Below are 53980 nucleotides of genomic sequence, written 5' to 3' on the forward strand. Positions count from 1 at the left end.
GGGGTGGCGGCGGGCAGGGCAAGCTGCACCGGCGGCGGCGGGGGCGGCGGCGGCACGGGCAGGCTGGCCAGCGGCGCCGGCGCCGGGACCGCAGCGGCCTCCGCGCCGGCAGCCGGGGCCTCGGCCGGCGCGGCCGGCTCGGTCCGCGCCACCTGCACCGGCGGCGGCAGGCGCGGCAGCAGGGCGACCGTCACGCTCTCCCCTTCCGGCACATCCTCCGCGCGGGCGGCGAACAAGGCGGGCGGGCCGGCATAGGCGATGGCCGCCGGGGCGCGCCGCTCCGCCTCGTTCAGCCGCAGGAACTGGGTCGGCTGCATCGGCTCCAGCGAGAGGTGGCGCTGGGCGACGGCGCGCAGCCTTTCCGGCTCGTTCAGCCAGGCCCATTCCGCGGCAAGCGCCTGGGTGCGCTCATTCGCCGCATCGATCTCGCGGGCGATGCTGCGCAGCTCGCGGTCCAGCAGCGCCGCCTCGTGCTTCGTCGAGTAGAGGTGCAGCCCTGCGAGCGCCGCGGCGAGGAAGCCGGCGATGTTGAGCGGTCGGAAGATCATGCGGCGTCCCGTTCTGGGGGCAGGTGTTCCGGAGGCAGGCGGTGGGCGGGCAGGCGTTCCAGGGCGCGCAGCCTGGCGCTCCGGGCCCGGGGGTTGGCAGCGGTCTCGGCGTTGCCCGGGCGCAGTGCCCGCGGCGTCAGCAGGCGGTATTCCGCCGGCGCGGCAGGGCCCGCAAGGGCCCCGGGATCGTGGCGGGAGGCGCCGCCGGCGCGCCCGGCGCGCGCCGCCATGAAGCGCTTGACGATCCGGTCCTCCAGCGAATGGAAGGCGACGACGACCAGCCGCCCGCCCGGGGCGAGGAGCTGCGCCGCCGCCTCCAGCCCGCGCTCCACCTCGCCCAGCTCGTCATTCACCGCGATGCGCAGCGCCTGGAAGCTGCGCGTCGCGCGGTCGATGCCCGAAGGGTCGCGCGGCGTCACGGCGCGGATCAGCTCGGCGAGCCGGAAGGTGGTCGTGATCGGCGCCGCGCGCCGGGCGGCGACGATGGCGCGGGCGATCCGACGGGCGTGGCGCTCCTCGCCCAGCGAGAAGAGCATATCCGCGAGCTCCGACTCCGGCAGGGTATTCACAAGGTCTGCCGCGGACTTCCCGGCTTTCTCCATGCGCATGTCAAGCGGCCCGTCGGCGCGGAAGGAAAAGCCGCGCGCCGCCTCGTCGAGCTGGAAGGAGGAGACGCCGAGATCGAGCACCACCCCATCCAGCCGGGCGATGCCGGCGCGCTGCATGAGTCCGAGCAGGTCGCCGAACCGCCCTTCCAGCAAATGAATGCGGCCGGGGAAGCGGGCGGCCAGCGCGGCGCCGCGGGCGATCGCCTCCGGGTCGCGGTCGATGGCGTAGAGGGTGCAGGCGGCGGCCGCGAGGATGGCGCCGGCATAGCCGCCGCCGCCGAAGGTGCCGTCGGCATAGGTGGCGCCATCGCGCGGGGCGAGGGTCGCCAGCACCTCCGCCAGCATCACCGGCAGATGGCCTTCAGAGGCTGCGGGCGGCGTGGTCATACGTCACCCCTATCATCCAGCGCGTCCAGCCGCGCCTCCTCCTCGGCGAAGGCGGCGCTGTTCCAGATCTCGAAGAAGGCGCCGCGGCCGGCGAATTGGATCTCGCCATCCAGCCGCGCCTTCTCGACCAGCGGGCCGGGCATGACGACGCGGCCTTCCGTATCCGGCCGCAGGGTGTGGACGCGGCCGAGCAGCTTGCGGCTGATGCTCTGATATTCGGCGGAAAGCTTCGACAGCCCGGCGGTTCGGCGTTCAAACTCCGCCATGTAGTCGGGCTTGGGCCAGACCTCGAGGCAGGGCAGGAAGCGGGAGCTGCGCAGGATGACGTCCTCCGCGCCGAGGCGGTTGAGCGTGGCGCGGAAGGCGGCCGGCACGGAGATGCGGCCCTTCTTCGCGTCGAAGCTCCCCGGAAATGTCCCCGCGAAATCGGACATCGCCCTGCAACCGTCCCCCCGGCAATGGCGAGCCCCACCTGATCAGCGGGCCGGCGGGGCCCCCCGACCCCACCGGCTCGCCCGACCATCCCGTCCCGGGACCGCTCGCCCCCCCGAGCGTCTGGCCCCTGCCGGCCGGGATAAGATGGGAATACCCGGGAATGTGCGGGAAAGCAAGGGCGAATACCAATCCACAGTGCGAAACGTCCTGCCGAATTGCTGTGCTTCCAGAGGCTTGCCGGAAAAAGCCGCACCTCTTTCCAAGAACTTGGTCGCGATGCCGGGCACGGATGCCACAAAGACATGGTTTGTTCTTTTCGCAGGCCGCGGCCCGGCGGGGTCCCAGGGGAGATCCGGGAGGAGGGCGGCGGGGAGAGAGGGCGCCAGGCGGCCTGTAAGCCGGGTTCTGTCCATCCCCGAGGGGATGGGACGACCATTCCTCTATCGCCCGCCTTGCGGCAGGGCTCTCGCGGCCAACCCGGGTGGCGGGGCGGGAATGCCCTTGCGTCACGCGCCCGGAGGCGCGCCGCCGGCCACCCCTATTCGGCCTTGCTCCCGGTGGGGTTTGCCATGCCGGGACCGTTGCCGGCCCCGCGGTGCGCTCTTACCGCACCCTTTCACCCTTGCCCGGGGCGGCGAACCGGCCCGGGCGGTCTGCTCTCTGTGGCACTTTCCCTGAGGTCGCCCTCGCCGGTGGTTAACCGGCACCGTATTCCCGTGGAGCCCGGACTTTCCTCCGGCCCGGGCCTTGCGGCCCCGGCCGGCGGCCGTCCGGCCGCCTGGCGCGGCGGGCCTATGCGCCCGGGGGTGCGCCTGCGTCAACCAGCGCGGCGTGCAGGGCGGCGAGCCTGGCCATGGTGCCGGGATCCGCCTTTCCGTCCACCAGGGCAGGCCGCCAATGCCGCTGGAAGGCGGTGAGCAGCACGGGCAGCGGCAGGTCGGTGCGGTAGCCGATGGCGCCGAGCAGGGCGAGCGCCTGCTCGGCCGGCGGAGCGGGCGCGGCCGCCGGGCCGGGCCAGAGGCCGACGCCATTGGCCGCCAGCCCTTCCCAATCGAATTTCTCCCCCGGATCCTGCTTGCGGTCCGGCGCCACATCGCTGTGGGCCACCACGTTCCAGGGCGGGATCGGGTGGCGGGAGAGGATGTCCAGGCAGAGATCGCAGACCGCGGCCATCTGCAGCGCCGGGAAGTCCCGGTAGCCCCATTCATGGCCGGGGTTGACGATCTCGATGCCGATGCTGCGGCCGTTGAGCTGCTGCTGGCCGCGCCATTCGGAGATGCCGGCATGCCAGGCGCGGCGATGCTCCGGCACCAGGGCGAAGACGGTGCCGTCCTCCTCCACCAGGTAATGGGCGGAGACCTGGGCGGCGGGGTCGCAGAGCCGGGCCAGGGCCGCGGCGCCGCTCTGCATGCCGGTATAGTGCAGCACCAGCGTATCGACCGGGGTGCCGGCAGGGCGGGCGTCGTGATTGGGGCTGGGCGCCGGGCGCAGCAGCGCCGGGGCGGTCAGGGGGGCAGCCAGGGGGCCGGCCGGGGGGGCGGGGCGGGAGGGCGTGGCGCCGCTCATGCCCGGCGCTCGTGCCGGCGGTCCCCGCCGCCTGCCCGGCCGGCCGGCAAACCCGCGCCCTGAGGCAGGGCGGGCCTCACGGCTGCCGCTCCCGCTCGATGCGGTCCCCACCGCCGGCGCAGCGGGCGGGCGGAGCCATGGCCTGGGACCGCGGGACGGGAGTCACAGCTTCCGCTCCCGCTTGATCCGGTCCCAGGCGGCGTTGATTTCCGCCACCTTCTCCGTCGCGCGGCGGACGAATTCCTGCGGCACGCCGCGCGCCGCCAGGCTGTCCGGATGGTTCTCCCGCATCAGCTTGCGCCAGGCCTGGCGCACCGTGTCATCCGTCGCCTCCTTCGGCACGCCGAGAATGGCGTAGGGGTCCGGCCCCGCCTCTGCCGTCGCGCCGGGCGGGCGCTGGCCGTCCCGCGCCCGCTCCCAGGCCGGGGCATCCAGCCCGAAGCCGAGCTGGACACGCTGCAGGAAGGCCACCTCCGGCTTGGTCAGCGGGCCGTCGGCGCGGGCGATCTGGAAGAAGGCGGCCAGCACATCCTCCAGCATGCCCTTGTTGTCGGCGAAGGCCCGGCCCAGCCCTTCCGCGAAGGGGGCGAAATCATCCTGGCTGTCCCGCGCCTGGTCGAAAAGCTGGCCGACCTCGCGCAGGCTTTCCGGCGGAATGCGGAACAGCCGCTTGAAGGCGTCGATCTCCTCCCGCTTCACCGCGCCGTCGCATTTCGCCAGCTTGGCCGCCAGCACCACCACCGAAATGGCGAAGAGCTGTTCCCGGGAGCCGAGCAGGGCGGCCATATCCGCCGCCTGCCGGGCAGCGGAGCGGCCGAGCACCCCGGCGAAGGGGTTGGCGCGGCCCTGGTCCGCGGCATGGCCCAGCGCGGCGCCCACCACGGCGCCGAGCGGGCCCCCGGTGACGAAGCCCGCCACCCCTCCGATCACCTTGCCCCAGAAGCTCATGCGGCAGGCTTACCATGGCGGCCGGCTGCGCTACCATCCGAGGGGCCCAGGGGAAATGAGGGCCAAGGGATGAGGGCCAAGGAAAGGAAACGCCATGCCACTCGAGCTCCGCCCGTTGCACCCGCTCTTCGTCGCCGAGGCGCGCGGCCTCGACCTCTCGCGGCCGCTGGCGGCGGCGGAGCTGGCGGCGGTGACCGCCGCCATGGACAAGTATGCGGTGCTGGTGTTTCCCGGGCAGCGGCTGAGCGAGACGGAACAGACCGCCTTCGCCGGGCAATTCGGGCCGCTGAACCCCGGCCTCAAGAAGATGGGCCGGCAGCAGGAGCGGCTGCAGGAATACCGGGCGATCGACATCTCCAACCTCGGCGAGGACGGCAAGCCGCTGCCGCGGGACAGCAAGAAGGTGATCGGCAGCCTCGCCAACCAGCTCTGGCATTCGGACAGCAGCTTCCAGGCGCCGGCGGTCAGCTATTCCATGCTGCATGCGCTGCGCCTGCCGAGCTGGGGCGGCGACACCGAATTCTGCGATCTGCGCGCCGCCTGGGACGCGCTGCCGGCGCGGCTGCAGGCGCAGGTCGCGGGGTTGGCGGCGGAGCATTTCGCGCTGCATTCGCGCATGACGCTGCTGGGCGACGACCAGTACACGCCGGAACAGCAGGCGGCGTTGCCGCCGGTGGTCTGGCCGCTGAAGCGGGTGCATCCGGGCAGCGGGCGCACCGCGCTGTTCGTCGGCGTGCATGCGCGGAAGGTCCTCGGCATGGGGGTGGCGGAGGGAAAGATGCTGCTGCTGGATCTGCTGGAGCACGCCACCCAGCCGCAATTCCGCTGGACCCATCGGTGGAATGTGGGCGACCTGGTGATGTGGGACAACCGCTGCACCCTGCATCGCGGCCGGGCCTATGACCTGGACGAGGCACGGGAGCTGCGGCGCACCACCACCGATGAGGTGCCGGTGGGGGCGACGCCTTCCGGATGGGCGCAGGCGGCGGAGTAGACCCCCACGAAGCCGCTGCGCGGCTCCTCGGGGGCCCGGAGTCGCTGGGCGGGCGGCGGCTCGCACCGCCTGCCGCGACGAAGCCGCGGCAGGGCAACGGGCGACGCTGGAGCGGGATCGGCTGAGCTTCGCTCATCCGTCCCGCTCCAGCTCATTGTCTGGTCGCGTGATTCAGGGCTTCGGTCGATTCGACCCCAACCGATCACGCTCTAGGCGGCGAGGCGCTTCGCCATGAACACGGCGATGCCGCGGCCGGGGAATTCCTCCCGCGTCGTCACCGCGTAGCCCAGCCGCTCATACAGCGCGATATTGGCGGTGAAGGCGGCGTTGGTGAGGAGGCGGGTCTCGCCGCGGCCGGCAGTGCGGGCCAGCGCCTCGGCATGCGCCAGCAGGGCGGAGCCATGGCCCTTGCCCTGCCGCGCCGGCGCCACGGCGACATTCTCGATCCAGAGATGGTCCTCGCGCAGGACGGTCTCGATCAGGGCGAGCAACTCGCCCTCCTGGTCCAGGAGGTCGATGCGGTGGGCCTGGACCGCTTCCTCGTAATCGGCGGTCATCGGCGCCGGTTCGCGGCCGATGAGCGGGACCCATTTGGCATAGGCGGCGCGCGTCAGCGCGCGGATGGCGGGGACATCGGCAAGGGTGGCGGCACGGAGGGCCATGGCTTGTGTCCTTTCCGGCCGGCAGCGCACATGAAAAACCCTGCCGACCGCATGGGTGGGCAGGGTTGCCGGAGAAGCTCTGGCAGGGGGGGAGTTCTAGCCTCCCCAGACCCCATGCCCAGGCCGCCAGGCAGCGTGCCGCACCTTCAGGGTGCGGCGGCGTCGCAGCAGGCGGGCCGGGAGGCTCAGGGTCATGCCGACGATGGGGCCAGGACGGGCAGGAAGAGTCAAGGGTGGAATGGCTTCATAGCGCCGCCTGGAGCCCTGCTGCGGCTTCGCCGCGGCAGGCTGTGCGAGGCGCCGATCCCGGCGCGAGCGACGTCCCGGGGCCCCCATGGCGTCGCGCAGCGACGTCATGGGGAAGAGTCAAACCGTCGTGGCCGCCCGCGCCGCCTGGTCGTAGAAGCCGGAGAGGCTCCGCAGCAGCGCCGCCGCGTCGGAGAGCTTCGCCGCCTCCGGCCCCGCATCGCGCACCGCGCGCGCCAGCAGCGCCTCCCGCAGCTCCGCATAGCGGGTGCAGAGCGCGGCGCCTGCTTCCGTCACCGCCACCAGCTTCTCCTTCCCCGCCCGGCTGGTCCGCACCAGCCCCGCCGCTTCCAGCTTGCGGATGGCGTAGGTGGCGATGTGCGTGTCCTCGATGGCCAGGGCCAGCAGGATCTCCGCCTGCCGCTTCGGCCGGCCGCGATGGTGCACCGTGTGCAGGATCAGCACCTCGGTGGGCGAAAGCCCCGGCGCACCGGCCGCCGCGGCGCACAACACCATCCAGCGCTGGAAGGCGTGCCCGGCCAGGATCAGCCCATACTCCACCTCCGACAGCGCCGGCGAAGCACCGGCGGCGAGATGGGCGGAGGAGACGATGGCATTTGGCGCGCTCTGCGCGACCGGCTTGGGCATGGACCGATTGTTGACGAAATACTGATAAATCGTCAATGATTTCTCTGAAAGAGGCCGGGTCTTGCGCCCGCCGCCTCCTATGGTCATCACGCATTCGGCAGGAGAGCGGGCGATGGGTGCAGGCTGGCAATTCTGGATCGACCGCGGCGGCACCTTCACCGATATCGTGGCGCGTGACCCGGAAGGGCGGCTTTCCACCGCCAAGCTGCTCTCCGAGAATCCCGGCCGCTACCGCGATGCGGCGGTGGCCGGCATCCGCCAGATGCTGGGCCTGGCGCCCGATGCGCCGATCCCGCCCGGCACCATCGACGCCGTGAAGATGGGCACCACCGTTGCCACCAACGCCCTGCTGGAAAGGAAGGGCGAGCGGGTGCTGCTGCTGGTGAACCAGGGTTTTGCGGATATGCTCCGCATCGGCAACCAGGCCCGCCCGCGCCTCTTCGACCTGAATGTGAAGCTGCCCGACCTGCTGCATGAGCGTGTCGCAGAGATCGGCGGCCGCGTCGCGGTGGATGGCACGGAGCTGGCGCCGTTGGATGAGGCGGCGGCGAAGGCGGCGCTGGCGGCGGCCCATGCCGATGGCATCCGCGCCGTCGCCATCGTGCTGATGCATGCCTGGGCCTGGCCGGCGCATGAGAAGCGGCTGGGGGAGCTGGCGCGGGAGGCAGGCTTCACCCAAATCAGCCTCTCCCACCAGGCCTCGCCTTTGCCGCGCATCGTGCCGCGCGGGGACACCACGGTGGTGGATGCCTATCTCTCGCCGATTCTGCGCCGCTATGTGGAGCAGGTGGCCGGCGAGTTGAACGCCGGCCGATCGGCCGACGCCGCAGGCGGCGGGCGTGAATCGGCCGGCCAGAATTTGGTCCGATCGGCCGACGCCGCAGGCGGCGGGCGTGAATCGGCCGGCCAGAATGCCGTCCGCCTCTACTTCATGCAGTCCAATGGCGGGCTGGCGGAGGCGGGCAGCTTCCAGGGCAAGGACGCCATCCTCAGCGGCCCCGCCGGCGGCATCGTCGGCGCGGCGCGCACCGCCGGCATGGCCGGGTTCGACCGCATCATCGGCTTCGACATGGGCGGCACCTCGACGGATGTGGCGCTCTATGCCGGCGAGTTCGAGCGGGCCTTCGAGACGCTGGTGGCCGGCGTGCGCATGCGGGCGCCGATGATGGCGATCAACACCGTGGCTGCGGGCGGCGGCTCCATCCTGCATTTCGACGGCGCCCGCTACCGGGTGGGGCCGGATTCCGCCGGCGCGGTGCCGGGCCCGGCCTGCTATCGCCGCGGCGGGCCGCTGGCGGTGACGGACGCCAATGTCATGGTCGGCAAGATCCAGCCGAAGCATTTCCCGGCCGTCTTCGGCCCGAACGGCAACGAGCCTTTGGACGCCGGGGTGGTGCGCGAGAAATTCGCCGCCCTGGCGCAGGAGATCGAGCAGGCGACCGGCACGAAGCAGGACCCGCGCGCGGTGGCGGAAGGCTTCCTGCGCGTGGCCGTTGCCAACATGGCCAATGCCATCAAGCAGGTCTCCATCCAGAAGGGCCACGACGTCACCCGTACCGCGCTGCAATGCTTCGGCGGGGCGGGCGGCCAGCATGCCTGCCTGGTGGCGGACCAGCTCGGCATGGAGACGGTGTTCATCCACCCCTTCGCCGGCGTGCTCAGCGCCTATGGCATGGGGCTTGCCGACCAGACGGTGATCCGCGAAGGCGCGGTGGAGCAGCCGCTCGCCCCGGACGCCATGGCCGGCCTCGCCGCCCAGCTCGACACGCTGGCGGCGGAGGGCAGGGCGGAGCTGTTGAAGCAGGGCGCGCCCGCGGAGCGCATCGCCGCCGCGCGGCGCCTGCATCTGCGCTATGCCGGCACGGACAGCTTCCTGCCCGTCGCCTTCGGCGAGCATGCCGTCGTGGTGGCGGCCTTCACCGCCGCGCATCGCCAGCGCTTCGGCTTCGCCACGCCGGAACGTCCCATCATCGTCGAAGCCTGCATCGCCGAGGTCACGGCCGCCGGCGAGGCGGTGGAGGAAGCGCAGCTCGCCCCCCGCCCGGCGGGCGAGGCGGTGCCGGTGCTGGACAGCATCGCCCTCTACACCGAGGGCGCCGAGCACCAGGCCCCCGTCTATGACCGGGAAGCGCTCCGCGCCGGCGACCGCCTGCCCGGCCCCGCCCTGATCCGCGAGGCCAACGCCACCACCGTGGTGGAACCCGGCTGGACCGCCGAGGTGACCGCGCTGAACCACCTAGTGCTGCGTCGGACGGAAGCCCGCGCCGCCGCCCGCGTGGCGGACACCGGAAAGCCCGACCCGGTGATGCTGGAGCTGTTCAACAACCTCTTCATGTCCATCGCCGAGCAGACCGGCGCGGTGCTGCAGAACACGTCCTTGAGCGTGAACATCAAGGAGCGGCTGGATTTCTCCTGCGCGATCTTCGACAGCACCGGCGGCCTCGTGGCCAACGCCCCGCATGTGCCGGTGCATCTCGGCGCGATGGGAGAGAGCGTCCGCACCGTCATCCGGCTGCGTGGCGAAACCCTGCGGCCCGGTGACGTGGTGGCGCTGAACAACCCCTATAACGGCGGCACGCATCTGCCGGATGTCACCGTCATCACCCCTGTCTTCGACGAGGCGGGGGCAGAAATCCTGTTCTTCCTCGGCAGCCGCGGGCATCATGCGGATATCGGCGGCCTCACCCCCGGCTCCACGCCCCCCATCTCCCGCACCCTGGAGGAGGAAGGCGTCGTCATCGACAATTTCCTGCTGGTGGAACAGGGACGGTTCCGGGAGGCCGAGTTCCGTGCCTTGCTGGCCGGCGCCCAATACCCGGCCCGCTCGCCGGATGTGAATGTCGCGGACATCAAGGCGCAGATCGCCGCCAACGAGAAAGGCGTGCAGGAATTGCAGCGCGCCGTCCGCGAATTCGGCCTGGACACCGTGCGGGCCTATATGCGGCATGTGATGGACAATGCCGAGGAAAGCGTCCGCCAGGTGCTGGAGAAGCTGCCGGACGGCGCTTTCGAGACCACCATCGACGATGGCGCGCCCCTGAAGGTCGCGGTGCGGGTGGACCGGGCCGCCCGCCGCGCTGTCATCGACTTCACCGGCACCGGGCCGCAGCGGCCTTCCAACTTCAACGCCCCGGCCGCGGTCTGCCGTGCCGTCGTGCTCTATTGCTTCCGCGCCCTGGTCGGGGAGGAGATTCCGCTGAATGATGGCTGCCTGAAGCCGCTGGAGATCGTGGTGCCGGAGGGCACCTTCCTCTCCCCCCGCCCCGGCGCCGCGGTGGTGGCGGGCAATACGGAAGTCAGCCAGATGACCTGCAACGCGCTGCTCGCCGCTCTCGGCGCCTGCGCTTCCGCCCAGGCCACGATGAACAACGTTATTTTCGGAGACGCAACCTATCAGTATTACGAGACGGTGTGCGGCGGCGTCGGGGCCGGCCCGGGATTCGACGGCTGGGGGCCGGTGCAGACCCATATGACCAATACGCGGATGACCGATCCGGAAATCCTCGAACTGCGCTACCCGGTGCGGCTGGAGGAATTCTCCATCCGCCGCGGCTCCGGCGGCGCCGGGGAGTGGCGCGGCGGGGATGGCGCCCGCCGCCGCATCCGCTTCCTCCGCCCGATGCAGGCGATCGTCGTCGCCTCCCGCCGTAATGTTGCGCCGCACGGGCTGCTGGGTGGCGCCGATGGTGCCCCCGGCCGGCAATGGGTGGACCGCGCCGACGGCAGCGTCACGCCGATGCCCGGCAATACCGGCAGCGCCGATCTGCTGCCGGGCGATGTGCTGGTGGTGGAGACGCCCGGCGGCGGCGGATGGGGGAAGGCGGCTTGAGGAGAGGCTGCGCCAGGTCAGCAGGAGCGGAACGGCGGGGAAGTATGGGGGCTCTGCCCCCAAACCCGCGCCGGTGGCTGCCGGCCTTGCCGGCAGCCACCTCCCCGGACCCCGCTGTGAATCGGCAGGTTGAACCCACCGGTCCAGGACTCGGAACGGGGTCCGGGACCAGATCCTGGCCCCGGCGGGGAACGAACGCATGCGTTCGATGGGGCAGCGCCCCCGATCACCCGGCCTGATGCGGAAGCTCGGCCTTGCCCTTCTCGCGCTGCTGGTGCTGCTGCTGGGCACGGCCTGGTTCGGGCCGCGTTTCCTGGATTGGGATGCCTGGCGCGGCCCGCTGACGGATATCGCCTCCATCCGGCTCGGCCGGCATGTGGCGGTGGGCGGGCGCATCACCCTCTCCCTGCTGCCCCAGCCCATCCTGGAAGCCGCCGAGGTGGAGATCGGCCCGGACCCGGACGGGCTCGCCATCCGCGCCCGCGCCATGCGGCTCCGGCTCGATCTGCCGGCCCTGCTGGCCGGGCGGCTGGAGCCGCGGGAGATCGCCCTGCTCGGCGGCGATATCAGCCTGCCCTGGCCGCCCACCCAGCTTCCCAGCTTCCGCCCGCCCCCCTGGCTCACCGCGCTGGATGCGCGGCTGGAGGATTTCCGCCTCACCCTCGGCACGCTGCAGCTCGAAGGGCTGCAGGCGCGGCTGACCACGGGCGGGATAGCCGAGGCGCTGAGCGCCGAGGGCCGCTTCACCTGGCGCGGCGCCCAGCTCCGCTTCAACGCCAGCCTCGGCCGCGCCGGCTATGACGGCATCGCGCCGCTGGACCTTTCCACGGTGCTCGGCGGCACCACCCTGGCGGCACGCGGCGTGCTGGCCCCGGGCGGCGGCTTCGAGGGGCGGCTGGAAGCCAGCGGCCCGGACCTCTCCACCCTGTTGCCCGCCCCCGCCCAGGCCTTCCGCGCCACCGGCCGGCTCACCGCCTCGGCCGATCTGCTGGCCGCCGACGACCTGACCCTCGATCTCGGCGGCCAGCCGGCGCGCGGGGCGGTGACGCTCCGCCTCGCCCCGGCGCCGCGGCTGGACCTGGCCGTCGTCGCCGGGCGGCTCGACCTCGATGCCTGGGTGGCGGCGCTGCGGGGGGCGCGGGGCGCCGCCCTGCCCGTCTCGGTCGATCTCTCCGCCGAGGCCACCGCCCTCTCCGGCGTGCCGCTGCGGAGGTTGCGCGGCGCCGCCTTCCTGGAAGGCGACCGGATCACCCTCTCCGACGTCTCCGTGCTGCTGCCCGGTGAGACGGCGCTGGAACTCGCCGGCGCCACCGCCGGACCGCGGCTGGAACTCGCCATCCGCTTCGCCGCGCCGAATCTGCGGGAGACGCTGGGGGCGCTCGGCCTGCCGCTCGCCGGCATCGACCCGACCCGGCTGCGCCAGGCGGAGGGGCGCTTCCGCCTGGCGCTTTCGGAGTCCGAGACGAGCCTCGCCGAGCTGGCCGCGACGGTGGATGGCGCGCGGGTCTCGGGCGCCGGGGTGCTGCGCCAGGCGGCGGGGGGGCGGCCGGCGCTGGGCATCGGGCTGACGCTGGACCGGCTGGAGCTGGACGGGCTGCTGCCAGCCTGGCCGGCGCCGGCCAGGCTGGCAGGCTTCGACCTCAATTTGCGGCTGGCGGCGGAGACTTTGCGCTGGCGCGGGCTGGAGGCCGGCCGCGCCGCGCTGGACGCCACGCTGGAAAACGGCCGCGCCACGCTGCGCCGCCTGGCGCTGCGGCTGGGGGAGGTGGATATCGCCGCCTCCGGCGCCGCCCAGCTCGGCCCGGCGCTGCGCTTCCCGGATCTGATGCTGGAGTTGAGCGGGGCCAGCGGCGCTGCCCTGGCCCCGCTGCTGCCCTCCGAATGGGCCCGGCTGGCCCCGCTGCTGGCGGAGCAGGTCACGCTGCGCCTGTCCGGCAGCGGCGCGCCGGAGGCGCTGGCGCTGAAGGCGGAAGGCGATCTCGGCGAGCTGCGGGTGGAGGCGAATGCGACGCTGGATACCCTGGCCTGGCGGGGCAGCGGCGCGCTGACGCTGCGCCACCCGGGCGCGCCGCGGCTGCTGGCGGAGCTGGGCTTCGGCGCGCCGGACTGGCTGGGGGAGGGCTCCTTCGCCCTGGTCGCCAACCTCTCCGGCCAGCGCAGTGCGGAGGCCAGCAGCCTGACGGCGGAGCATCTGGACCTGGTGGCGGGCGGGTTGCGCGGCCGGGCGCAGGTGACGCTGGCCCTGGGCGGGGCGGCGGGCGGGACGGCCGCCGGCGGGGCGCGGCCGCGCCTGACCGGACGGGTGGCGCTGGAGACGCTGCCCTTGCCCTGGCCGAGGCTGGGGGCGCGGGAACCGCTGGCGCTGGAGCCGCTGCAGGCGCTGGACGCCGAGCTGGCACTGGAGGCGGCGCGGGTGCCGCTGCCCGGCGAGGTGCCGCTGGAAGGGCTGAGCGCCACCCTGCGCCTGGCCGGCGGCGGGCTGAAGCTGGAGGGGCTGCAGGCGCGGCTCGGCGGCGGCGCGCTGCGCGGCGAGGTGGCGCTGGAGTCCGGCGCCTCCCCCCCGCGCCTGGCGCTGAGCGCGGCGCTGGCGGATGTGACGCTGGCGGCGCCGCTCCTCGGCCTGCCGCTGGATCTTGCCGCCGGCCTCTATGCCGGGGAGCTGCGGCTGAGCGCGGCTGGCCACAGCCCGGCGGCGCTGGCGGCGACGGCGGAAGGCCGGCTGGAGGTGACGGGGCGGGACGGGGTGCTGACCGGCCTTTCCCTCCGCGCGCTGCAGGAGGCGGCAGCGCTGCCGGAGCTGGGCCGGGCGGAGACGGCGCTGCGCCAGGCCTTGGAGGGCGGGGCGAGCGGCTTCGACCGGCTGGAATTGGCGGGGCTTCTGACGGAAGGACGGCTGCGGCTGGAACGGGCGGAGCTGGCCGGGGAAGGGGGCGCGGCCTCGGCGAGCGGCGAGATCGACCTGGCGCGGGGCGGGCTGGATCTGCGGCTGGAAGCCCGGCCGGTGGCGGAGGCGCCGCCGGTGGCGCTGCGGCTGGTGGGGCCGGTGGGGGCGCCGCGAAGGCTGGCGGAGGTGGCGGGGTTTCTCAGGTGGAAGGCGGAGAGGTAGGGGGGTGCCGGGGCGCTGCCCCGGGCCCCGGCAGAGGGCGCTGCCTCGTTGGCGGCAATGCCACCAACCCCGCCGGGGACCGGACCGGTCCCCGGAACCCGGTGGGCGTTTGCCGGGGGCCGGATTGCCACCAGCCCCCGCGCCCGGCTACGCCACCGCCACCCAGGCGCAGGAGAATGCTGCTTATGCCCACCCGCGAAGGCGCCCTCAGCCGCGCCGCGGCCTTCTTCGATGAGGGCCATTTCAAATCCCTCCTCGCCGGTCTCGTCGCCATCCCCTCCACCGCCCAGGACCCGGCCTATGAGGCGGAGCTGGCGCGCTACCTGGAAACCGCCATCCGCCCCTGGGTGGAGCGCCTCGGCTTCACCGCCACCATCCACCCCAACCCGCTCCCTGGCTTCGGCCCCATCCTCACCGCCGAGCGCATCGAGGATCCGGCCCGCCCCACCGTGCTGCTCTACGGCCATGGCGACACCGTCCGCGGCCTGGATGAGCAATGGCGCCCCGGCCTCACCCCCTGGGCGCTGACCGAGGACGGCGATCACTGGTACGGCCGCGGCACCGCGGACAATAAGGGCCAGCACGCCCTGAACCTCGCCGCGCTGGAAGCCGTGCTGGCGGAGCGCGGCGGCAGGCTGGGCTTCAACCTGAAGCTGGTGCTGGAGATGGCGGAGGAGCGCGGCTCCCGGGGCTTGCGCGAATTCGTCGCCGCCCATCGCGACCTGCTGACGGCCGATGTGCTCATCGCCTCGGACGGCCCCCGCGTGGACCCGGCCCTGCCGACCATCGCCACCGGCACCCGCGGCATCTTCCAATTCGACCTGGTCCTGAAGCTGCGCGAGGGCGGCGTGCATTCCGGCCATTGGGGCGGCCTGACCACCGACCCGGCCATCCGCCTTACCCACGCCATCGCCAGCATCTGCGACGCGCGCGGCAAGATCCTGGTCCGGGACTGGCTGCCGCGGAATGGCGTGCCGGCCGAGGTGCGCGGCGTCCTCGCCGGCTGCCCGGTGGGCGGGGCGGAGGGTGCCGCCACCATCGACCCGGATTGGGGCGAGCCGGGCCTGACCGCGGCCGAGAAGATCTATGGCTGGAACAGCTTCATCGTCCTTGCCATGGTCAGCGGCCGGCCGGAGGCGCCGGTGAACGCCGTCGCCCCCGATGCCCGCGCCACCTGCCATATCCGCTACACGGTGGATACCGACCCGGCGGGATTCGGCCCCGCCCTTCGCCGCCACCTGGACGAGCACGGCTTCGCCGATGTCGAGATCCGCGAGCCGGGGGTGCGCATGGCCGCGTCCCGCACGCCGCCGGACCATCCCTGGGTGCGCTGGGCTCAGGCCAGCATGGAGCGCAGCCTCGGCAAGCGGGTGCAGATCATCCCGAATTCCTCGGGCGGGCTGCCGGGCGACGTCTTCATGGACCATCTGGGCACGCCGCTGGTCTGGGTGCCGCACAGCTATAATGGCTGCAAGCAGCACGGCCCGGACGAGCACCTGCTGACCGGCCCGGCGCGGGAGGGCATCCTGGCCTTTGCCGGGATGTGGTGGGATCTCGGGGAAGCCGGCACGCCGGGCTGAGCGTTACCCTTCCTCACCCCGGGTCCAGCCTCCGGTCATGTCGGCGTTACATTTCGCCCCCATCTTCCGGATGCCGGGCCCGACAGGTCCCGCATGAGGAGAATACGCCGATGAAGTCACTCCGCCTCGCCCTGCTCGGGTCCGCGCTGCTGGCGGCGCCGGCCCTGGCGCAGCCGGTGCCGCCCGCGCCCGCGCCTGGTGCGCGGCCCGCCCCTCCGCCGGCGGCCGGCCGTGGGCCGCATGGCGGCGTTGCCCTGTTCCAGCGCGTCGATGCCGACCACAATGGCCGCATCACCTGGGAGGAGGCCTGGGGCTTCGCGCAGCAGCGCTTCGCTGATGCCGACCGCGACCGCGATGGCGGGCTGGTGATGGAGGAGCTGCTCTCCGCCCGGCTGATGCCGGCGGCGGCCGAGCGGGGCGGCCAGGACGGCGCCGGCATGCGGCCGGACCGGGCGCGGATGATGGCCATGATGTTCCGCGCCCTGGACGCCAACCGCGACGCCAAGGTGACGCTGGAGGAAGTGCGCCCGGCGATCGAGGCTCGCTTCCGTGCCCTGGACGCGAATGGTGATAACGGCGTCACCCTGGATGAGCTGCCGGCGCCGCCGCGCCGCTTCGGGCCGCACGGCCATGGCCATGGCCCGGGCATGGCGCCGCCGGCCCCTCCGGCGCCGCCGCCCGGCACGCAGCCGGGGTAGAGAACGGCTACGCCCCTGGCCCCGGCAGGCGTACTGCCCTGTTGGCGGCAGTACGCCGCCAACCCCCGCCGGGGCCAGGATCTGGCCCCGGACCTCGGTTTGAGTTCGGACCCGGGCTGAACTGCGGAGTCTCGCCAGGGTCCAGGGGATGGTTCACCCCTGAGTGGGGCCTGGGGAGGCAGCGCCTCCATTCTCTGCCCCTTGCCCCCTTGCCCCCTTGCCCCTGCGGCAGCGCGGCCGCCTTGGGTCGTTGCGTCGCATCTTCTGCCGCAGGATTCTCCACCCCAAGCCGCATGGCACGTGCTGCTGTCCGCGACGGGCCGCGGATGGCGCCAAGCGGTGATCTGCGCTTCCGCCGCCAGCCTGCGCGTCACGTTCCACCGCCAGCCTGCCGCCCGGCCGCGCCAGCCGCGGTCGCGGTAAGGCCGATGGTCCCCCGGCCCAGGGGACACCTTTGAACAGCATCGTCTCCCGCTGCCCCAGGTGGGCGGGCAGGGCCCGCTCGGCGAGTCCAGGGCATGGCCCCCGTTCCTCGGGCGGATGCCGGCCTGCCCCGGGCCGCGCCCCGCGGCGAGGGGCGGCGCCGAATCCTGGCCGGACCCCCGACGCTCCCTTTGCTTGACGCGCCTTCCAGCCTCCCCCAACATGAGAACATAAATAGAACATTGGCTTTCCCCCTGGCTTTTCTGCATGCCGGAATTGCTGGACCTGCCTACCCGATCTGGTGTTAGAATGCCCCTCTTGCTCCAATATCTTGTGTGGAGAGCGTCCGCGATGCATGCTCCGGTCCGGGGGATTAAGGGGGACGTGACTGTGTTCGATGCGGTGCAGTTGGAAGGACATCACCAGGTACAGGTGGACCGGGCGCGGGACGCCCTGCTGACGGATTTCGGCAAGGCGACGCTGGGTGACCGCTACCTGCTGCCCGGCGAGAGCTATCAGGACCTGTTCGCCCGCGTCGCCAGCGCCTTCGGCGACGATCCGGCGCATGCCCAGCGGATCTACGACTACATCAGCAGGCTGTGGTTCATGCCGGCGACGCCGGTGCTCTCCAATGGCGGCACCACCCGTGGCCTGCCCATCTCCTGCTTCCTGAACGAGGCCTCGGACAGCCTCGAGGGCATTGTCGGGCTGTGGAACGAGAATGTCTGGCTGGCCGCCAAGGGGGGCGGCATCGGCAGCTATTGGGGCAATCTCCGCGGCATCGGCGAGAAGGTGGGGCGCAACGGCAAGACCTCCGGCGTCGTCCCCTTCATCCGGGTGATGGACAGCCTGACCCTCGCCATTTCCCAGGGCTCGCTCCGCCGCGGCTCCGCCGCCTGCTACCTGCCGGTGAGCCACCCGGAGATCGAGGAATTCATCGAAATCCGCCGCCCCACCGGCGGCGACCCGAACCGCAAGGCGCTGAACCTGCACCACGGCATCCTGTTGCCGGACGCGTTCATGCGCGCGGTCGAGAATGACGAGGAATGGCCGCTGGTCAGCCCGAAGGACGGCGCCGTCATGCGCAAGATCTCGGCGCGCGGGCTGTGGATCCGCATCCTCACCGCGCGGATCGAGACGGGCGAGCCCTACCTGATCTTCTCCGATCAGGTGAACCGTTCCATGCCGGCGCACCACAAGCTGGCGGGGCTGGAGGTGAAGACCTCCAACCTCTGCTCCGAGATCACCCTGCCGACCGGCCGCGACCAGCATGGGCGGGACCGCACCGCCGTCTGCTGCCTCTCCTCCCTCAACCTCGAGACCTGGTTCGAGTGGAAGGACAATCCGCGCTTCATCCCGGACGTGATGCGCTTCCTGGACAACGTGCTGCAGGAGTTCATCGACACCGCGCCGGATTCCATGGCGAAGGCGAAGTACTCCGCGATGCGGGAGCGCTCGGTCGGCCTCGGCGTCATGGGCTTCCACAGCTTCCTGCAGAGCCAGAACGTGCCCTTCGAGAGCGTGATCGCGAAGGTGTGGAACAAGAAGATGTTCAAGCACATCCGGGAGCAGGCGGATTTCGCCAGCCGCGCCCTGGCGGAGGAGCGCGGCCCCTGCCCGGATGCGGCGGAATACGGGGTGATGGAGCGGTTCTCGAACAAGATGGCGATCGCGCCGACCGCCTCCATCTCCATCATCTGCGGCGGGGCGTCGCCGGGCATCGAGCCGATCGCGGCGAATGTCTACAACCACAAGACGCTCAGCGGCAGCTACATCGTGCGCAACCCGTACCTGAAGAAGGTGCTGGCGAAGCATGGCCGCGACGATGCCGAGACCTGGACCAGCATCACGGTGAACAAGGGTAGCGTGCAGCACCTGGACTTCCTGACGGAGCAGGAGAAGGCCACCTTCCGCACCGCCTTCGAGCTGGACCAGCGCTGGGTGGTGGAGCACGCCGCCGACCGCACGCCCTTCATCTGCCAGAGCCAGTCGGTGAACCTGTTCCTGCCGGCCAATGTGCATAAGCGGGACCTGCACCAGATCCATCTGCAGGCCTGGAAGAAGGGGGTGAAGAGCCTCTATTACTGCCGCTCGCTGAGCATCCAGCGGGCGGATACGATCAGCGAGAAGGTGGTGCAGGAAGCGCCGAATCTGCGCCCGGCGAAGCCGGACCCGGCCGTGCTGCCACTGCTGGTGGCGGCTGCGGTGGGGACGACGGATTACGAGGAGTGCCTGGCGTGCCAGTAGCGCGCTGAGGCCAGGGCGACACCTTACCGCATCGCCGCCCGAGGAGCTGCCGTCGCCGGGCCGGCGGCAGCCGTCCAGGAATGGAAAACACGCCGGCTCCGGCGCGGTGCTTGCCGCTGCGCCGCCCCCCATTGCAAGCTCATGGTGCACCCATGCCAGATGGCACCCCCCCGATGGACAGCAACGCCCAGCCGCATTTCGACCTGCTGACCGCCAACCCGGTCTACAAGCCCTTCCGCTACCCCTGGGCCTATGACGCCTGGCTCACCCAGCAGCGCGTGCATTGGCTGCCGGAGGAGGTGCCGCTCGCCGATGACGTGAAGGACTGGCAGAAGAACCTCACCCCCGCCGAGCGGAACCTGCTGACGCAGATCTTCCGCTTCTTCACCCAGGCGGATGTCGAGGTGAACAACTGCTACATGAAGCACTACTCCCAGGTGTTCAAGCCGACGGAAGTGCTGATGATGCTAAGCGCCTTCAGCAACATCGAGACCATCCACATCGCCGCCTACAGCCACCTGCTGGACACGGTGGGGATGCCGGAGGTCGAGTACACCGCCTTCCTCCGCTACAAGGAGATGAAGGACAAATTCGACTACATGCAGGCCTTCCGGGTCGACTCGAAGACCGAGATCGCCAAGACCCTGGCCGCCTTCGGCGCCTTCACCGAGGGGCTGCAGCTCTTCGCCTCCTTCGCCATCCTGATGAACTTCCCGCGCTTCAACAAGATGAAGGGCATGGGCCAGATCGTCTCCTGGTCCGTGCGCGACGAGACGCTGCACTGCCTCTCCGTCATCCGCCTCTTCCGCACCTTCATCCACGAGAATCCGGAGATCTGGACGGAGGAGCTGAAGCGCGACCTCGCCGAGATCTGCGACACCATCGTGCAGCACGAGGACGCCTTCATCGACCTCGCCTTCGAGCTCGGCGGCGTCGAGGGGCTGAATGCCGCGGACACCAAGACCTATATCCGCTTCATCGCCGATCGCCGCCTGCAGCAGCTCGGCCTCGAACCGCTCTACAACATCGAGAAGAATCCGCTGCCCTGGCTGGACGAGATGCTGAACGCGGTGGAGCACACCAATTTCTTCGAGAACCGGGCGACGGAATATTCCCGCGCCAGTACGACCGGGAGCTGGGACGAGGCCTTTGCCTGACATGCCGGCCGCGGCCTCGCGCAGCGGCTGTGCGGCTGCCCGGCCCGGCAACCACCGGATGATGCGCGGCGGGGGGGGCGGCGGCGCCATGCCCCCCGGCTGGCGAGGCGCCCGCACTCCGGCTATCTAGCCCGGATGCTCCGCCTGATCCGCCTTCTGGCTGTCCTGCTCATCCTGCTGCTCGGCGGTGTCTGGGCGCTGGCATGGGTGACCCGCGGGCCGGAGGAGAGCCTGGTGGACGCCTTCACCAACCGCGTCGCGCAGCTCTTCGGCGGCCAGGCGCCGGTCGCCGCCATGGGCGGCATCGCGCTGCCGCAGGGCATGACGCTCGGCGGCGGCTTCAGCCTGGTGGACCAGACCGGGCGGGCGGTGACGGAGCGCGATTACGCCGGGCGCTGGATGCTGCTGTATTTCGGCTACTCCTACTGCCCCGATGTCTGCCCGACCGAGCTCGGCGCCATGGCCGCGGCGCTCGACCAGCTCGGCCCGCTGGCAGAGCAGGTGGTCCCGGTCCTCATCAGCGTGGATCCGGAGCGCGACACGCCGGAGCATCTCGCCGACTACGTCAGCCGCTTCCATCCACGGTTGCAGGGGTTGACCGGCACGGCGGAGCAGGTGGCGGAAGTGGCGCGCCGCTACCGCGTCTACTACGCGAAGGTGCGGCGCCCGGACATGACCGATTACTTGATGGACCATTCGAGCTTTGTGTACTTGGTGGGGCCGGATGCGCGCGTACGCAGCCTGTTCCGACCGGACACCTCGCCCGAGGCGATGGCCGCTGCGGTGCAGGCACAGCTCGGGGCTGCCTCTCGGCGGAGTTGAGCAGTCATTTCTCGGGGTTTTGCCTTAGATTGGCTGAGCGTCGACTCGGCGTCGTGCCATAGCGGCAAGCTTGGTGTGGGGAGCAGGTGATGGCGGATGAGGCTTCCGATCAGGATGGCGGGCGGGAGTCCGGGCGCGGTTCCGCGCCGCGGCACAGCCGCCGGCTTTCCGACAAGATCCTGATCGCCTTCCACCACGCCTGCGACCAGGCGGATTTCGAGGTGGCGGAGCAGCTCCTCCGCATCCTCGAGATGATGCTGACGCGCCGCCCCGTCTCGCCGGACGCCAATCGCCGGCGGAACATGGAAAGCCTGGTCGCCGCGCATGAGCGGCTCTGGCATCTCCGCCACCCGGACGCGACGGAGAAGTGAGGCACGCGGCGCGGCACTGCGGAACAGGCGAGGGGGTGTGTCTCGTCCAGGCACGGCTAAGGGGGCGCCGGCATGGCTGGTGGCGGCAAGGGCGTAAGGCGTCGGCCGGCGTGTAACTTGGTATACAGAATGCGCCAGGGCGCGGCGCCATTCGGGCTATGCGCTCAGCCTTCCAGCCCCGCCGCCGCGCCCAGCACCGCCTGCGCCGCCGGGGTGAAGCCGGCTTCATCGTGCAGCACCAGCCCGGGCTCCAGCCGCGTCGGGCCGCGGCTGCCGAGGCGCCCCTGTAGCAGCACGCGCTTCGCCGCCTGGCCTTCCCGCGGCCAGAAGGGCAGCAGCCGCACCCCGCCGCCGCCGGCCGCCGCCAGCGCCGCCATCCCCGCCGCCAGCCGCGCCGCCGGCAGGATGAGGCTGAGGCTGCCGCGATGGCGCAGCGGCGCGGCCAGGAAGCGCGCCCACTCCGCCAGCCCCGCCTCCGCATGCGTCGCCGCCCGGCGCAGCGCTTCCGGCGGCGCGGTGCCGCCGGGCCAGTAGGGCGGGTTGGCGAAACTGTGATCGCAGCGCGGCAGGCGGCGGGCGAGCGCCGGATCCCGCACATCGCCCTCGATCACCTCCACCTGCGCCGCCAGCCCGTTCGCCGCGGCATTCTCCCGCGCCAACGCGGCGAGCGAGGCCTCCCGCTCCACCGCCAGGATGCGCAGGCCCGGCACCCGCGCGGCGAGGCAGAGGAAGCCGGCGCCGCTGCCGCAGCCCGCCTCCAGCACCGCCTCCCCAGGCCTTGCCGGAATGGCGGCGGCCAGCAGCACCGCATCCAGCCCCGCCCGCAGGCCGCGCCTCGGCTGGCGCAACCGCACCCGGCCGCCCAGCAGGTGATCCTCCGTGGTGCTCTCCGTCCCGCTCACCCGGCTGCCTCGCCGGCTTCGGCCAGCAGCCTGACGGCCCGGGCGTGGTCCTGCTCGGCCACGGCGAGGCGCCGGGGGAAAGCGCCGATGCCGCCTTCCAGCGCGCTGATATGCGCGTCCAGCACCAGGCTCGGGATGCCCGCATCGGCCAGCAGCGCCTGCAGGAAGCTGAGGCGGATCGGGTCCTGGATTGTCGCGACCACCCGCATGCCGAGATGAAATCCTTGAATTTGCTGCGCTTGCCGCCACATGGCCGCGTGGTTATGGTGCCGCCCCCTGGAGCAGCCTCCGGGCTGGTTGGACCATGGAGCGGTCCAACCAGCCCGGGGACAAGCTGCTCTAGCGGCTATATTTTCTAGGGCAATATCCGATCGGGCGATCCACCCGGTCGGCTATTGCCCTGAGCCAGGGTCAAGCAGAGTGGACGCGGAAGCGCAGGCGATGCCGATCGCGTCGTCAGACAAGATGGCCGCCGCGCGCGGCGAGGATGCGCTGAGCGCGCTGATGGCGCTCGTCCGCGCCGATCTCGAAGCCTGCAACCGGCTGATCGTCGAGCGGATGCAGAGCCCGGTCGCCCTCATCCCGCAGCTTGCCGCGCATATCGTCGCGGCCGGCGGCAAGCGGCTGCGGCCGTTGCTGACGCTGGCGGCCGCCCGGCTCTGCGGCTATCGCGGGCACCGCCATGTGGCGCTCGCCGCCTGCGTGGAGTTCATCCACACCGCGACCCTGCTGCATGACGATGTGGTGGATGAAAGCGCGCTGCGCCGCGGCCAGGCCAGCGCCAATGCGCTGTTCGGCAACAAGCCCTCCGTGCTGGTGGGGGATTTCCTCTTCGCCCGCGCCTTCCAGCTCATGGTGGAGGACGGCAATCTCGAAGTGCTGGCCATCCTCTCCGCCGCCGCCGCGACCATCGCGGAAGGGGAGGTGCTGCAGCTCGTCACCCAGAACGACACGGCGACCACCGAGGCGCAGTATCTGCAGGTGATCGAGGGCAAGACCGCCGCGCTGTTCGCCGCCGCGACGCGCATCGGCGCCGTGGTGGCGGACCGTCCGCCGCCGGAGGCCGAGGCGCTGGACGCCTATGGCCGCAACCTCGGCATCGCCTTCCAATTGGTGGATGACGCGCTGGATTACGCCGCGGAGCAGGAGCGGCTGGGCAAGACGGTCGGCGACGATTTCCGCGAAGGCAAGATCACCCTGCCCGTGCTGCTGGCCTTCGCCCGTGGCGATGAGGCGGAACGCGGCTTCTGGCGCCGGGTGCTGGAGGAACGGGCGCAGGCGGAGACCGACCTGGCCGCGGCCCAGACGCTGCTGGAGCGGCACGGCGCGCTGCGCGACACGGTGGAGCGCGCGCGGCATTACGGTGACCTGGCGCTGCAGGCCCTTTCCCGCTTCCCGGACAGCGCGGAACGCCGGGCGCTGGCGGATATCGTCGCCTTCTGCATCGACCGCGCCCGCTGACCGGGTTCCGCGCCGCGTCCCGCGCTTCGCCCGATCCCGCGCCGTAGCGGCCCGCCTGCCTCCCCCGCTTGCGGGGGCTGGATGCGCTGCGGCCGAGGGTGTCCGTACGCACGGGGCGGCCATGGCTTTGCCCATCCATGCCCTGTGCCCGCGGCGCCGCAGCTCCGCCCCCATCCTCCCCCCCGGCGGGGTCCAAGGCCCGCCGCCACCCGTTGCGGGGACGATAGGCGCGCCCCGCTTTCCATGCCATGCTCCTGGCCCAAGGCCCGCGAAGGGCCGGGCTGCAGGGAGTGAAACATGACCGGGATCCTCGGGCGCCGCGCGGCGCTCGCCCTGGGTGCCGCGGCGCTCGCCGCGCTGAAGGCGTCGGCGCTGGCGCAGGGCATCTGGCCGCAGGGCTCCATCCGCTTCATCGGCATCTTCCCGCCCGGCGGCGGCACGGACATCCTCTCCCGCCTCTGGTGCCAGAAGATGGCGGAGATCACCGGCGAGCAATTCGTCGTCGAGAACCGCTCCGGCTCCGCCGGCAATATCGGCACGGAGGCGATCGCCCGCAGCACGCCGGATGGCCGCACCATCGGCCTTGCCAGCGTGGCGCCGCTGGCCATCGGGCCGACGCTCTACCGCCGCCTGCCCTTCGACGTGACGAAGGACTTCACCTATGTCTCCGGCCTCTGGCAATTGCCGAATTTCCTCGCCATCAACCCGGAGGTGCCGGCGCAGACGGTGCCGGAGCTGATCGCGCTGGTGAAGGCGAATCCGGGGAAATACATCTACGCCTCCTCCGGCAGCGGCACGACAGTGCACCTGGCCGGCGCCATGTTCGCCGCCATGGCGGGGCTGGAGATGATCCATGTGCCCTATCGCGGCGGCGCGCCGGCGCATATCGACCTGGTCGCCGGCCGGGTGCACATGATGTTCGACAACATCCCCCAGGCGCTGTCCCTGGTGAAGGAGGGAAGGCTGCGTGGCCTGGCGGTGACGGGCGCGAAGCGCAGCCCCTTCGCGCCGGAATACCCGGCCATGGCGGAATTCCTGCCGGGCTTCGAGATCGATAGCTGGGGCGGCGTCATGGGGCCCGCCGGGCTTGCCGCCGGGGTGGTGCAGCGGCTCTCTGCCCTGACGCGCCAGGCGCTGGCGGCGCCCGACCTCATCGCCCGCTTCCAGGAGAATGGCGCGACGACCTGGTTCACCTCGCCGGAGGAATTCGCCAGCTTCCGGGCGAAGAACGAGGCCGCTTTCGCGCCCATCATCCGCGCCTCCGGCGCCCAGGTCGACTGAGCTTGCCCGGCTGCCTCCGGGCGGCAGCGCGCCGACGCCGGGCCGGACCAGCCCAGGCCGCGCTAGGGCCAGGGCGGCGCCCCGCCCGCCAGGAATTCGCAAGGGAGACACGGATGCCCGACACCACCCGCCGCGCCACGCTGGCCGCGCTGCTCGCCGCCCCGTCGCTCGCCCGCGCCCAGGGGGCCAATACCCAGGGCGGCGACTGGCCAAGCCAGCCGATCCGCTACATCAACCCCTACCCGCCGGGCGGCTCCACCGACATCCTCTCCCGCCTGTTCTGCGCCCGGCTGACGGAGCTCACCGGCCAGCAATTCGTCGTCGAGAACCGCTCCGGCTCGGGCGGCGATGTCGGGCTGGACGCCGTGGCGAAGTCGCGGCCGGACGGCACCACCATCGGCCTCGGCGGCATCGCCTCCCAGGCCATCTCGCCCACCCTGAAGCCCAGCCTGCCCTTCCATCCGGAGCGGGACTTCACCTTCATCTCCGGCATCTGGCAGCTCCCCAACCTGCTGGTGGTGAACAACGACTCGCCGGCGCGGACGGTGCCGGAGCTGATCGCCATGATGCGGGAGGCGCCGGGCCGCTTCTCCTACGGCTCCGCCGGGCCGGGCACCACGCTGCATCTTTCCGGCGCCATGTTCGGGCAGATGACCGGGGCCGAGATTGTCCACGTGCCCTATCGCGGCGAGGCGCCCGGCCTCATCGACCTGATGGCCGGGCGGATCCAGATGATGCTGGCGAATTTCTCCTCCGCCATCGGCCATGTGCGGGAGGGCAAGCTGCGGGGGCTGGCGGTGACGAGCGCGGAGCGCAGCCCGGCGGCGCCGGACCTGCCGGCCATCGCGGAATTCGTCCCGGGCTTCGACATCGTCTCCTGGACCTGCCTCTGCGCCCCGGCGGGGATTCCGCCGGCGATGCTGGCGCGGATGAGCGACTGGTCGCGGCAGGCGCTGGCGACCGACAGCCTGCAGCGCGCCTATCTCGACCTCGGCGCCCGCGCCTGGTGGACGACGCCGGAGGCGATCAAGGAGCACCGCCGGGCGCAGGAGGCGAAATGGCGGCCGATCATCCTGGCTTCCGGCGCGCGGCAGGAGTGAGCCAGGGGCGCTGCCCCTGGACCTCGGCAGGGGCGAGGACCTGGCCCCGGACCCGGTCTGAGTTTCGGGCCCGTGCATGGCGGGCAGCGGGGCGTCGCGCCGCCAGTGGCCATGCCGGCGACGCTCGACCCGTCGCCGCAAGGCGCTGGCGGCGCACCTTCCGGCTCGGCGCCGAGACCCTGGCGAACGGCACCAACCCGCCCCCGTGCTGCCGGGCGTGCGCCGATCGCGCCGGGCGACCGTCGCATGCTGCCGCACGCAGCCGGTGGGCCGCCGGGTGGCGGTGAAGGGGCTGGGCGGCGGCCGCAGCGCCGGTGGCGGCAAGTGGGACGATGTTCCGTTCCGGCGTCCTGCCCGCGAAGCTCGCCGGATCTCCTGCGAATTGCGCGGGCAAGCAGGCTAGAGCGGTTTCACCTCGCCTGCGCTCGGCGAACCCGCTCCAGCCCCTTGTTCGGTCGCATTTTCCGAGTCGTCCGACGATTCCGCCGGACTTGAAAAATGCTCCAGGGCCTCTGCCCCTGGCGTGAGACGCCGGCTATTCCGGCGCCGGCGAGGCCACCGGCTTTCCCTTCTCCACCACGAAGCTGCCGAAGATGCGCGTCTTCGCCGCGCCGTTGCGCGCCGCATGCGGCACCCCGGCCTGGACCAGGAAGCTGTCGCCGGCCTTGATCAGCCGCGGCGGCTGGCCGGCCACCAGCAGCTCCGATTCGCCCTCGATGACGTAGCTGCCCTCATGCCCCGGATGGGTGTGGCGGGCCACCATCGCGTTGGGCTCGATCTCCACGAGCATCTGCATGTTCACGTAATTGGTGCCCGGCACGTCCTCCTGCCGCAGCAGGGTGCGGGTGATGCCGCCGGCGGGCTGCGCCGCCACCTGGCTCGCAGTCAGGCCCAGCACGCCGCAGATGGCGCAGGATGCGAAGACCCTTCGGGTCAGCATGGCGGTTCCCCCCTTCGTTGCAGCTCAGGCTAGGCCGGCCCCCCGCGCCGCCGCAAGCATTGACCCGGGCGCCGCCACGGATAGCCTGCCGCCAAGGGGAACGCCGTCGCCGCCGCGGGGAGCAAGCGCATGCAGGTGAACGGGGAACGGCTCTGGGCCGATCTGATGAGTCTGGGCCAGATCGGCGCGGGCCAGGCTGGCGGGCATGACCGCCAGGCGCTGTGCGATGCCGATGGCGATGCCAGGCGGCTTTTCATGCATTGGTGCCGGCAGGCCGGGCTGAGCCTGACGGTGGACGCCATGGGCAACATCTTCGCCCGGCGGGAGGGCACGGACCCCTCCCTGCCGCCGGTCCTGGCCGGCAGCCACCTGGATACCCAGGCGACAGGCGGCCGCTTCGACGGCCCGCTCGGCGTGCTCGGCGCGCTGGAGGCGGTGCGGACGCTGAACGACGCCGGCATCGCCACGCGCCGCGCCATCGAGGTGGTGAACTGGACCAATGAGGAGGGCTGCCGCTTCTTCCCCGGCCTCATGGGCTCTGCGGTCTTCACCGGCGCGCTGGCGCTGGAGCAGGCGCATGCCGCCACCGACCGCGCCGGCCGCCGCTTCGGCGAGGAGCTGCGGCGCATCGGCTTCCTCGGCGAGGCGCCGATGGGCGGCCGCCCCGTGGACACCTATCTCGAACTGCATATCGAGCAGGGGCCGCTGCTGGAACGCGTCGGGGTGACGATCGGCGCCGTCACCCAGAGCTGCTGGTCCGCCATGCTGGACGTGGCGGTGACCGGGCAGAATTCGCACATCCAATCCACCCCCATGCCGCAGCGGCGCAATGCCCTCTACGGCGCCGCGCTGCTGATCGCGGCGGTGGAGCGCTGCGGCTACGCCCATGCGCCGGACGGCACGGCCAGCACCGTCGTCATCGATGCCTGGCCGAACAACCGCATCGTGCTGCCGCATCTCGTGACGCTGTCCTTCGGCCTGGTCTGCGAGACGGAGGCGACCCGCACCGCCATGCTGGCGGAGATCGACGCCGCCATGGCGCGGATCGGCGCCGAGACCGGCCTCGGCTTCGAGACCAGGCTGCGCCGGCTGCGCGACCCCTTCCATTTCGACGCAGCGCTGGTGGCCGCGACGGAGCAGGCGGCGCAGGCGCTGGGCCATTCCGTCATGCGCATGCGGACGCGGCCGGGGCATGACGCCTTCAACATGAGCACGGTCTGCCCGACCGAGCTGATCTTCGTCCCCTGCCGCGACGGCCTCTCCCACAACGAGGCCGAGTGGTGCGAGCCGGTGCACTGCGCCGCCGGGGCCTCCGTGCTGGCGGCGGTGATGCTGGAGCGGGCGAACCGGTAGCCAGGGGCGGCGCACGGTGCGATGGTGAGGCAGGGCCGGTAGAGCCCGGGAGGAAGTTTGATGCCAGTCGCGGACCATGCGGCACCCTGGGCCGCGGGCGGGGTGGACTCGTCCTACGCCTGGGCCCGGCTGGGCCTGGCAGTCCTGCTCAATACGCTGGGTGGCGTCGGGCTGTGGTCCATCGTCGTGGCGCTGCCGGCGGTGCAGGCGGAATTCGGCACGGCGCGGGCGGCGGCCGCCTTGCCCTACACGCTCACCACCATCGGCTTCGCCGCGGGCGGGGTGCTGATGGGCAGGCTGGCGGACCGCTTCGGCGTGATGTGGCCGGTGCTGGGGGGCAGCCTGTCCCTTGGCCTCGGCTATCTGCTGGCGGCGCAGGCGGGGGACATCACTAGCTTCGCGCTGATCCATGGGGTGTTCATCGGGCTGTTCGGCGCCTGTGCCATGTTCGGGCCGCTGGTCGCCGATACCTCGCTGTGGTTCCGGCAGCGGCGGGGGCTGGCGGTCGCCATCTGTGCCTGCGGCAATTACTTCGCCGGCACGGTCTGGCCGCCCCTGCTGCAATGGGGGATCGCGGAGCTGGGCTGGCGGCGGACGCATGAGCTGGTGGGGCTGGTCTGCCTCGCCGTGCTGCTGCCGCTGGCGCTGCTGCTGCGTCGCCGCGCGCCGCGGCAGGAGACGGTGGCGCGGGCGGGCGGCAGCGGCGGCACGGCGCTGGGGCTTTCCCCGGGGGTGCTGCAAGGGGTGATCGTGGCGGCGGGCATTGCCTGCTGCGTCGCGATGGCCATGCCGCAGGTGCATATCGTCGCCTATTGCGTCGATCTCGGCTATGGCGCGGCGCGGGGGGCGGAGATGCTCTCGCTGATGCTGGCGACAGGCGTTGTCAGCCGGCTGGTCTTCGGCCTGGTGATGGACCGGATCGGGGCATTGCCCACGCTGGTGCTCGCCTCCCTGCTGCAGGCGGTGGCGCTGGCGCTGTTCCTGCCCTTCGACGAGCTGGTGCCGCTCTATGTGATCTCCGGCCTGTTCGGCCTGTTCCAGGGCGGGATCGTGCCCTGCTATGCGGTGATCGTGCGGGAGAATTTCCCGGCTTCCGAGGTGGGAGTGCGGGTGTCGCTGGCGCTCTCCGCCACGCTGGTCGGCATGGCGCTGGGCGGCTGGATGTCGGGCTTCGTCTTCGACATGACGGGCAGCTACCGGATGGCGGTGGTGAATGGGCTGCTCTGGAATGGCGCGCATCTGCTGCTGGCCGGGTGGCTGCTGTGGCGGGGCAGGGCGCGGCGCGTGGCGTTTGCCTGACGGCGCCGCGCGCTGGGCCCGGCCCGGCGGCCTGTCATGGGGCGGCCTGTCATGGCGGGGGCGCCGGGCGGCCAGCGCGCCTGCTGGCTGCCGACCGGGCCTGTGACGCCAGCCGCCGCCGCCATGCCATTGTCGCCAAGGGCGCCACGCCGCCCCGCCCATTCCCAGTCAGCCGAGCGGGTCGAGGACGGCGCCGGAACGTATGGTGATGTCCGCCAGCAGCGTGGTGCCCTCGGCGGTGCCGTCGGTGACCCAGAGCCAGGGCTCAGAGGTGTCAGTGCCATTATAGGCATTGAACAGCACGCGCCCATCGGCAAGGACGATCAACTGCGTCGGGTAGCCGCTGCCAGGGCCCGGGTTGATATCCGCGACCATATGGGTCCCTGCGGCGGTGCCGTCGCTGACCCAGAGCTCGGCGCCATGGACGCCGTCATCGGCCGTGAACAGGGCCCTCCCCTCGCTGAACATGACGATGCTGCGCGGGCTGCTCCAGCCGCTGCCTGAATGGATGTCCGCGACCATGTGGGTGCCTGCGGCGGTACCGTCGCTGACCCAGAGCTCGGAGCCGTAGACACTGTCATCGGCCAGGAACAATGCCCGGCCATCGCCCAGGGCGACGAAGTCGCGCGGCCACCTACTCTGGTCGATATTCGGGTCGATGTCCGCGATCATGGAAGTGCCCGCCGCGGAGCCGTCGCTGACCCATAGCCCGATGGTGCTGTTGGTGCCGCTGGCCAGGAACAATGCCCGGCCATCGCCCAGGGCGACGAAGTCGCGCGGGCTGCTCCAGCTGCTACCCGGGTTGACGTCTGCGACCATGTAAGTGCCCGCAGCGGTGCCGTCGCTGACCCAGAGCTCAGAGCCGTGGAGACCGTCATTGGCCGCGAACAGGGCCCGCCCGTCGCCGAGCGCGACGATGCCGGGGGCGGCGGAATATTGCCCGAAGTCGCCGCTGCTACCCCGGCCGGGGTAAATGTCCTTCACCAGCCCGGTACCGGCGGCTGTGCCGTCGCTGACCCAAAGTTCGCGCCCATGAGTGCCATCGTCGACCGCGAACAGCGCCCGGTCATCGTCCAGGGCGAGGAATGCGAGCCGAGGCAGGGTGCCGGGGAGCTTATCGAAGGTCTTCACCAGGTAGGTGCCATCGGTCGTGCCGTCGGTCGCCCAGAGGCCGAGGGCCACGGTGCCGCTGGAGTAGGTGGCGCCGTACAGCGCGTGTCCATCGCCGAGGGCAACGAGACCAGAAACAAGGCCGGAGCCGGTGCCGAGGTTGGTGTCCTTCACCAGCCGGGTCCCGTCGCTGGTGCCGTCCGTCACCCAAAGACCGGAGGAGGGCGCGAACAACACGCGCCCGTCGCCGAGGGAGGTAAGCCCAGCGCCGCCGGAATCGCTATCGTAGTCCGCCGGATTGATGTCAGTCAGCGCCCAGGTGCCCTCGGCGGTGCCGTCGCTGACCCATAGCTGGGGGATGTTGATGAAGGGCGAGGCGCTGAGGATGGCACGGGCGCCGGTCGGGTCCCGCAGGTCGATCGTATGGTCGGCGAAGCGCAGCCGTTCGACGTTGACCAGCGTATCGGTGCCCTCTTCGCCATCCGTGGGGTCGAGGTCGCGCACCGTCACCCGGCCGTCCTCGGCGCGGATGATCTCGAAATCGGCGGCCTGGCCAGCGTAGACGGCGGTGTCGCCGCCACGTCCGCCATCGAGCCAATCGTCGCCTGCGCCGCCCTCGAGCACGTCCGTGCCGTCCAGCAACCCGTCGCCCGCGCCGCCCAGCAGCGTATCGGCCCCCGCCCCACCGGTCAGGGTGTCGGCGGCGCGGCCTCCGATAAGCTCGTCGTCGCCCTCGCCGCCGATGAGCACATCCCTCCCGCTGTCGCCGATCAGGAGGTCGTCGCCCTCGCCGCCGTCGAGCTGGTCCGAGAGGGTTGAATGTGCATTGCCCGCGCCGGCCAGCAGGGTGTCCGCGCCGGCCCCGCCGGACAGGGTATCCATGTCCTGGCCGCCGGTGATCTGGTCGTCGCCCTCGCCGCCCTCGACCTTGGCCCGAATTAGGCCAGTGACGATGAAGTTGTCGGCGCCGTCGCCGAGGTCGGCATAGGCCCGGGCGAAGGCGCCATCGTAGTCGCGGAGCAGCTTGACGCCGCCGGTCGAGGCAAAGGTCGCGTCGCCCGCCGCCACGGCGGCGGCAACGTCGAGGGGCGCGAGGCGGACCGTATCGTCGCCCGCGCCGGTAGCGATACGGAACGTGTTTGACCAGGTCCGTTCGTTGGTGGCGATCTGAATGTCGACCAGGTCGGCGCCGGCGCCGGTGACGACGTTGCCGCGCTTGGCACCGACCAGCTCGAGCGTGGAGCCCGCTTCGGAGCCGAGCCCGACGATGACGTCCACATGCACGAAGCCGAGGAAGGCGAGGCGCGCCGCTTCCTCAGCGGTGACGGAGACGTTCTTCACGCTGTTCCAGGCACCGACCACGTCGAGGACGGTGCGGCTCTCCGGCGTGCCGAAGCCGCTGGTGGTGGCGGTCACCAGGCCGCCGAAGAGCGTCTCGGTCCCATCGCCGGCGGGCGTGAAGGGCTGGGAGGACAGCGCATTCGGGTCCGGTGCGGCCAGACCGCCGGTATTGGGCAGCAGGTCGAGGTCGGTGCCGGGCAGGTAGGTCTGGAGTTTGTGGGCCCGGTGGCCAAAGGTGATGCGAAGGGGCATGTCAATCTGCGCTCCCGAGCCATTGCGCGAAACGGACCATTGCGGGACGAGGCGATCCAGTGGCTGAGGATGCAGGCTTTCAGCCCACAACTCCAGCTTGAACGGCAACGGCCAATTCACAACCACGCCCAGATTGCCGGGGCGTGCGGCCGTCAGGGGCGTCGTTCTCGATGCTGCATAGGAATGACTCTCATTCCTCGTTGTGCAGGCGGGCTGTCGCTAAGGCCTAGACCGCCATCACCATGTAATTCACGCCCACATCCCGGCTGACGCGCCATTTGCCGCCCGGCAGGTCCATGCTCAGCCCGGCGATCTCCGTCACCCGCAGCCCCGCCGCCCGCAGCGCCGCGCCCAGCTCCGCCGGGCGCAGGAACATGCGCCAGTCATGCGTCCCCACCGGCAGCAGCCGCAGCAGGTATTCGGCGCCGAGCTTCGCCATCAGGAAGCTGCGCGGCGTGCGGTTCAGCGTGGAGAGGAACACCGGCGCCCCCGGCTTGGCCAGCGCCCGCAGCGCTGCGCAGAAGGCGGCGCGGTCCGCCACATGCTCGATCACCTCCAGCGCCAGCACGGCGTCGAAGCGCCGGCCTTCCGCTGCCAGCGCCTCCGGCAGCCCCTCCCGGTAGTCGATCGCCAAGCCCCCGCCGGCGGCATGCGCCCGCGCCGCCTCCAGCGCCGCCCCCGCCGCATCCAGCCCGGTGACATCGGCGCCAGCCCGGGCCAGGGCCTCGCTGGCCAGCCCGGCGCCGCAGCCCACATCCAGTACGGAGAGCCCTGCCAGCGGCCGTGCCGCTGCGGGGGCCCGCCCGTGCAGCCGGGCCAGATGGCCGATCACCCAGCCCATCCGGGCCGGGTTCATCGCATGCAGCGGCGCCATCGGCCCTTTCGGGTCCCACCAGCGCCCAGCCAGGCGGTCGAATTTGGCGATTTCCGTGCCGTCCGCGCTGCCGCCCATCCCCCCCTGGCCGTCCCGCATGGCCCGCATACCCTCCTGCCTCACGCCGGGTTGTTGCAGCCCGGTTGCCGCCCCGGTATCTGTGCCGGCCGCCGCGCCGGCGCAACCGCCTGGCGCACCGCCTTCTCCTTCCCCGGTTTCCAAGAAGCGCCCGCCCCATGGCCCGTATCGTGATGAAGTTCGGCGGCACCTCCGTCGCCGATCTCGACCGTATCCGCAACGTCGCCGCCCGCGTGAAACGCGAGATCGAGGCGGGGAACGAGGTGGCCGTGGTCGTTTCCGCCATGGCCGGCGTCACCAACCAGCTCGTCAAATGGTGCCAGGAGCTGTCGCCCCTGCATGACGCCAGGGAATACGATGTGGTGGTGGCCACGGGGGAACAGGTGACCATCGGCCTGCTCGCGATCGCGCTGCAGACCATCGGCGTCGATGCCCGCTCCTGGCAGGGCTGGCAGGTGCCCATCGTGACGGATGGCGCGCATGGCAAGGCGCGCGTCGAAAGCATCGATGGCAGCCTGCTGGTGGAGCGCATGCAGCAGGGCCAGGTGCCGGTCATCGCCGGCTTCCAGGGGGTGGAGACGCAGCGCAATCGCATCACCACCCTCGGCCGCGGCGGCTCGGACCTCTCGGCCGTCGCCATCGCTGCGGCGGTGAAGGCGGATCGCTGCGACATCTATACGGATGTGGATGGCATCTACACGACGGACCCCCGCATCGTGCCGCGCGCCCGCAAGCTGGACCGCATCAGCTATGAGGAAATGCTGGAACTCGCCTCGGTCGGTGCCAAGGTGTTGCAGACCCGCTCCGTCGAGCTCGCGATGAAGCAGCGGGTGCGGGTGCAGGTGCTCTCCAGCTTCGAGGACAAGCCAGGCTCCCTGGTGGTGGATGAGGACGAGATCGTGGAACAGCCCATCGTGAGCGGCATCGCCTATTCGCGGGACGATGCGAAACTGACGCTGCGGCGGGTGCCGGACCGGCCGGGCATCGCCGCCGGCGTCTTCGGCGCCATGGCCAAGGCCAATGTGAATGTGGACATGATCGTCCAGAATCTGGGCGCCGACGGCACCACGGACATGACCTTCACCGTCGGCAAGGCTGATCTGCCCCGCGCCCAGGCGGCGCTGGCCGAGGCGAAGGGCGAGCTGGGCTATGAGTCCGTGCTGGCCGACCCGGAGGTGGCGAAGATCAGCGTCGTCGGCGTCGGCATGCGCAGCCATGCCGGCGTCGCCAACACCATGTTCCGCGCCCTCGCGGAAAAGGGCATCAACATCCAGGTCATCTCCACCAGCGAGATCAAGGTAAGCGTGCTGGTTGCCGCCGAGTACACCGAGCTCGCGGTGCGCGCGCTGCACACCGCCTATGGGCTGGACGGGCCGGCGAGCTGATGGACGCGCTGACCCCGCCCGCCGCCGCCGAGGCGGCGCTTGAGAAGCTGATGGCGCGTGGCGCCGCCTTCCTGGGCAGCCGGATCGCCATCATGGGCGGGGCGATGAGCTGGGTGAGCGAGCGCCACCTGGTCGCCGCCCTCTCCAATGCCGGGGCCTTCGGCACCATCGCCTGCGGCGCGATGGAGCCGCCGCGCCTGGCGGAGGAGATCGCCGGCACCCAGGCGCTGACGCAGAAGCCCTTCGGCGTCAACCTCATCACCATGCATCCGCGGCTGGAGCAACTCGTCGAGACCTGCCTGGCGGCCCGGGTCAGCCATATCGTCTTCGCCGGCGGCATCCCGCCCACCGCCGCCATCCGCAAGGCGAAGGAGGGCGGGGCCAAGGTGGTCTGCTTCGCCCCGGCGCTGGCGCTGGCGAAGAAGCTGGTGCGCAGCGGCGCCGATGCGCTGGTCATCGAGGGCTCCGAGGCCGGCGGCCATATCGGCCCGGTCAGCCTGAACGTGCTGGCGCAGGAGATCCTGCCGGAAATGGCGGCCCAGGTGCCGGTCTTCGTCGCCGGCGGGCTGGGGCGGGGGGAGGCGATTCTCTCCTACCTCGAAATGGGCGCGGCCGGCGCCCAGCTTGGCACCCGCTTCGTTTGTGCTACAGAATGCATTGCGCATCCCAAATTCAAGCAGGCCTTCATTCGTGGCGCGGCGCGGGATGCGCTGCCCACCGTCCAGCTCGATGCCCGCTTCCCGGTCATCCCCGTGCGCGCCCTGCAGAATGAGGGGACGAAGCGCTTCCTGGAGCACCAGGCGGCGGTGCTGGCGCGCTTCGTGGCCGGGGAGCTGGACAAGGACGCCGCGCAGCTTGAGATTGAACATTTCTGGGCCGGTGCGCTGCGCCGCGCGGTGATCGAAGGCGAGGTCGAGCAGGGCAGCCTGATGGCCGGCCAAAGCGTCGGCATGGTGACGAAGGAGCAGCCGGTGACCGAGATCCTGGCCGAGCTGATGGCGCAGGCCCGGGCTGCGCTGGCGGCGCGACAGCCCGGCTGAGACGGGAGCGGGTGGCGTGCGGCATGTCCATGGCATGATATTCACGCCCCGGCGCGGAAATCGGTTTGCTGGCCCTGGCGCCGGGGAGTACATCGCCGCGGCGTGCCCGATGACATGAAACGCTTCGCCCGACCTGAACCCTCCGCCGGAGAAGCCGCGCGGCTCGGTGAGGAATTGCGCGATGCGCGCATGGCGCTCGGGCTTTCGGTCGATGATCTGGCGGCCGCGCTGCGCATCCGCCGGGTCTATCTGGCGGCGCTGGAGGAGGGGCGGGTGCGGGACCTGCCGGCCCCGGCCTATGCGGTGGGCTTCGTCCGCTCCTATGCCCGTGCCCTGGGCCTCGATGCCGACGACATGGTGCGCCGCTTCCGCGACAGTATCGGGCCGGTGGTGCCGCGGAAGACCGATCTGGTGTTTCCGGAGCCGGTGCCTGACCGGGGCGTGCCGGCCGGGGCGGTGATGCTGGTGGGCGCCGTGCTGGCGGTCGGCGCCTATGCCGCCTGGTACAATTGGTCGGCGACGGGCGGGCGGGCGGTGGATGCGGTGCCGCCCCTCCCGCCCCGGATCGAACAGGCGGCGCGCCAAGCGGCGCCGGAACCCTCGGCGCCCGCGCCCCTGCCTGCGCTGCCGCTGCCCGCCGCGCCCCAGGGCACCGTGCCGGCCGCGCCCCAGGCGGCCTCCCCTCTCCCCCCCGCGCTTCCGCCGGGTGCTGCGCCGGCCCGGCCGCCGGGCGCCGGCCCAGTGGCCACCCTGCCGGGCCCGGCCCCCGGCGTCGCCCCGCCCAGCCCGATGCCGGCAGCGCCTGCTGCCCAGCCCACGGTTCAGGCGCCCGTCCCGCCGGCCGCCCCCCGGCCGGAGGAAGGCCGGGTGGTGCTGCGCGCCAAGGCGGATAGCTGGCTGCAGGTGCGGGACCGCCAGACCGGCAACGTCCTCCTCAACCGCGTGCTGCGGCCCGGCGAGAGCTACGCCGTGCCGAACCGGGACGGGCTGCTGCTGACCACCGGCAACGCCTTCGGCCTGGACATCCTGGTGGACGGCCAGACCATTCCCGGGCTGGGCGGCGGCCCGGCGGTGCGGCGGGACGTGCCGCTAGAACCGGACCGGCTGCGTGCCTTCCTCAGCGCCGGGGCAGCAACGGCCGCGCCTCGGCCGGCGCAGTGAGGATGGGGGCTCCGCCCCCATGCCCCCGGCAGAGGGCTCTGCCCTCTGCACTTCCGCCGGGGCCAGGACCTAGCCCCGGACCCCGGTCTGCGTTTGCCGGTTCAACCTGCCGACTCACACCGGGGTCCGGGGGGTGGTCCACCCCCCGGCGGGGTCCAGGGGCAGCGCCCCTGGTGGGGCCCCGGGGGCGAAGCCCCTGCCCGCGGCGCTTGGGCTCCCCGCCCCGCGCTGCCATATTGCCCGCGACGCCATGGGACATGCCGCATGAGCTACCGCCCCTATCAGCAGATCCTCCGCCGCAAGTCGCGCCAGATCATGGTCGGCAAGGTGCCGGTCGGCGGCGACGCGCCGATTACCGTCCAGACCATGACCAACACGCCCACCGAGGATGCCGCGGCGACCATCGCCCAGATCCGCCGGGCGGAGCTGGCCGGCGTCGATATCGTCCGCGTTTCCTGTCCGACGCCGGAGAGCACCGCGGCGCTGCATGAGATCGTGCGCGAGGTGAATGTCCCGATCGTCGCCGACATCCATTTCCACTACCGCCGCGCCATCGAGGCGGCGAAGGCCGGCGCCGCCTGCCTGCGCATCAATCCGGGCAATATCGGCAGCGCCGATCGGGTGAAGGAGGTGGTGAAGGCCGCCCGCGACCATGGCTGCTCCATGCGCATCGGCGTGAATGCCGGCAGCCTGGAGAAGCATCTGCTGGAGAAATACGGCGAGCCGAACCCGGAGGCGCTGGTGGAAAGCGCCCTGTGGCACGCCGACCACCTGCTGCAGAACGACTTCCACGAATTCAAGATCAGCGTGAAGGCCAGCGACGTGTTCCTGGCCGTTGCCGCCTATCAGCAGCTCGCCGAGGTGTGCGACCATCCGCTGCATATCGGCATCACCGAGGCGGGCGGGCGGCGGACCGGCACGGTGAAATCCGCGATCGGCCTCGGCAACCTGCTCTGGTCCGGCATCGGCGATACGCTGCGCGTCTCGCTGAGCGCGGAGCCGGAGGAGGAGGTGCATGTCGGCTGGGAGATCCTGAAATCCCTCGGCCTGCGGCACCGGGGGGTGAAGATCATCTCCTGCCCCTCCTGCGCCCGGCAGGGCTTCGACGTCATCAAGACGGTGGCGACGCTGGAGGAGCGGCTGGCGCATATCGAGACACCGCTGACGCTGTCCATCATCGGCTGCGTGGTGAACGGCCCGGGCGAGGCGTTGATGACTGATATCGGCCTGACCGGCGGCGGCGCCGGGCGGCACATGGTCTATGCCGCCGGCAAGACCGACCACACCATCGACGAGGCGGCGATGGTGGACCATCTGGTGGAGCTGGTGGAGAAGAAGGCGGCGCTGATCCAGGCCGAGGAGGCCGCCAAGAAGGCGGCGGAGGCGCCGAAGCAGGCGGCGGAGTGAACGGCCTCGGCATCGCCGCGCTGCTGGTCGGAAGGCTGCGGCCGCCAGGGCCACCGGGCGGCCCGCCAGCCGGGCTGTTGCTGCGGCTGGGGCTGATGTGTGCGCTGCAACTGGCGCTGTTCCTGGCGGTGAGCTGGATGGCGCGGTAGTGTCCTGCCCGCTCCGTTCGCTGATTTCCAGCGAACGGAGCGGGCAAGCAGGCCACTGAAAACAAGAGCTGGTGCCCGAGATCGAAGTCCGCAGGACTTCGGAATAGGGACACCAGCCTGAAATCGGCCTGGGTGCCCGCCGCGGGTAAGCCCAGGCCATGAATCGCCGGCTCAGCTCAGGAGTGTCCGGATCCGTGCTGGTCGGGGCCGGTACGGGCCCAGCCGTTGCATCCGCTAGGCACCGCCTTAGGTAATACCAAGGAGCTTGCGGGTATTACCGCCATGGGCATGCCCGTCACCATCAAGGGTCAGGTCACTATCCAGAAGCCCATCCGCGACCGGCTGGAGATCACGCCGGGCGAGAGCGCTGTGGAATTCGAGCTCCAGCCCGACGGCCAGGTGGTGCTGCGGCGGGCCGAGCCCGATCCGCCCATCGCCGACCGTTTCGTACCCTTCCTGGGCAAGCCGCCTGCCGGCTGGAACGGCATGACGACGGAAGAGGTCATGCGCCTCACCCGCGGAGAGGACTGGGGTGACGCTGGTTGACACCAGCCTGCTGATCGATCTGTTCGAGGGTCATCCGCGCTGGGCGTCCTGGTCGGCCGAGGCACTGTCCCGGGCCGCGGCGACGGGTCCCTTGCTCGTCAACGATGTGGTGTTCGCGGAGCTTTCGGTCGGTTTTGCGCTGTGCGAGGCCTGCGAGGCGTTCCTGGCTTGGGATCGAGCATGCGCAGATGCCCCGGCCTGCCCTTTTCCTCGCCGGCCGGGCCTTCCGGGAGTACCGCCGCCGGGGCGGCAGCCGCACCGGCGTGCTGCCGGATTTCTTCATCGGCGCCCACGCGGCCGTCGCCGGCCTGCCCCTCCTGACCCGCGCCCCGCGCCGCTACCGCGCCTATTTCCCGGACCTCGCCCTGATCGCCCCCTGAGGACCGGCCCCGGCCCTTGCCGGGCGCCCATCCGCCGGAGTAACGCCACCCCATGGCCCAAGCCCCGCTCCAGCCCGCCCGCGGCACCCATGACCTGATCGGCGAGGAATATCGCCGCCACCTCCACGTCATCGAGACGGCACGGCGGGTGGCGACCCTCTACGGCTTCGAGGAATGGGCCACCCCGATCTTCGAGGACACCCGCGTCTTCGCCCGTGGCCTGGGCGACACCTCGGACGTCGTCTCCAAGGAGATGTATTCCTTCGAGGATCGCGGCGGGGAGAGCATCACCCTGCGGCCGGAGAACACCGCCGGCGTCTGCCGGGCGCTGGTCTCCAACGGCCTGACGCAAGCCAACCTGCCCCGCAAGGTCTTCTATGCCGGGCCGATGTTCCGCTACGAGCGGCCGCAGAAGGGCCGCTACCGGCAATTCCACCAGATCGGCATCGAGGTGCTGGGCGCCGCCGAGCCGCTGGCGGATGCCGAGGTGATCGCCTGCGGCTGGCACATCCAGCAGGAACTCGGCATCGACGAGGGCACGGTGCTGGAGATCAACACCCTGGGCGACGCCGCCAGCCGGGACGCCTACCGCGCCGCGCTGATCGCCTATTTCACCGCCCACAAGGACCAGCTTTCCGAGGACAGCCAGGCGCGGCTGGAGAAGAACCCGCTGCGGATCGTGGACAGCAAGGACCCCCGCGACAAGGCGCTGGTCGCCGAGGCGCCCACGATCCACGACCACCTGACGCCGGAGGCGGCGGAATTCTACGCCGCGGTCAAATCCTACCTGACCATCTTCGGCGTGCCCTTCCGGGAGAATCCGCGGATCGTCCGGGGGCTCGACTACTACAGCCACACCGCCTTCGAATTCGTCACGGACCGGCTCGGCGCCCAGGGCACGGTCATGGGCGGCGGCCGCTACAACGGCCTCGTCGAGGAGATGGGCGGCCCGCCCACCCCTTCGGTCGGCTGGGCGGCCGGCGTCGAACGCCTCTCCCTGCTGCTGGAGGCGGCCGAGCTGACGCCGGAGGCGCCACGCCCCGTCGCCATCATCCCGGCCGGCGGCGATACCTCGGAAGCCGCGGCGCTTTCCGTGCTGCAGGCGTTGCGAGAGCGGGGGGTGGTCGCGGAGATCGCCTACAAGGGCAACATGAAGCGGCGGATGGAACGCGCCAACCGCGTCAAGGCCGGCGCCGCCGTCATCCTGGGCGAGGCGGAGATCGCCGCCGGCACCGCCACAATCCGCAACCTCGATGCCGGGACGCAGGAGACGGTGCCGCTGGAGGAGCTCATCCGCGCCCTGGCCGAGACCGGCACCAGCGAAAGCGCCATGCAGGCGCTGATGGCGGAGATGCTGGAGGCCGAGGAGGATGAGGGAGACGAGGAGAGGTGAGCCTCGTCGAGAAGCTCGACCGGGTGCTGACCCGGGCGGAGGAGCTGAAGCATCTTCTGGCGACGGCGGAGGGCGGGCAGTTCGGTGCGCTCTCGAAGGAGCTGTCGGAGCTGGAGCCGCTGGTCGAGAAGGTGGAGGCGCTGCGCGCCGCGGAACGCGCCCGGGACGAGGCCGAGGCGATGCTGGCCGACCCGGAGCTGCGCGAGCTGGCCGAGGCCGAATACCTGGCGCAGAAGGAGGCGGTGCCGGCGCTGGAGCGTGAGGTGCGCCTCATGCTGCTGCCGAAGGACAGCGCCGATGAGCGCAGCGCCATCCTGGAAATCCGCCCCGCCGCCGGCGGCGACGAGGCCGCACTCTTCGCCGCCGAGCTGTTCCGCGCCTATCAGCGCTATGCCGAAAGCCGCCGCTGGCGCTTCGAGGTGCTGGACTATGACGAGAGCGACCTCGGCGGGGTGAAGGGCGCCGTCGCCGAGATCGCCGGCAAGGGCGTCTTCGCCCGGCTGAAATACGAAAGCGGCGTGCACCGCGTGCAGCGCGTGCCGGCGACGGAAACCCAGGGCCGGATCCACACCTCCACCATCACCGTCGCGGTGCTGCCGGAGGCGGAGGAGGTGGATGTGCAGATCAACGAGAGCGATCTGCGCATCGACACCTACCGCGCCAGCGGCGCCGGCGGCCAGCATGTGAACAAGACGGACAGCGCCGTCCGCATCACCCACCTGCCGACCGGCGTGGTGGTGGCGATGCAGGAGGAGAAGAGCCAGCACAAGAACCGCGCCAAGGCGATGAAGGTGCTGCGCGCCAGGCTGTTCGAGGCGGAGCGTGGCCGTCTGCACGGCGCTCGCGCGGCGGACCGCAAGAGCCAGGTCGGCACCGGCGACCGCAGCGAGCGCATCCGCACCTATAATTTCCCGCAGGGGCGGGTGACCGATCACCGCATCGGCCTGACCCTGCACAAGATCGACCGCGTGATGCTGGGCGAATTCGACGAGATCATCGACGCCCTGACCGCGGAGGACGAGGCGGCCCGCCTGGCGGCCGAGGGCGAGTGAGCGACCGGCAGCCCGCCTGCGCTGACCCGGAAGGCACCATCGGCTTCTTCCTCTGCCGCGCCGGCCAGCATCTCCGCGCCGCCGCCATCGAAGCGCCGCGGCTGGAGGCCCGCCTGCTCCTCGCCCATGCCATGGACTGCCGGCAGGAGGACCTGCTGCGGGACCCGCGCGCCGTGGTGCCGCCCGCGGCCGCCTCCCGATTCGCCGACATGCTCCGCCGCCGCCTGGACCACGCGCCGATCGCGCATCTGCTCGGCGTGCAGGAATTCTGGTCGCTGCCCTTCCGGGTCTCCCCCGCCACCCTCATCCCCCGCGCCGATTCGGAGGCGCTGATCGAGGCGGCGCTGGCCGCCTTCCCGGACCGCGGCCGGGTGCGGCGCGTGCTGGATCTCGGCACCGGCACGGGCTGCCTGCTGCTGGCGGCGCTGACGGAATTCCCCGAGGCCACCGGACTCGGCATCGACCGCGTGCCCGCGGCGGCCGCGCTGGCGCGGGAGAATGCCCGGGCGCTCGGCCTTGGCCACCGCGCCGCCTTCCTCGCCGGCGACTGGGCGGCGCCCATCCAGGCCCGTTTCGACCTCATCCTCTCCAACCCGCCCTACATCGAATCGGGCGACATCCCCCGGCTGATGCCGGAGGTGGCGGCGCATGAACCGGCTTCCGCCCTGGATGGCGGGGCGGATGGCCTCGGCGCCTACCGGGCCCTGGTGGCGGCGCTGCCCCGCCTCCTCGCCCCGGGCGGGGAGGCGGTGCTGGAACTCGGCGCCGGCCAGCGCCCGGCGGTGGAGGCGCTGGCCCGCACCGCCGGCCTTGCATCGCGAGGCTGCCATCCCGATCTGGGCGGCATCGAACGTGCCCTCCGCCTCGGGTGACCGCCTGCCGGAAAAAACCGTTTGGCGTGCTGCGGCGCAGCTTGTAGGGTGCGTTCGGCCCTCGCGGGGCGGTCGGGCACGGCCCGCCGCCGGGACGCAAGGGCCTCGCCCATGGCCGGAACAGCTTGCCGCGGCAGAGCGCGGGGCACCGATGGCCCAGGGCCTTGGATGACATTGATCGCCACTGCCGGACTACGCCGGAACCCTCCGGCCTGTCCGGGGCGGCTAGCTGCGAGACGGCAGACAGAACAGCGATGAACATGAAACGCATGCGCGGCCGCAACCACCGGCATGGTGGCGGCGGGGGGGGTGGCGGCGGCGGCCAGTTCCGGAATGCCGGGGGCGGCGGCGGCGGCCATCAGCCGATGAACCGCAACCATGTCTTCGACTCCAACGGGCCGGACATGCGGCTGCGGGGCACGGCGCAGCAACTCTTCGAGAAATACCTCCAGCTCGGCCGCGATGCGACCGGCTCCGGCGACCGGGTGATGGCGGAGGGGTATTTCCAGCATGCGGAGCACTATTTCCGCATCCTCAACGCCATGAACCAGGCGCAGCAGCAGCGGGAAGGCGGGCAGGGCCAGCATCGCCGCTACCAGCCGGGCCCGGACCAGGCCGGCGAGGGCGGGGAGGCCGGCGACCAGCCCGAGCTGAACGGCCATGTGAACGGCCATGCGATGGAGGCGGAGGCCGAGGCCGATGCCCTGCAGCCGGAGCCGCGCGAGCCGGCGTGATTTTCTCCGCGAGGTCGCTATGCGCCCCCGCGGGCCCTGCTTCCCCATCAAGCCGCCGGCTCCATCGGGACCTTGGACGAGCCGCTTTCTTCCCGGGCCGCGTACAGCCCGCCGCGGCAGGATGACGGGCATCGCTTCCGATGCCCGCCCATGGCCCGGCATTTGTGCCGCCATCCATTTGACATCCTCGGGTCCCAGGCGCAGGCTTTCCCCGTTCCAAGGGGGGCCCCGCCAGGGGCTGAGAGTGGGCTGTGGCGCCCTGACCCTGCGAACCTGATCCGGGTCATGCCGGCGTAGGGAACGGAACCTTTGGGTGCGCCGCGGCGTGCCCCCCGCGCAGGTCACGTCACCCGGATCTCCGAATCGAAGGAGGTCCAGGAATGCCCGACACCATTACGCCCAATGGCACCCCCGATCTGCCGCAGGTGACGACCGGCCCGCTGCCGGCCTCGGCCAAGGTTCATGTGCCTGGCACGCTGCACCCGGAGATCCGCGTGGCGATGCGGGAGATCACGGTCGGTGGGGGCGAGGCGCCGCTGCGCGTCTATGACGCGTCCGGCCCCTATACCGACCCGGCGCAGCGCACCGATATCCGCCAGGGCCTGAAGCCGCTGCGCGCCGCCTGGATCGCCGCCCGCGGCGATGTGGAAGCCTATGCCGGCCGCGATCCGAAGCCGGAGGACAATGGGCTGAAGCCCGGCGAGGCGAGCCGCGTGCCGGTCTTCGACCGCGCCACCCGCCGCCCGCTGCGGGCGAAGCCGGGCGCGGCGCCCACCCAACTCGCCTATGCCCGCGCCGGCATCGTCACGCCGGAGATGGAATACGTCGCGATCCGGGAGAATCTCGGCCGCGAGCGTGCGCGTGAGGCGGCGGCGCGGGACGGCGAGAGCTTCGGCGCCGCCATCCCGGACTACGTCACGCCGGAATTCGTCCGCGACGAGGTGGCGCGCGGCCGCGCCATCATCCCCGCCAGCATCAACCACCCGGAATCCGAGCCGATGGCGATCGGCCGGAATTTCCTGGTGAAGATCAACGCCAATATCGGCAACAGCGCGGTCTGGTCCTCGGTGGGCGAGGAGGTGGACAAGCTGGTCTGGGCCATCCGCTGGGGTGCCGACACGGCGATGGATCTCAGCACCGGCCGCAACATCCACACCACGCGGGAATGGATCATCCGCAACTCCCCGGTGCCGATCGGCACGGTGCCGATCTACCAGGCGCTGGAGAAGGTGGGCGGCAAGGCGGAGGAGCTGACCTGGGAGATCTTCCGCGACACGCTGATCGAGCAGGCGGAGCAGGGGGTGGACTATTTCACCATCCATGCGGGGGTGCGGCTGCCCTACATTCCGCTGACCGCGAAGCGCGTCACCGGCATCGTCTCCCGCGGCGGTTCCATCATGGCAAAGTGGTGCCTGGCGCATCACCGCGAGAGCTTCCTCTACGAACGCTTCGCCGAGATCTGCGAGATCATGCGGGCCTATGACGTCTCCTTCTCGCTGGGCGACGGCCTCAGGCCGGGCAGCATCGCGGACGCCAACGACGCCGCGCAATTCGCCGAGCTGGAGACGCTGGGCGAGCTGACGCAGATCGCCTGGAAGCAGGATTGCCAGGTGATGATCGAAGGCCCCGGCCATGTGCCGATGCACAAGATCAAGGAGAACATGGACAAGCAGCTCCGCGAATGCGGGGAGGCACCCTTCTACACTCTCGGCCCGCTCACCACGGACATCGCCCCGGGCTATGACCACATCACCAGCGGCATCGGGGCGGCGATGATCGGTTGGTTCGGCACGGCGATGCTCTGCTACGTCACGCCGAAGGAGCATCTCGGCCTGCCGGACCGGGACGATGTGAAGACCGGCGTCATCACCTACAAGATCGCGGCGCATGCCGCCGACCTGGCGAAGGGCCATCCGGCGGCGAAATTGCGCGACGACGCGCTGAGCCGGGCGCGCTTCGAATTCCGCTGGCGCGACCAGTTCAACCTGAGCCTGGACCCGGAGACGGCGGAGAAATTCCACGACCAGACCCTGCCGGCCGAGGGCGCCAAGCTGGCGCATTTCTGCTCCATGTGCGGGCCGAAATTCTGCTCCATGAAGATCAGCCAGGACATCCGCAACGCGGCGCAGGCGGAGATGGCGAAGCAGAGCGAGCGCTTCCTGGCCAATGGCGGGGAGATCTACGCGGCGCCGCAGCCGGCCGCCGAGTAGGCCCCCACCCCGCCCTCCCCGCAAGCGGGGGGAGGGAGAGTGCGCCCCCTCCCCCGCTTGCGGGGGAGGGCCGGGGTGGGGGGTTTTCCCGCCTCCCCACCCCCCTACCGCAACAGCTCCCCGTCCAGCGGCTCCAGCGCATCCCCCACCGCGATGCGGCCGCCCTCGATCACCTCGGCATAGACCCCCAGATCCGCATGGCCGAAATGCTGCCGCAGCCATTGCGGCGGCTTGGCGTCCCGCTCGGCGGTGTCCGGATTCACTTCCGTCGCCGGGCAGCGGATGATGCGCTTGAACACCCGCAGCCGCGCGGCGCCGAGCTGGATCTCCTGCCCCACCCAGTCGAACTCCGCCCAGGGCGCGCCGCCCGAGACATAGACATTGGCCCGGAAGCGCAGCGGATCCAGCTTCATCCCCACCGCCTTCTCCAGCGCCGCCAGGCTGGCCAGGCCGATGATGGAGACGCATTTCGTCGCCACATCGGTGAAGTGGTGCCCGGGCGATTCGACGAAGCGCGGCACCCCTCGCGCCTCCTCCCCCAGGAAGGCGGTGAGGAAGGCGGCGATCTCGGCGCGCCCCGCCTCGCTCCGCGTATCTCCCAGCAGCGGCGGGCCCTCCGGCGGGCGGATGGCCAGCACCCCGGTCTTCGGGTCGAAGGCGGAATGCAGCATCGCCAGCCTGGCATTCGCCATCAGGCAGCCGAAATGCCGCTTCTGCAGCCAGGCGGGGGCGGCGGGGTCGAAGGGCGCGTCGCCCTGGGCCAGGGCGAAGCGGCGATCATGCGGCAGGCACTGGCCTTCCGCCAGCATCACCTCCTCCAGCGCCTCCGCCGTCAGGCCCTTCACCGGGTAGCGATAGATCTGCTCGACGCGCATCGGAACATTTTCCTTTCCCGGCCCTTGACCCAGCCCAAGGCGGAATACCACATCCGGGACGAACTTGGTCCCTGCCGCTGCCTATGAAGGGGTGGTGGGAACCGGTCGCCAACAAGTTGGCGGGGCGGAGGGCCTCGGGCGCGGCGGCGCCGGCGGTCCTCCCTCCCGCGGACGGGGGACAAAGCGAGCATGGACATCGAGAAATTCACCGACCGCGCCAAGGGCTTCCTGCAGGCGGCGCAGACCATTGCCATCCGCGAATACCATCAGCGCGTCACGCCGGAGCATTTGCTGAAGGCCCTGCTGGATGACGAGCAGGGGGCGGCCTCCGGCCTCATCTCCGCCGCCGGCGGCGATCCAGCCCGGGCGAAGCAGGCGGTGGACGCGGAGATTGCGAAGCAGCCCAAGGTCTCCGGCGGCGGCGCCGGCCAGCCGCAATTCACGCCCGATATCGTCCGCGTCCTCGACGCCGCCCAGCAGCAGGCGCAGCGCGCCGGCGATTCCTATGTGGCGCAGGACCGGCTGCTGGTGGCGCTCGCCCAGAGCGACTCGCCCGCCGGGCGCATCCTGAAGCAGGCCGGCGCCGATGGCGCCAAGCTGGACGCCGCCGTGGCGCAGCTCCGCAAGGGCCGCAAGGTGGATAGCGCCAATGCCGAGCAGAGCTTCGACGCGCTGAAGAAATACGCCCGCGACATCACCGAGGCGGCGCGCACCGGCAAGCTGGACCCGGTGATCGGCCGTGACGAGGAGATCCGCCGCGCCATCCAGGTGCTGGCCCGCCGCACCAAGAACAACCCGGTGCTGATCGGCGAGCCCGGTGTCGGCAAGACCGCGATCGTCGAGGGCCTGGCGCTGCGCATCGTCAAGGGCGATGTGCCCGAGGCGCTGAAGAACAAGCGCGTCCTCGCCCTCGACCTCGGCGCCATGGTCGCCGGCGCGAAATACCGCGGCGAATTCGAGGAACGCCTCAAGGGCGTGCTCTCCGAGGTGGAGCAGGCGGCCGGCGAGATCATCCTGTTCATCGACGAAATGCACACGCTGGTGGGCGCGGGCAAGGCGGATGGCGCCATGGACGCCTCCAATCTGCTCAAGCCGGCCCTGGCCCGCGGCGAGCTGCACTGCATCGGCGCGACGACGCTCGACGAATACCGCAAGCATGTGGAGAAGGATGCCGCGCTGGCCCGGCGCTTCCAGCCGGTCTTCGTCGGCGAGCCGAGCGTGGAGGACACCATCTCCATCCTCCGCGGCATCAAGGACAAGTACGAGACGCATCACGGCGTCCGCATCACCGACAGCGCGCTGGTGGCGGCGGCGACCCTCTCCAACCGCTACATCACCGACCGCTTCCTGCCGGACAAGGCGATCGACCTGGTGGATGAGGCGAGCTCCCGCCTGCGCATGCAGGTGGACAGCAAGCCGGAGGAGCTGGACGCCATCGACCGCGACCTGACCCGGCTGCGGATCGAGCGCGAGGCGCTGAAGAAGGAGGAGGACGCTGCCTCCCGCGACCGGCTGGCGAAGCTCGAGAAGGAGCTGGCCGATCTCGAGGAGCGGTCGCGCGAGATGACCTCGGCCTGGGAGGCGGAGAAGGGCAAGGTCGTCGCCACCCAGAAGGCGAAGGAGGAGCTGGACAAGGCCCGCACCGAGCTGGAGCTGGCCGAGCGCCGCGGCGACTACGCCAAGGCGGGCGAGCTGAAATACGGCGTCATCCCGGGGCTGGAGAAGCAGATCGCCTCCGCCGGCGACGGCGATGCGCGGCTGGTGAATGAGGCGGTGACGGAGGAAGGCATCGCCGCCGTCGTCAGCCGCTGGACCGGCATTCCGGTGGAGAAGATGCTGGAGGGCGAGCGCGCCAAGCTGCTGAAGATGGAGGACCAGCTCCGCCAGCGCGTGGTGGGGCAGGAGGAGGCGCTGGAGGCGGTCTCCAAGGCCGTGCGCCGGGCGCGGGCCGGGTTGCAGGACCCGAACCGGCCGATCGGCAGCTTCCTCTTCCTCGGCCCGACCGGCGTCGGCAAGACGGAGCTGGTGAAGTCCCTGGCGAACTTCCTGTTCGACGACGAGCGGGCGATGACGCGCATCGACATGTCCGAGTACATGGAAAAGCACGCCGTCTCCCGCCTGATCGGCGCCCCGCCCGGCTATGTCGGCTATGATGAGGGCGGCGCGCTGACGGAAGCGGTGCGGCGCCGGCCCTACCAGGTCATCCTGTTCGACGAGGTCGAGAAGGCGCATGAGGATGTGTTCAACATCCTGCTCCAGGTGCTGGACGACGGCCGGCTGACGGATGGCCAGGGGCGGACGGTGGATTTCCGCAACACCATCATCGTGCTGACCAGCAATCTCGGCAGCATGGCGATCGCGGATCTGCCGGAGAGCGCGGATATCGAGGAAGCGCGGCCGGCGGTGATGCGGGCGGTGCGGGACCGGTTCCGGCCGGAATTCCTCAACCGGCTGGATGAGATCGTGCTGTTCCGGCGCCTGGCGCGGAGCGACATGGCGGCGATCGTCGATATCCAGCTCGGCCGGCTGCGCAAGCTGCTGGCGGAGCGGCATATCGCGCTGGAGCTGGACGAGTCCGCGCGGGAATGGCTGGCGGAAGCGGGCTACGACCCGGCCTATGGCGCCCGGCCGCTGAAGCGGGTGATCCAGCGCAGCCTGCAGGACAAGCTGGCGAACCGGCTGCTGGAAGGCAGCATCCATGACGGTGAGGTGGTGCAGGTGACCGCCAGCGCCGATGGGCTGGAACTGCGGCAGGGACCCGTCGCCGCGGCGGCTTGAGGGAGGGCTCTGCCCTCCCTCTCACGTTGGACGCAGTGCGTCCAACCCCACCCGCAAAGGGCCGAAGGGCCCTTTGAACCCTTGAGTTTTGCGTCTCGACCGACGGGTCCAAGACTCATGGTTTCCAAAGGCCTTTCGGCCTTTGGCGGGTGGAGCTCGAGGAGGGCAGAGCCCTCCTCGACCTACAGCAGGTCCGCGCTGCCCGCCTTCACATCCAGCGCAAACGCCAGGAACTGCGTCACCTGCGTGTCGCTGAAATTGTCGTCCGCCACCATCACCAGGCTCTTCCGCCCATCCGCCAGGTCGGGGCCGAAGGTCATGCCCTCGATATTGTCGAGCGGAATGCCGAGGTCATCCAGGTCCAGCAGCAGCGTCTTCTGCGCCGGAATGTAATCCTGCCCCGCCAGCGCCGGCAGGCCCGAGACATCCGTCGCATCCTCCGTCCGCACCAGGTACAGCCGGATGTCGTTGCCGGCAACGCCGGTGGAGAAGGACCGCTCCAGCGCCAGCATGGTGCCCTGGTTGTCCAGCGCCAGCAACTCCGCCAGCCCGTTGGTGGCGAAGGCATCGACCGGCATCGGTGCATCGACGATGGGGTCGGTCAGATAGGCGTATTCCGCCGTCTCCTGGCCCGTCGCCGTGTCATAGGCCAGGATGCGCGAAGGCGAGCCGGCCTCGACCGTTGCATCCGGCCCGTCCTGGTACAGCGCATCCTCCGTGCCGACGAACAGCGTCTTGCCGTCCGGCGTCACGGTCAGCCCCTCGAAGGCCAGGTTGTTGCGGATGCCCGAGGATTCGTCGGCGGTGGGCGTGAATTTCTCATCCACCGGCAGCTCCGCGATGCGCTGCCCCGTCAGGTCGAACTGCGCCACGAAGGGCGAGATGAGCTGGCTCGCATCGCCCTCCGAGGAGAGATAGAGCGTGCCGTCCGGCGCCAGGGCCAGCCCCTCCGGGTCCAGCGAATTGGCCGGGAAATGCTGGCCATCCTCCTGCCCTAGCCGGTGCACGCCCTTGAAGGCGACATCGCCCTGGGAGAGCGCGCCATCCTCCAGCCCGATATCCAGGGTGAAGAAGCGCGCATCCGCCGAGCGGTCATCGGCGAGCGCGTAATACTGCCCCGTCGCCGCATCCCAGGTGATGGCGGAGAGCCCACCGATCTGCAGCCCGCCGAAGCTGTGGCCGAAGCCGATATCGCTCTCGCCGAGGAATTCGATGCCGCCGACCCGCGCCTCACCGGGGAACAGGCCGGTGCTGGTCGGCAGGCCGAATGGCACGCCGAGCAGGTCGCCGATGAAGTCGTAGGCGCCGAATTCCTGGGCGCCGTAATTCGCGTCGATCGGCGTGACGGTGATGTGGCCGGCAGCGAAGGCATTGCCCTCCGCCAGCGGATCGTCCGTCACCACCGGACCGCCGAATTCCAGCTTCGCCTCGCCCTCCGTGCCGGTCGCCACGGCGCGCAGGTCGTGGTCGGTGGCGGCGTCCATGCGGGTGAAGACCACGTCGGACGGATTGGCGTATTTCGGGATGTTGACGTTCAGCCCGACGCCCTGCGGCAGCAGCGTACCATCGGCGCCCGCCGTCGCCTGCAGCTCCAGGATCAGGTCGGCGGTGATCTGGCTGGCATGCCACAGGCTGCACCAATCGGTGCCGTGCGACGAATCCACCTCGGTGGAGACGGCGATGGAGGGCACGCCGTAATTGAACACGCCGGCGACGGCGGCGGCCAAGGTGCCGGACGTCACGCCCTCATAGCCGAGGCTCGGCCCACCATCGATGCCGGAGACGATGAGGTCAGGCCGCGCCACGCCGGTCAGCAGCGCGTCCAGCCCGGTATAGACCGTGGTGCTCGGCGTCGCCGCCACCGCATAGCCATCCGTGGTGTGCTCCACGGCGAAATCCGTCAGCGTCAGCGCGGTGCCGAGGCCGTCCTGCGCACTCGCCGGCGCCACCACCGTGACCTCGTAGCCGAGATCGAGCAGGGTCTCGCGCAGCAGCTCGAGGCCCGGCGCATCGGCGCCTTCCTCATTCACCAGCATCACCTTCAGCGGCTGCGCCTCGGGCCGGTCCCAATCGCCCAGCTTGCCGTCCAGCCGGTCCTCCAGCGCCAGGCGCTGCTGCTCGGAGGCCGTCCAGTTCCCGTCGATGGGCGAGAGCGTCACCCGGCCTTCGAGGAATTGCGCGCCCTCGGAGATCGGGTTGCCGGAGGGATCGGTGTTCGGCGTGAAGGTGGAGTTGTAGAGGCCGCTCGGCTTCTCGCCGATCGGGTAGCTGGCGGAGGATTCCTGGTCGATGCGCGTGATGGCGAGGCCGAGCGGATCGGCAGTGCCGGGGATGTTGATGGAGAGCCCCTTGCCGCCGGGGATCAGTGCGCCGCCTTCCGGCCGCGCCGCCTCGAGCTTGTCCAGCAGGCTGACGAGGAATTCCGCCGAATTGGCGTAGGCAGTGTCATAGCTGCCATCCTCGGAGCCGGCCGAGAGGGCGATGGCCGGAATGCCCCGCTGCAGCGCCGCGACGGCGGCGTTCACGGTGCCGGAGATGTTCTCGCTCTCCCCGGTATTGTCGCCCCGGTTGGTGCCGGAGATGACGATGTCCGGCGCCTCGCCGCCGAACAGGTCGAGCACGTCGAGACCAACCAGCGTGGCAGCGACGGGGCGGCCATCCACCGCGTAATTGCCGGGCGAAAATTCGGTGACGGCGAAGGGCTCGTCGAAGGCGGCGGGGCCGCCGAGCGAGCTGCCCTGTGCGCTCTGATTCGCCGCGGGCGCGACGATGTGGACATTCTCCCCGGCGGCCTTCAGCGCGTCATAGAGCGCGATGAGGCCTGGCGAATCATAACCGTCATCATTGGTGAGAAGTATGTTGAGCGACATGGCGACCTCCGCAGGATCCCGGCGGCAGCGGGACTAGAGGCCGGTCGATGACGGTCACCCGCACGTCGCGGATCACGAATCACGGATTCCGGAGCCGCATCCGTGCTGTCCAGGAATGGCGCGCGGGCAGCGCGTTGTTCTGCCACCACTGTTCCGGCTCCGGGCCACTCGCCGGTGCCCGCGGCCGCAGTGGCGCGGATCAGGGCGCCAGCGCCACCTCCTGCCAGGGCGACAGCTGCGAAAGATGCGCCGCCAGCACCGCCTGCCGGGCGCGGAAGGCGGCAAGCTGAGGGCCTTCCAGCCGCAGCGCCGGCACCGCTTCCAGCCGCGCCGGATCCACCGGGCGGCCATCCGCGATGACCTCGAAATGCAGATGCGGGCCGGTCGCCAGGCCGGTGGCGCCGACGCGGCCGATCACCTCGCCCTGCCGCACCGCCGTGCCCGGCCGCATCGTCGCGCCGATGGCGGAGAGATGGGCGTAGAGCGTTTCCCGCCCGCCCGCATGGGTCAGGCGCAACACCCGGCCATAGCCGCTGCGCCAGCCAGCCTCCGCCACCACGCCATCGGCCGCGGCGAAGACCGGCGTGCCGCGCGGTGCGGCGAAATCCACCCCTTGGTGTTGGCGGGTGAAGCCCAGCACCGGATGGCGCCGCTGGCCGAAGCCGGAACTCACCTTCGCGCTTTCCAGCGGCGTGCGGAGGAAGGCGCGGCGCAGGCTGCGCCCGGCCGCGTCGAACCACTCGCCGCCATTCGGCGTCTCCTGCCGCCAGAGCGTCAGGCGCTGGCCGGAGAGGTGGAATTCGGCATAGACGGCCGCGCCGTCGCGCAGCACGCGGCCCTCGGCGTCGCGGAAGCGCTCGAAGAGGATGGTGAAGCGGTCCCGCGGGCCCACCTCGCGCTGCAGGTCCACGGCTTGGGCCAGGCTCTGCACCAGTTCCCGTGCCAGGGGGGCAGGCAGGCCGGCGGCGCGCAGATCCTCCACCACCACGCCACGGATGGCGCCGGCGGCCAGCGCCAGGCGGCGATAGGCCCGCGCCGCCACTTCCTCCGTCCGCCAGCCGGCGCCGTCCCTCGTGGCGGTGACGAGGCGGCCGGGTTCGGGCTCGAGGGCAAGGCCGATGAGGCGGTCCGTAGCGGCGTCCTGCTGCAGCGTCAGCGCCTGGTCGGGGCGCAGGCGCTGGCCGGGCAGGTAGGGGGAGAGGGCGGCCAGGGCGGGCGCGGCCTGCTCTGGCGGGATGCCGGCGGCGGCGAGGAGGCGGGCAGGGGAGTCCTCGCCCACCGGCTGCAGCCTGTGGGTGACCTGGTGGGGTGTTTCTGCCGGGGGCTGGGCCGGAGCGGGGACGGCTTCGAAAGCGAGGCAGGCGAAAACGGCGCAGCGCCACAGGCGCCGCCGGCGATGCGGCATGAAAACCCCTCCGAGGGCTGGAATGCGTGCGACACCTCCCGGGAATAGCGTGCGCTGTCAACGGATTGACATGTGCGGTTTCGAGACGAGGTGAGGTGGTGAAAAAACCCGGAAAAACCCGTTTGACAGGGGGCGGGGAGGGGACTAGAAGCCGCCTCCCGACGACGAGCCGCCTGGCTCCGAGACGGGACGCGGAACGGGGCCTTGACTGCGGTGGTGAGAGCCACTAAGTTCACTGGCCCGCGGATGACGCGGACGCTCCCCACCCGGCAGGGTTCAGCCGGTCGGGCCTTAGGGTTCTACCCTTGGGCCGGCCGCGCGGGGATTTGTTCATTGACAAGTGTATCTGGTTTTTGGAAGCGCGTTCAGTGGTTTTGGTGTGCTTTTAGGTTTGGGTCTGCCTGAGGGTGGTCCTGGTCCTGGGGTGGGATGCGCGGGCGGCGCTGCTGCTGGGCTG

The 53980-nt window shown here is 71.1% G+C and carries 42 protein-coding genes, 1 other RNA gene and 1 riboswitch; of the genes, 27 read left to right on the top strand and 16 right to left on the bottom strand.

Annotated elements, in window-relative coordinates; all coding sequences use genetic code 11:
- From ftsL to E5N76_RS27435, 6 genes are all read right to left on the bottom strand, one after another.
- On the bottom strand, nucleotides 1-548 hold a 548-nt coding region (ftsL, locus tag E5N76_RS27410; RefSeq protein ID WP_457852686.1), incomplete at its 3' end, for a cell division protein FtsL.
- Complete coding sequence (rsmH, locus tag E5N76_RS27415; protein ID WP_149541165.1) at nucleotides 545-1543, bottom strand: 16S rRNA (cytosine(1402)-N(4))-methyltransferase RsmH; 999 nt, start codon at nucleotides 1541-1543, stop codon at nucleotides 545-547. The genes rsmH and ftsL, both read right to left, overlap by 4 nt.
- Nucleotides 1540-1977 (bottom strand): division/cell wall cluster transcriptional repressor MraZ, encoded by a 438-nt coding sequence (locus tag E5N76_RS27420; protein ID WP_149541166.1) that lies wholly within the window; start codon nucleotides 1975-1977, stop codon nucleotides 1540-1542. The genes rsmH and E5N76_RS27420 overlap by 4 nt, the downstream gene beginning before the upstream one ends.
- Nucleotides 1978-2356: 379 nt before the next feature.
- Nucleotides 2357-2760, bottom strand: an RNA gene (rnpB, locus tag E5N76_RS27425) — RNase P RNA component class A.
- A 10-nt stretch (nucleotides 2761-2770) separates the two neighbouring features.
- Nucleotides 2771-3544 carry an N-acetylmuramoyl-L-alanine amidase gene (locus E5N76_RS27430; protein ID WP_149541167.1) on the bottom strand — a complete coding sequence of 258 codons (774 nt, stop codon included), beginning with the start codon at nucleotides 3542-3544 and terminating at the stop codon, nucleotides 2771-2773.
- Nucleotides 3545-3706: 162 nt separating this feature from the next.
- Nucleotides 3707-4492: a TerB family tellurite resistance protein gene (locus E5N76_RS27435; RefSeq protein ID WP_149541168.1), complete on the bottom strand. Its 786-nt coding sequence runs from the start codon at nucleotides 4490-4492 to the stop codon at nucleotides 3707-3709.
- 94 nt (nucleotides 4493-4586) lie between these two features.
- Between E5N76_RS27435 and E5N76_RS27440 the strand changes: the two genes are divergently transcribed.
- A complete protein-coding gene (locus E5N76_RS27440; RefSeq protein WP_149541169.1) occupies nucleotides 4587-5486 on the top strand; it encodes a TauD/TfdA dioxygenase family protein in 900 nt (299 codons plus the stop codon).
- Nucleotides 5487-5695: 209 nt separating this feature from the next.
- Here E5N76_RS27440 and E5N76_RS27445 read toward each other — a convergent pair whose 3' ends face one another.
- Nucleotides 5696-6148: a GNAT family N-acetyltransferase gene (locus E5N76_RS27445; RefSeq protein WP_149541170.1), complete on the bottom strand. Its 453-nt coding sequence runs from the start codon at nucleotides 6146-6148 to the stop codon at nucleotides 5696-5698.
- Between the two features lie 366 nt (nucleotides 6149-6514).
- On the bottom strand, nucleotides 6515-7042 hold the full coding sequence (locus E5N76_RS27450; protein WP_149541171.1) for a winged helix DNA-binding protein: 528 nt from the start codon (nucleotides 7040-7042) through the stop codon (nucleotides 6515-6517).
- Nucleotides 7043-7154: 112 nt separating this feature from the next.
- Between E5N76_RS27450 and E5N76_RS27455 the strand changes: the two genes are divergently transcribed.
- The 8 genes from E5N76_RS27455 to E5N76_RS27490 all read left to right on the top strand — a co-directional run bounded on the left by E5N76_RS27455 (nucleotide 7155) and on the right by E5N76_RS27490 (nucleotide 21275).
- The gene (locus E5N76_RS27455) at nucleotides 7155-10871 is read left to right on the top strand and encodes a hydantoinase B/oxoprolinase family protein (RefSeq protein ID WP_207792132.1); all 3717 of its coding nucleotides are present in this window, start codon (nucleotides 7155-7157) and stop codon (nucleotides 10869-10871) included.
- A 238-nt stretch (nucleotides 10872-11109) separates the two neighbouring features.
- Nucleotides 11110-13977, top strand: a complete 2868-nt coding sequence (locus tag E5N76_RS27460; protein ID WP_149541173.1) for an AsmA family protein — start codon at nucleotides 11110-11112, stop codon at nucleotides 13975-13977.
- Nucleotides 13978-14162: 185 nt separating this feature from the next.
- Nucleotides 14163-15557 carry a M20 family metallopeptidase gene (locus E5N76_RS27465; RefSeq protein WP_149541174.1) on the top strand — a complete coding sequence of 465 codons (1395 nt, stop codon included), beginning with the start codon at nucleotides 14163-14165 and terminating at the stop codon, nucleotides 15555-15557.
- Nucleotides 15558-15667: 110 nt separating this feature from the next.
- Nucleotides 15668-16255 carry an EF-hand domain-containing protein gene (locus E5N76_RS27470; protein ID WP_149541175.1) on the top strand — a complete coding sequence of 196 codons (588 nt, stop codon included), beginning with the start codon at nucleotides 15668-15670 and terminating at the stop codon, nucleotides 16253-16255.
- 774 nt (nucleotides 16256-17029) lie between these two features.
- Nucleotides 17030-18925 (top strand): ribonucleoside-diphosphate reductase subunit alpha, encoded by a 1896-nt coding sequence (locus E5N76_RS27475; protein ID WP_149541176.1) that lies wholly within the window; start codon nucleotides 17030-17032, stop codon nucleotides 18923-18925.
- 173 nt (nucleotides 18926-19098) lie between these two features.
- Nucleotides 19099-20082: a ribonucleotide-diphosphate reductase subunit beta gene (locus tag E5N76_RS27480; RefSeq protein ID WP_235907924.1), complete on the top strand. Its 984-nt coding sequence runs from the start codon at nucleotides 19099-19101 to the stop codon at nucleotides 20080-20082.
- Nucleotides 20083-20217: 135 nt separating this feature from the next.
- On the top strand, nucleotides 20218-20904 hold the full coding sequence (locus tag E5N76_RS27485; RefSeq protein WP_149541178.1) for an SCO family protein: 687 nt from the start codon (nucleotides 20218-20220) through the stop codon (nucleotides 20902-20904).
- 89 nt (nucleotides 20905-20993) lie between these two features.
- Nucleotides 20994-21275, top strand: a complete 282-nt coding sequence (locus E5N76_RS27490; RefSeq protein WP_149541179.1) for a hypothetical protein — start codon at nucleotides 20994-20996, stop codon at nucleotides 21273-21275.
- Between the two features lie 164 nt (nucleotides 21276-21439).
- On the opposite strand, the gene E5N76_RS27495 is transcribed toward E5N76_RS27490, so the two are convergent.
- A complete protein-coding gene (locus E5N76_RS27495; protein WP_149541180.1) occupies nucleotides 21440-22177 on the bottom strand; it encodes a tRNA1(Val) (adenine(37)-N6)-methyltransferase in 738 nt (245 codons plus the stop codon).
- Nucleotides 22174-22386: a putative signal transducing protein gene (locus E5N76_RS27500; RefSeq protein ID WP_149541181.1), complete on the bottom strand. Its 213-nt coding sequence runs from the start codon at nucleotides 22384-22386 to the stop codon at nucleotides 22174-22176. The genes E5N76_RS27495 and E5N76_RS27500 overlap by 4 nt, the downstream gene beginning before the upstream one ends.
- Before the next feature lie 232 nt (nucleotides 22387-22618).
- Between E5N76_RS27500 and E5N76_RS27505 the strand changes: the two genes are divergently transcribed.
- The 3 genes from E5N76_RS27505 to E5N76_RS27515 all read left to right on the top strand — a co-directional run bounded on the left by E5N76_RS27505 (nucleotide 22619) and on the right by E5N76_RS27515 (nucleotide 26019).
- Nucleotides 22619-23638, top strand: a complete 1020-nt coding sequence (locus E5N76_RS27505; protein WP_149541200.1) for a polyprenyl synthetase family protein — start codon at nucleotides 22619-22621, stop codon at nucleotides 23636-23638.
- Between the two features lie 297 nt (nucleotides 23639-23935).
- Nucleotides 23936-24919, top strand: coding sequence for a Bug family tripartite tricarboxylate transporter substrate binding protein (locus E5N76_RS27510; RefSeq protein ID WP_149541182.1), 984 nt, complete (start codon nucleotides 23936-23938; stop codon nucleotides 24917-24919).
- 113 nt (nucleotides 24920-25032) lie between these two features.
- Nucleotides 25033-26019: a Bug family tripartite tricarboxylate transporter substrate binding protein gene (locus tag E5N76_RS27515; protein WP_149541183.1), complete on the top strand. Its 987-nt coding sequence runs from the start codon at nucleotides 25033-25035 to the stop codon at nucleotides 26017-26019.
- Between the two features lie 535 nt (nucleotides 26020-26554).
- Here the strand turns inward: E5N76_RS27515 and E5N76_RS27520 are convergent.
- On the bottom strand, nucleotides 26555-26959 hold the full coding sequence (locus E5N76_RS27520; protein ID WP_149541184.1) for a cupin domain-containing protein: 405 nt from the start codon (nucleotides 26957-26959) through the stop codon (nucleotides 26555-26557).
- A gap of 129 nt (nucleotides 26960-27088) precedes the next feature.
- On the opposite strand from E5N76_RS27520, the gene E5N76_RS27525 reads away from it, so the two are divergent.
- Nucleotides 27089-28312, top strand: a complete 1224-nt coding sequence (locus E5N76_RS27525) for an allantoate amidohydrolase (protein ID WP_149541185.1) — start codon at nucleotides 27089-27091, stop codon at nucleotides 28310-28312.
- Between the two features lie 60 nt (nucleotides 28313-28372).
- Nucleotides 28373-29611 carry an MFS transporter gene (locus E5N76_RS27530; RefSeq protein WP_149541186.1) on the top strand — a complete coding sequence of 413 codons (1239 nt, stop codon included), beginning with the start codon at nucleotides 28373-28375 and terminating at the stop codon, nucleotides 29609-29611.
- Nucleotides 29612-29779: 168 nt separating this feature from the next.
- Here E5N76_RS27530 and E5N76_RS31205 read toward each other — a convergent pair whose 3' ends face one another.
- Together E5N76_RS31205 and ubiG are read right to left on the bottom strand one after the other, a co-directional pair.
- Nucleotides 29780-32422 (bottom strand): ELWxxDGT repeat protein, encoded by a 2643-nt coding sequence (locus E5N76_RS31205; RefSeq protein WP_149541187.1) that lies wholly within the window; start codon nucleotides 32420-32422, stop codon nucleotides 29780-29782.
- Between the two features lie 118 nt (nucleotides 32423-32540).
- A complete protein-coding gene (ubiG, locus tag E5N76_RS27540) occupies nucleotides 32541-33287 on the bottom strand; it encodes a bifunctional 2-polyprenyl-6-hydroxyphenol methylase/3-demethylubiquinol 3-O-methyltransferase UbiG (protein WP_235907925.1) in 747 nt (248 codons plus the stop codon).
- A gap of 137 nt (nucleotides 33288-33424) precedes the next feature.
- Between ubiG and E5N76_RS27545 the strand changes: the two genes are divergently transcribed.
- The 12 genes from E5N76_RS27545 (at nucleotide 33425) to thiC (ending at nucleotide 45595) form a co-directional block, all read left to right on the top strand.
- Nucleotides 33425-34651, top strand: coding sequence for an aspartate kinase (locus E5N76_RS27545; RefSeq protein WP_149541188.1), 1227 nt, complete (start codon nucleotides 33425-33427; stop codon nucleotides 34649-34651).
- Entirely contained in the window at nucleotides 34651-35691 is a 1041-nt protein-coding gene (locus E5N76_RS27550; RefSeq protein ID WP_149541189.1) for an NAD(P)H-dependent flavin oxidoreductase, read from the top strand. The genes E5N76_RS27545 and E5N76_RS27550 overlap by 1 nt, the downstream gene beginning before the upstream one ends.
- Before the next feature lie 102 nt (nucleotides 35692-35793).
- Complete coding sequence (locus E5N76_RS31210; protein ID WP_149541190.1) at nucleotides 35794-36852, top strand: helix-turn-helix domain-containing protein; 1059 nt, start codon at nucleotides 35794-35796, stop codon at nucleotides 36850-36852.
- Between the two features lie 264 nt (nucleotides 36853-37116).
- A complete protein-coding gene (gene ispG / locus E5N76_RS27560) occupies nucleotides 37117-38259 on the top strand; it encodes a flavodoxin-dependent (E)-4-hydroxy-3-methylbut-2-enyl-diphosphate synthase (protein WP_149541191.1) in 1143 nt (380 codons plus the stop codon).
- Complete coding sequence (locus E5N76_RS29910; RefSeq protein ID WP_187830446.1) at nucleotides 38256-38408, top strand: hypothetical protein; 153 nt, start codon at nucleotides 38256-38258, stop codon at nucleotides 38406-38408. Before ispG ends, E5N76_RS29910 begins: the two co-directional genes overlap by 4 nt.
- A gap of 282 nt (nucleotides 38409-38690) precedes the next feature.
- The gene (locus tag E5N76_RS27565) at nucleotides 38691-38954 is read left to right on the top strand and encodes an AbrB/MazE/SpoVT family DNA-binding domain-containing protein (protein WP_149541192.1); all 264 of its coding nucleotides are present in this window, start codon (nucleotides 38691-38693) and stop codon (nucleotides 38952-38954) included.
- 188 nt (nucleotides 38955-39142) lie between these two features.
- Nucleotides 39143-39334 (top strand): type II toxin-antitoxin system VapC family toxin, encoded by a 192-nt coding sequence (locus E5N76_RS31610; RefSeq protein WP_207792133.1) that lies wholly within the window; start codon nucleotides 39143-39145, stop codon nucleotides 39332-39334.
- Between the two features lie 52 nt (nucleotides 39335-39386).
- A complete protein-coding gene (gene hisS, locus E5N76_RS27575) occupies nucleotides 39387-40727 on the top strand; it encodes a histidine--tRNA ligase (protein ID WP_149541193.1) in 1341 nt (446 codons plus the stop codon).
- Nucleotides 40724-41779: a peptide chain release factor 1 gene (gene prfA / locus E5N76_RS27580; protein ID WP_149541194.1), complete on the top strand. Its 1056-nt coding sequence runs from the start codon at nucleotides 40724-40726 to the stop codon at nucleotides 41777-41779. The genes hisS and prfA overlap by 4 nt, the downstream gene beginning before the upstream one ends.
- Complete coding sequence (gene prmC / locus E5N76_RS27585; protein WP_187830447.1) at nucleotides 41776-42651, top strand: peptide chain release factor N(5)-glutamine methyltransferase; 876 nt, start codon at nucleotides 41776-41778, stop codon at nucleotides 42649-42651. Before prfA ends, prmC begins: the two co-directional genes overlap by 4 nt.
- 254 nt (nucleotides 42652-42905) lie before the next feature.
- Nucleotides 42906-43385 carry a DUF4167 domain-containing protein gene (locus tag E5N76_RS27590; protein ID WP_235907927.1) on the top strand — a complete coding sequence of 160 codons (480 nt, stop codon included), beginning with the start codon at nucleotides 42906-42908 and terminating at the stop codon, nucleotides 43383-43385.
- A gap of 209 nt (nucleotides 43386-43594) precedes the next feature.
- A riboswitch (TPP riboswitch) is annotated at nucleotides 43595-43703 on the top strand.
- Nucleotides 43704-43765: 62 nt separating this feature from the next.
- Nucleotides 43766-45595, top strand: coding sequence for a phosphomethylpyrimidine synthase ThiC (gene thiC / locus E5N76_RS27595; protein ID WP_149541195.1), 1830 nt, complete (start codon nucleotides 43766-43768; stop codon nucleotides 45593-45595).
- A 104-nt stretch (nucleotides 45596-45699) separates the two neighbouring features.
- On the opposite strand, the gene E5N76_RS27600 is transcribed toward thiC, so the two are convergent.
- Complete coding sequence (locus E5N76_RS27600) at nucleotides 45700-46470, bottom strand: MOSC domain-containing protein (RefSeq protein WP_149541196.1); 771 nt, start codon at nucleotides 46468-46470, stop codon at nucleotides 45700-45702.
- A 189-nt stretch (nucleotides 46471-46659) separates the two neighbouring features.
- Between E5N76_RS27600 and clpB the strand changes: the two genes are divergently transcribed.
- Nucleotides 46660-49248 carry an ATP-dependent chaperone ClpB gene (gene clpB, locus E5N76_RS27605; protein ID WP_149541197.1) on the top strand — a complete coding sequence of 863 codons (2589 nt, stop codon included), beginning with the start codon at nucleotides 46660-46662 and terminating at the stop codon, nucleotides 49246-49248.
- A 182-nt stretch (nucleotides 49249-49430) separates the two neighbouring features.
- On the opposite strand, the gene E5N76_RS27610 is transcribed toward clpB, so the two are convergent.
- Together E5N76_RS27610 and E5N76_RS27615 are read right to left on the bottom strand one after the other, a co-directional pair.
- Complete coding sequence (locus E5N76_RS27610) at nucleotides 49431-52118, bottom strand: esterase-like activity of phytase family protein (RefSeq protein WP_149541198.1); 2688 nt, start codon at nucleotides 52116-52118, stop codon at nucleotides 49431-49433.
- Nucleotides 52119-52317: 199 nt separating this feature from the next.
- Nucleotides 52318-53397 (bottom strand): M23 family metallopeptidase, encoded by a 1080-nt coding sequence (locus E5N76_RS27615; protein ID WP_149541199.1) that lies wholly within the window; start codon nucleotides 53395-53397, stop codon nucleotides 52318-52320.
- Nucleotides 53398-53980: the final 583 nt, after the last annotated feature.

It is taken from the genome of Siccirubricoccus phaeus, from assembly GCF_008360935.1.
Classification (GTDB): domain Bacteria; phylum Pseudomonadota; class Alphaproteobacteria; order Acetobacterales; family Acetobacteraceae; genus Siccirubricoccus; species Siccirubricoccus phaeus.

What these genes read in the sequence shown, in the direction of transcription:
- rsmH (WP_149541165.1), bottom strand. Translation starts at nt 1,543, where the DNA reads ATGACCACGCCGCCCGCAGCCTCTGAAGGCCATCTGCCGGTGATGCTG.
- E5N76_RS27420 (WP_149541166.1), bottom strand. Translation starts at nt 1,977, where the DNA reads ATGTCCGATTTCGCGGGGACATTTCCGGGGAGCTTCGACGCGAAGAAG.
- E5N76_RS27430 (WP_149541167.1), bottom strand. Translation starts at nt 3,544, where the DNA reads ATGAGCGGCGCCACGCCCTCCCGCCCCGCCCCCCCGGCCGGCCCCCTG.
- E5N76_RS27435 (WP_149541168.1), bottom strand. Translation starts at nt 4,492, where the DNA reads ATGAGCTTCTGGGGCAAGGTGATCGGAGGGGTGGCGGGCTTCGTCACC.
- E5N76_RS27440 (WP_149541169.1), top strand. Translation starts at nt 4,587, where the DNA reads ATGCCACTCGAGCTCCGCCCGTTGCACCCGCTCTTCGTCGCCGAGGCG.
- E5N76_RS27445 (WP_149541170.1), bottom strand. Translation starts at nt 6,148, where the DNA reads ATGGCCCTCCGTGCCGCCACCCTTGCCGATGTCCCCGCCATCCGCGCG.
- E5N76_RS27450 (WP_149541171.1), bottom strand. Translation starts at nt 7,042, where the DNA reads ATGCCCAAGCCGGTCGCGCAGAGCGCGCCAAATGCCATCGTCTCCTCC.
- E5N76_RS27455 (WP_207792132.1), top strand. Translation starts at nt 7,155, where the DNA reads ATGGGTGCAGGCTGGCAATTCTGGATCGACCGCGGCGGCACCTTCACC.
- E5N76_RS27460 (WP_149541173.1), top strand. Translation starts at nt 11,110, where the DNA reads ATGCGGAAGCTCGGCCTTGCCCTTCTCGCGCTGCTGGTGCTGCTGCTG.
- E5N76_RS27465 (WP_149541174.1), top strand. Translation starts at nt 14,163, where the DNA reads ATGCCCACCCGCGAAGGCGCCCTCAGCCGCGCCGCGGCCTTCTTCGAT.
- E5N76_RS27470 (WP_149541175.1), top strand. Translation starts at nt 15,668, where the DNA reads ATGAAGTCACTCCGCCTCGCCCTGCTCGGGTCCGCGCTGCTGGCGGCG.
- E5N76_RS27475 (WP_149541176.1), top strand. Translation starts at nt 17,030, where the DNA reads ATGCATGCTCCGGTCCGGGGGATTAAGGGGGACGTGACTGTGTTCGAT.
- E5N76_RS27480 (WP_235907924.1), top strand. Translation starts at nt 19,099, where the DNA reads ATGGACAGCAACGCCCAGCCGCATTTCGACCTGCTGACCGCCAACCCG.
- E5N76_RS27485 (WP_149541178.1), top strand. Translation starts at nt 20,218, where the DNA reads ATGCTCCGCCTGATCCGCCTTCTGGCTGTCCTGCTCATCCTGCTGCTC.
- E5N76_RS27490 (WP_149541179.1), top strand. Translation starts at nt 20,994, where the DNA reads ATGGCGGATGAGGCTTCCGATCAGGATGGCGGGCGGGAGTCCGGGCGC.
- E5N76_RS27500 (WP_149541181.1), bottom strand. Translation starts at nt 22,386, where the DNA reads ATGCGGGTGGTCGCGACAATCCAGGACCCGATCCGCCTCAGCTTCCTG.
- E5N76_RS27505 (WP_149541200.1), top strand. Translation starts at nt 22,619, where the DNA reads ATGCCGATCGCGTCGTCAGACAAGATGGCCGCCGCGCGCGGCGAGGAT.
- E5N76_RS27510 (WP_149541182.1), top strand. Translation starts at nt 23,936, where the DNA reads ATGACCGGGATCCTCGGGCGCCGCGCGGCGCTCGCCCTGGGTGCCGCG.
- E5N76_RS27515 (WP_149541183.1), top strand. Translation starts at nt 25,033, where the DNA reads ATGCCCGACACCACCCGCCGCGCCACGCTGGCCGCGCTGCTCGCCGCC.
- E5N76_RS27520 (WP_149541184.1), bottom strand. Translation starts at nt 26,959, where the DNA reads ATGCTGACCCGAAGGGTCTTCGCATCCTGCGCCATCTGCGGCGTGCTG.
- E5N76_RS27525 (WP_149541185.1), top strand. Translation starts at nt 27,089, where the DNA reads ATGCAGGTGAACGGGGAACGGCTCTGGGCCGATCTGATGAGTCTGGGC.
- E5N76_RS27530 (WP_149541186.1), top strand. Translation starts at nt 28,373, where the DNA reads ATGCCAGTCGCGGACCATGCGGCACCCTGGGCCGCGGGCGGGGTGGAC.
- ubiG (WP_235907925.1), bottom strand. Translation starts at nt 33,287, where the DNA reads ATGCGGGACGGCCAGGGGGGGATGGGCGGCAGCGCGGACGGCACGGAA.
- E5N76_RS27545 (WP_149541188.1), top strand. Translation starts at nt 33,425, where the DNA reads ATGGCCCGTATCGTGATGAAGTTCGGCGGCACCTCCGTCGCCGATCTC.
- E5N76_RS27550 (WP_149541189.1), top strand. Translation starts at nt 34,651, where the DNA reads ATGGACGCGCTGACCCCGCCCGCCGCCGCCGAGGCGGCGCTTGAGAAG.
- ispG (WP_149541191.1), top strand. Translation starts at nt 37,117, where the DNA reads ATGAGCTACCGCCCCTATCAGCAGATCCTCCGCCGCAAGTCGCGCCAG.
- E5N76_RS27565 (WP_149541192.1), top strand. Translation starts at nt 38,691, where the DNA reads ATGGGCATGCCCGTCACCATCAAGGGTCAGGTCACTATCCAGAAGCCC.
- E5N76_RS31610 (WP_207792133.1), top strand. Translation starts at nt 39,143, where the DNA reads ATGCCCCGGCCTGCCCTTTTCCTCGCCGGCCGGGCCTTCCGGGAGTAC.
- hisS (WP_149541193.1), top strand. Translation starts at nt 39,387, where the DNA reads ATGGCCCAAGCCCCGCTCCAGCCCGCCCGCGGCACCCATGACCTGATC.
- E5N76_RS27590 (WP_235907927.1), top strand. Translation starts at nt 42,906, where the DNA reads ATGAACATGAAACGCATGCGCGGCCGCAACCACCGGCATGGTGGCGGC.
- thiC (WP_149541195.1), top strand. Translation starts at nt 43,766, where the DNA reads ATGCCCGACACCATTACGCCCAATGGCACCCCCGATCTGCCGCAGGTG.
- E5N76_RS27600 (WP_149541196.1), bottom strand. Translation starts at nt 46,470, where the DNA reads ATGCGCGTCGAGCAGATCTATCGCTACCCGGTGAAGGGCCTGACGGCG.
- clpB (WP_149541197.1), top strand. Translation starts at nt 46,660, where the DNA reads ATGGACATCGAGAAATTCACCGACCGCGCCAAGGGCTTCCTGCAGGCG.
- E5N76_RS27610 (WP_149541198.1), bottom strand. Translation starts at nt 52,118, where the DNA reads ATGTCGCTCAACATACTTCTCACCAATGATGACGGTTATGATTCGCCA.